The following is a 57,392-nucleotide window of genomic DNA, read 5'->3' as shown; positions in this document are numbered from 1 at the left end:
AAGCCCGGGGGCAGCCCCTGGCCGCCGGCCAGGTCGTTCGGGTCCATCCCCGGCGGGAGCTGCGGCATGCCACCCGGGAAGCCGCCCGGCAGCCCGGCGCCCGCGCCGCTGCGCGGCCGGTTGCCACCCTTGGTGCCCTTGCGCTTGTTCTTCGGGGACTTGGTGGCCTTGCGCCGGCCCCCACCGGGCAGGCCCATCATGCCGCCCATCTGCTTCATCATCTTCTGCGCATCGGCGAAGCGGTTGAGCAGCTGGTTGACGTCCATCACGGTGACCCCGGAACCACCGGCGATGCGGGCCCGCCGGGACCCGTTGATGATCTTCGGGTTGGTCCGCTCGGCCGGCGTCATCGACCTGATGATCGCGGTGACCCGGTCGAAGTGCTTGTCGTCCAGCTCGGCGAGCTGGTCCTTCATCTGTCCCATGCCGGGCATCATGGCCAGCACGTTGGCGATCGGGCCCATCCGCCGCACCGCGATGAGCTGGTCGAGGAAGTCCTCCAGGGTGAACTGCTCACCGCCCATCAGCTTGGCGGTCATCTTCTCCTTCTGATCGGTGTCGAAGGCCTGCTCGGCCTGCTCGATCAGAGTGAGGACGTCGCCCATGCCGAGGATCCGGCTGGCCATCCGGTCGGGGTGGAAGACGTCGAAGTCCTCCAGCTTCTCACCTGTGGAGGCGAACAGGATCGGCTGGCCGGTGACCTCCCGCACCGACAGCGCGGCGCCACCCCGGGCGTCGCCGTCGAGCTTGGACAGGACGACACCGGTGATGCCCACGCCGTCGCGGAACGCCTCGGCGGTGCGGACCGCGTCCTGGCCGACCATCGCGTCGATGACGAAGATGACCTCGTCGGGGTCGACCGCGTCCCGGATGTCGGCGGCCTGCTGCATCATCTCGGCGTCGATGCCGAGCCGGCCGGCGGTGTCGACGATGACGATGTCCCGGGCGGCCCGCTTCGCGTGCTCGATCGAGGCGCGGGCCACCTGCACCGGGTCGCCGGTGCCGTTGCCGGGCTCCGGGGCGTACACCTCGACGCCGGCGCGGCCACCGAGCACCTGGAGCTGCCCGACGGCGTTGGGACGCTGGAGGTCGGCGGCGACCAGCAGCGGCTGGTGCCCCTGGGCCTTGAGCCAGCGGGCCAGCTTGCCGGCGAGGGTGGTCTTACCGGAGCCCTGGAGGCCGGCCAGCATGATCACGGTCGGCGGCTGCTTGGCGAACTGGAGCCGCCGACCCTCGCCGCCGAGCACGCTGATCAGCTCTTCGTTGACGATCTTGACGATCTGCTGGGCCGGGTTGAGCGCCTGGGAGACCTCCGCGCTGCGGGCCCGCTCCTTGACGTTCGCGATGAAGCCCTTCACCACCGGCAGCGCGACGTCCGCCTCCAGCAACGCCAGGCGGATCTCGCGGGCGGTGGCGTCGATGTCGGCGTCGGTGAGCCGGCCCTTGCCACGGAGCTTGGTGAAGATTCCGGACAGGCGGTCACTCAAGGTGTCAAACACGCGAACATCCCGTATGTCGTCATCGGCGGGCACAGGTGCGGCCGGGCCGGCTGTCCAGCCCACCGTTAGGGTAGCCCGCCACCCGCGCGCCCGCTCCGGCCCCGCGCACGGGGGCCGCCCACGACGCGCCGGCCGGCCCGGACCGGTGGACGCCGGCACCGGCGGGTCCGCCGGCACCACGTGGGGGGCGGACCCGGGCGGGCACCGCCCACGGCCGGGCGGTCCTACACGGCGGCGAGCACGGCGGCCTCGACGCGGTCCCGCTGCTCGTCCGACGGCCAACCACCGACCAGGTAGAACGCGTCGACCACGTCGCCGCCGAGGGTGGAGATCCGGGCGGCGCGCACCTGCGCCCCGGCCTCGTCGAGCGCGCAGGTGACCCGGTAGAGCAGGCCGGCCGCGTCGGCGGCGCGCAGCTCCAGCAGGACCGCGTCGGTGGCCGCCTCCCGGTGCCAGACGACCCGGGGGGCCGCGCCCCCGCTGCGGGCGGCCAGGGCCCGGCCGCGCAGCCGTTGGGTCACCGAGACGTCGCCGGTGACCGCGCGACGTAGGTCGGCGCTGAGCGCGATCGGGTCCGGGGCCAGCCCGTAGCGCGGCTGCACCCGGCACTCGACCAGGGCCCGGCCGTCGATCGTGGCGGCGTCCGCCGAGATCACCTCCAGCCGGTGCAGGGCCAGGCAACCGGCGACCGTGGCGAGCAGCCCCCGCCGGTCGGCCGCGGCCACCGCCACCCGGTCCTCGGTCAGGTGGACGACCGGCAGCGGCCCGGTGACCAGCGCCGGGTCCGGGGCCGGCGGGGCGGGCACCACGCCGGTGTCCAGGGTGGTCCGCACCCGGGCGACCAGCTCGGCGATCAGCCGCCCCTTCCAGCCGGACCAGGCGGCCGGGCCGGTCGCGGCGGCGTCCGCCAGCACCAGGGCGTGCAGCAACTCCAGCGTGGTGGTGTCGCCGACCCGCTCGGCCACCCCGGCGATCGTCTTCGGGTCGGACAGGTCGCGGCGGGTCGCCACGTCGGGCAGCAGCAGGTGCAGCCGGACCAGCGTGCCGATCAGCGCCGCTTCTTCGGCGGGCAGACCGATCCGGGTGGCCACCGCCTCGGCCAGCGGCGCGCCGACGGTCGAGTGGTCGCCGTCCAGCCCCTTGCCGATGTCGTGCAGGAACGCGCCGATCAGCAGCAGGTCGGGGCGCTCGACGTCGCGGGTGTGCCGGCTCGCCTCGTACGCGGCCTGCACCAGGTGCCGGTCGAGGGTGAACCGGTGCACCGGGTTGTGCTGGGGGAGGCTGCGCAGCCTGGTCCACTCGGGCAGCCAGCCGTCGATCAGGCCGTACCGGTCGCAGGTCTCCCAGGCGGGCACCAGACCGGGACCGGCGCCGAGCAGGGTGATGAACGCGGCCCGGGCGGCCGGCGGCCAGGGCGCGGGCAGCGGCGGGCAGTACGCGGCCAGCCACTCGCAGGTGGCCCGCGCGATCGGCAGCCGGTGGGTGGCCGCGGCGGCGGCGATCCGCAGCGACAGGCTCGGGTCGGGTCGGGCCCCGATGGCGGTCCGGGCGAGCACCAGTTCCCCGTCGTGCTCGACCACGTCGCGGGCGACCGGACGGCGCAGCGGCCGGCCGTCGACGCCCCGGCGGCGGCCGGAGCGGAGCCGGTCGGCGGCCCGCCAGGCGTCGTCGAGGGCGTGGCTGACGGTGCGCGCGTCGCCGGCCACCCGGCGCAGCAGGGCGTCACCGTCGCCGGCGTCCGCCCGCGTCCCCGCGTCGGCGGTCTCGGCCGACGACTGGCGCAGACCGAGCAGCGCGGCGACCCCGGCGCGTTCCTGGGCGACCAGCCGGTCGACCCGGCGGCCCACCTGCTGGTGCAGGGCGTCGCGGGTGTCCAGCAGCCGCAGGTGGGCGGCGCGGACGGCGGGGCGCAGCGCGTCGGTGATCCCGGCGGTGGCGATGGCCCGCAGGATGCCCACGTCACGCAGCCCGCCGGCGGCCTCCTTCAGGTCGCCTTCGAGCAGGAAGGCCAGCTCGCCGTGGGTACGCCAGCGCACCTCGGTGATCTCCCGCAGGGCGGGCAGCTGACGGACGGCAGTCCGCCGCCAGTGGTCGGTGGCGGTCCGGGTGAGGGTGTCGGCCAGTGCCCGGTTACCGGCGACGAACCGGGCGTCGAGCAGGGCCAGGGCGACCTTGACGTCGTCCTGGGCCACCGACAGCGCCTCGGCGAGGGTACGCACGGAGTGGTCGAGCCGGACCCCGGCGTCCCAGATCGGATACCACAGCGAGGCGGCCAACTCGTCCACCCCGGCCACCCCGGCGTGCAGCAGCACCAGGTCGAGGTCCCCGTACGGGGCGCACTGCCGACGGCCGAGGCCGCCGACGGCGATCAGCGCGATGCCCTCCCGGGCCGGCAGCAGGCCGTGCAGCCAGGCGTCGAACGCCCCGGCCCGGGCGCCCCGGGCCGGTTCGCCGATGCCTGCCGGAACCCCGACGACCCCGTCGACCAGGAGGTCCGTCCCTGCGTCGGTGCTGTCGTCCGACGCGTTCCTCCTGGTCGACGAGGTCATCTACAGGTCCTCCTACAGGGCGTCGAGGCCGCGCTCGCCGGTGCGGACCCGGACGACCTCCTCCACGCCGGTCACCCAGACCTTGCCGTCACCGATCTTGCCGGTGCGGGCGGCGGCCACGATCGCGTCGACGACCTTGTCGACGTCCATCTCGTCGGTGAGCACCTCGACCCGGATCTTGGGCAGGAACTCGACCGTGTACTCGGCACCCCGGTAGACCTCGGTGTGCCCCTTCTGACGCCCGTACCCCTGGACCTCGCTGACGGTCAGGCCGGCCACGCCGAGGGCGTGCAGGGCCTCCTTCACCGCGTCCAGTTGGTACGGCTTGATGACCGCGGTCACCAGCTTCATGTCCAAGCCCTCCATTCTCCGAACGTTAACCGGCGACCTTCTCGTCCACCGGCGCGGCGGCCTCCGGGGAGGCCGGCTTCGCGCCGCCCGGGGTGATCCCGGCCATCGCGAACGCCCCGCCACCGGCGCCGCCGGTGCTCGGGGAGAGGTCGTAACCGCTCTCCGCGTGCTCGGTGATGTCGATGCCCTCGACCTCGTCGTCGGCCTTGACCCGGAAGCCGAGGGTCTTGTCGATGACGAAGGCGAGCACCCACGCGATCCCGAACGACCAGGCGGTCACGATCAGACCGGCGAGGGCCTGGCGGCCGAACTGGGTGACCCCGCCGCCGTAGAAGAGGCCGTCGGAGGCGCCGACCACGTCGCTGATCGCGGCGTTGACCGAGTTGGTGGCGAACAGACCAAGCCACAGCGAGCCGATCCAGCCGCCGACGAAGTGCACGCCTACCACGTCGAGCGAGTCGTCGTAGCCGAGCTTGTACTTCAGGCTGATGGCCAGGGCGCAGACCACACCGGCGACGATGCCGAGCAGGACCGCCGCCCAGGGGGCGATGAAGCCGCAGGCCGGGGTGATGGCGACCAGACCGGCGACGGCACCGGACGAGGCACCGACCATGGTCGGCTTCTTGTCCTTGATCCACTCCACCGCGATCCAGCCGAGCACCGCCGCGGCGGTGGCGAGCTGGGTGTTGATGAAGGCCAGCCCGGCGACCGAGTCGACGGTCAGCTCCGACCCGGCGTTGAAGCCGAACCAGCCGAACCACAGCAGGCCGGCGCCGAGCGCGACCAGCGGGATGTTGTGCGGCTTCATGCCCTCACGCGGCCAGCCGAGCCGCTTGCCGAGCACCAGGGCGACGGCGAGGGCCGCCGCACCGGCGTTGATGTGCACCGCCGTACCACCGGCGAAGTCGAGCGCGTGGATCTTGCCGCCGATGATGCCGCCGCCCCACACCCAGTGGGCGACGGGGAAGTAGACCAGGGTGGCCCAGCCGAAGGCGAACAGCAGCCAGCCGCCGAACTTGGCCCGGTCGGAGATCGCCCCGCTGATCAGCGCGACGGTGATCACCGCGAAGACCATCTGGAACGCCATGAACACGTACAGCGGGACGCCGATGCCGCTGGGGTTCTCCGCCGTGGCGCCCCACAGGTCGGTCTCGGCGAGGAAGGTCTTGGTGCCGAGGTACGCACCGGGGTCGCCCCAGAAACCGTTGACGTCGGTCCCGAAAGCAATGCTGAAACCGTAGAACCACCACAGAACAGAGATGAGCCCGATGGCGGAGAAGCTCATCATCATCATGTTGAGCACGCCCTTGGCCCGGTTGAGGCCGCCGTAGAACAGCGCCAGTCCGGGGGTCATGAGCAGCACGAGAGCGGTCGAAACCAGCAGCCAAACGGTGTTGCCGCCGTCGATCGTCGGTGCTTCAGGCACGCTGGCCTCCTAAAGGTGAAGTTCCCTCCTTCGCGGCTTCCGGGGCAGCGTCGCCCGTACGCCGGTTGCGCGGAAGCTTGGTGGGCGGCTGTTTCCTGGACCGACACCCCTCGATTTCCGACACGTGACGGGTTGTTTCCGGCGTGTGAAGAACCTCGATCATGAAATCCCGGATACGAAAGAGTGGCCGTTCCGGCAACGAACGGCCACTCTTTCCCCGTTGCGGTCGATCGGAGGGGCACTCCGCGCGCCCGGCGCACAGGGTCAGCGGACCCGGCTCACGCGGGGCCCACCGTCAGCGCAGGGCGTACTCCAGGGCGTGCCGTTCGTAGTCGAGCAGGCGCAGATCACGCATCGGGCGACGGAGGTGACCCTTGTGCACGATCCGGACGAACGCCGGCTCCCCCGCCGCCGCCATCCGCCGGATGCCCTCCACGTGGTCGACGATCCGCTTGCGGATGGTCCGGATCAGCCGGTGCCGGTCCCGGGGGATCAGCCCGTACGCGTCGGCGAACAGCCGCAGCCGGCGGGGCCGGTCCGGGTGCTTCCAGCCGAGCGTGATCGAGTCCCGGTCGGCGAAGATCGGCACCCAGGTCCAGGCCGCGTACGCCACGTCGTAGATCCGGGCCCCGGGCGAGGCGAGGTCGAAGTCGATCAGGCCGAGGGTGCCGTCGGGCCGCCAGATCACGTTGTGCGGGGCGGCGTCGTGGTGACAGATCACCTCGGTGTCCGGTGGCGGCGGGCCGAACGAGCGCCAGACCGCGCCGGGCGGCGGGGCGAAACCGTACTGGGCGTCGTGGAACATCCGCAGCATCGTCGCCACCGTCACCAACGCCTCGTCGGTGACCCAGTGCGGGGCCAGCGGGTACTCCCCGCACTCCCCTTCGAGGTAGGACAGCACCTCCCGGTTGCGCTCGTCCATCCCCAGCGCCCGGGGAGCGCCGGTGAACCCGACGTACTCCAGGTGGCGCAGGAGGGCGTGCACCGAGGGCGTCCACGGGCCGGCGTTGCGCCGGACGGTGTCGCCGACCCGGACCACTGTGCTCACGTTCCCGCCGTGCAGCGGGATCTCCTGCGAGGTCACGTACGGTCTCCCCAGGCCCGGCGCCGCATGGCGGGGGTCACGCCACCCGGCGTACGCGCGATCGTCGTTGCTCACCGCGAGGTTACGCGTCCCCGGCGAGCGGCTCGGTGCCGAGCAGCGCGTCGACGAACTGCGCCGGGTCGAAGGGGGCCAGATCGTCCGCGCCCTCGCCGAGACCGACCAGCTTGACCGGGATGCCGAGCTTGCGCTGGACGGCGATCACGATGCCACCCTTGGCCGTCCCGTCGAGCTTGGTCAGCACCACGCCCGTCACGTTCACCACCTCGGTGAAGACCCGGGCCTGTTCCAGCCCGTTCTGCCCGGTGGTGGCGTCCAGGATGAGCAGGGTCTCGTCGACCGGGCCGTGCTTCTCCACCACCCGCTTGACCTTGCCCAGCTCGTCCATCAGGCCGATCTTGTTCTGCAACCGGCCGGCGGTGTCGATGAGCACCGTGTCGGTGCCGGCGTCGATGCCCCGGCGGACCGCGTCGAAGGCCACGCTGGCCGGGTCCGCGCCCTCGGCGCCCCGGACCGTCTCGGCGCCCACCCGGCCGCCCCAGGTCTCCAGCTGGTCGGCGGCGGCGGCCCGGAAGGTGTCGGCCGCGCCGAGGGTGACCGAGCGCCCGTCGGCGACCAGCACCCGGGCGATCTTGCCGCAGGTGGTGGTCTTGCCGGCGCCGTTGACCCCGACCACCAGCAGCACCGCCGGCATGCCGTCACGGCCGGTGGTGCGCAGCGACCGGTCCAGCCCCGGGTCGAGGGCGGTGACCAGCTCGGCGGCGAGCAGGTCGCGCAGCTCACCGGCGGAGCGGGTGCCGAGCACCCGGGTCCGCTCGCGGAGCCGGTCGACGATGTCGCGGGTGGCGTCGATGCCGACGTCGGCGGTGATCAGGCTGTCCTCGATCTCCTCCCAGGCGTCCTCGTCGAGGTGGTCGCGGGCGAGCAGACCGAGCAGGCCCTTGCCGAAGGCGTTCTGCGAGCGGGCCAGCCGGGACCGCAGCCGGACCAGCCGGCCGGCGGTGGGTTCGGGGACCTCCAGCGGCGGGGGCGCGAGCACCGGCGGCTCGACCAGCACACCGGTGGACAGGTCGGATTCGGCCGCCTCGACGGGTGGCCCGGCCAGGTCCTCCTCGGCCCGGGTGTCGACCTCGGTCTGCGGCAGCGGGGGTGCGGCACGCCGACGCAGCCGGGGCACGACCAGGCCGAGGCCGCCGAGGATCAGCACGCCGAGCAGGGCCAGTGCGACGAGGAGGTAGTCCGTCATGCCGAAATCCTGTCAGATGCCGACGACCGCGTCCCACTCACCGCCTCCAGACCCGGGCGAGCTGCGGGTACGCTCGCCGCTGCCGGGGGTGACCCACCCGCCCACGGGGTAGAAAAGATGAATCGTCTTCTCCTCGGAGGTGCCACCCATGCCCGAGTCCCGTCTGCTCATCGGCCCGTTGCTGCGCCGGGTCGTCGGCACCCGGGCGACGGTGTGGGTGGAGACCAGCGGGCCCGCGGTGGTCACCGTCCGCACGGCCGACGGCGCCACCGGCTCCGCGCCGACCTTCTCCGCGTACGACCACCACTACGCACTGGTGGTGGTGGAGGGGCTCACCCCGGACCGGGCCACCGGTTACGAGGTGCTGGTCGACGACGAGCTGGTCTGGCCGGTGGCCCGCGACGGGTTCCCGCCCAGCGTGATCCGGACCAGGGCGGCCGACGACCGGGACCAGCCGGTCAGCCTGATCTTCGGGTCGTGCCGGGAGACCACCCAGCACAACACCACCCGCAAGCTGCCCCCGGACGCGCTGGACGCGTACGCCCGCCGACTGATGGCCGCGCCCGACCCGGACGACCTGCCCGACCTGCTGGTGCTGCTCGGTGACCAGGTCTACGCCGACGTCACCTCGCCCACGGTCAGGCGGCTGCTCAAGCGGCGTCGGCGGCGGCCGGAGGACGCCCCGGCCGACCAGGTGGTCAGCTTCGACGAGTACACCAAGCTCTACCTGGAGTCGTGGCGTGACCCGGAGATCCGCTGGCTGCTGTCCACCGTGCCGAGCGTGATGATCTTCGACGACCACGAGGTGATCGACGACTGGAACACCTCGAAGTCGTGGCGGGCCGACATGCGCCGGCATGCCTGGTGGGCCGAGCGCATCCACAGCGGGCTGGCCTCCTACTGGGTCTACCAGCACCTGGGCAACCTGGCCCCGGACGAGATCGCCGCCGACCCGCTCTACGCCAAGGTCGTCGCCGCCGAGGACGCCACCGCCGTGCTGCGCGAGTTCGGCGAGCGGGTGGACCGGGAGGCCGACGAGGCGCACGACACCGAACGCTGGCGGGCCGTGCAGTACCAGTGGAGCTACGCGCTGGACCTGGGCCGCACCCGGCTGGTCATGCTGGACAACAGGTGCAGCCGGGTGCTCGAACCGGGTGCCCGGTCGATGCTGCCGGCCGGCGAGTGGTCCTGGTTCCTGGACCGGGCCCACGGGGTGTACGACCACCTGGTGGTCGGCGCGTCGCTGCCCTGGCTGCTGCCGCCGGGCATCCACCACGTGGAGGCGTGGAACGAGAAGCTGGCCGACTCCGGCAGGCCGTGGGTCGCCGGGCTGGCCGAGAAGCTGCGCCGGGCGCTGGACCTGGAGCACTGGGCCGCGTTCCGCCGCTCGTTCGACGCCCTCGGGGCGCTCTTCGTACGGCTGGGCAGCGGTGCCCCGGGCGTCACCGGGGACCGGGTCGGCGCGGGGCCCGCGTACCCGGCGCCGGCGTCGATCAGCGTGCTCTCCGGCGACGTGCACCACTCGTACGTGGCCCGGGCCCGGTTCGACGACCCGGCGGTGCGTACCCCGGTGCACCAGCTCACCTGCTCCCCGATCCACAACCAGGTGCCGGCGGCGATGCGCCCGTTGATGAAGCTGGGCTGGAGCGCGGGGCCGGCGGCGGCCACCCGGGCGCTGGCCCGCTCCGCCGGGGTGCGCCGCCCGACGGTGCGCTGGAAGAAGCTCGCCGGCCCGTACTTCGGCAACGCGGTGAGCACCCTGCGCCACGACGGGCGGGAGGCGGAGGTGCTGATCGAGGGCACCACCAGCGACGGGCACCTGCGTGAGGTGGCCCGGCAGCGGCTCTCCTCGGCGAAGTGACCCGCGCCACGTACCCTCGGTGCCGTGGACGATCATCTGCCGGAGACGCTGCGCGTGCTGGAGCACGAACTGACCGCGCTGCTGCGCCGGGGCCGTGCGCTGTCCTGGGAGATCGCCCGGGAGGTGCACCCCAACCTGGAGCCCAACGCGTACGGCCTGCTGCTCTGGCTGCGCCGGTCCGGGTCGACCCGGTTGACCGACCTGGCCGTCCAGCTGGGTATCGGTAAGGGCACGCTGAGCCGGCAGATCCAGGGGCTGGAGGCGTTGGGCCTGGTGCGCCGCGACCCGGACCCGGTCGACCGGCGGGCGGCGCAGCTGCGGCTGACCGAGGAGGGCACCCGGCGCTTCGACGCGGCCCGGTCGGCCCGGATGGACCAGATCAACCGGTCGATGGAGACCTGGCCCAAGCGCGACGTCGAGGAGTTCGCCCGGCTGATGCACCGGTTCAACGAGACCTTCTGAACCCTGGCGTGCCCCGGGCCGGGGGAATAGAGCCGTGCCACGTCCGGTTGTTGCTTGAGGCAACGAACGCTTACGGTTGCCCGAGGCACCCTTTTCACCGCCAGCGGAGGCAGCGACGATGACCCAGGCGACAGCGCCCACCCAAGCGACCGGCGTCGAGATGACCCACCGGCAGATCCTGGAGGCCCTCTCCGGACTGCTGCTGGGCATGTTCGTCGCGATCCTCTCCTCCACGGTCGTCTCCAACGCGCTGCCGCGGATCATCACCGAGCTCAAGGGCGGCCAGTCCGCGTACACCTGGGTGGTCACCTCGACCCTGCTGGCCACCACCGCGACCACCCCGATCTGGGGCAAGCTCGCCGACCTGACCAGCAAGAAGATCCTGGTCCAGCTCTCCCTGGCCATCTTCGTGCTGGGCTCCGTGCTGGCCGGCCTGTCCCAGTCCACCGAACAGCTCATCGCCTGCCGGGTGCTCCAGGGCGTCGGGGCCGGCGGCCTCACCGCCCTGGCCCAGGTGATCATGGCGACGATGATCGCGCCCCGCGAGCGCGGCCGGTACAGCGGCTACCTCGGCGCGGTGATGGCCCTCGGCACCATCGGCGGCCCGCTGATCGGCGGCGTCATCGTCGACACCGACTGGCTCGGCTGGCGCTGGTGCTTCTACGTCGGCGTACCGTTCGCCATCGCCGCCCTGGTGGTGCTCCAGAAGACCCTGCACCTGCCGGTCGTCAAGCGGCAGATCAAGATCGACTGGTGGGGCGCCACCCTGATCACCGCCGCCGTGTCGCTGCTGCTGATCTGGGTCACCCTGGCCGGCGACAGGTACGACTGGCTGTCCTGGCAGACCGCCGTCATGGTCACCGGCGCGGTCGCGCTCGGCGTGCTCGCCGTCCGGGTGGAGAACCGGGCCAGCGACCCGATGATCCCGCCCCGGCTGTTCCGCAACCGCACCATCACCCTCGCCGTCGTCGCGAGCATCGCCGTCGGCGTGGGGATGTTCGGCGCCTCGGTCTTCCTCGGCCAGTACTTCCAGATCAGCCGGGGCGAGAGCCCGACCATGTCCGGCCTGATGACCATGCCGATGATCCTCGGCCTGCTGGTCTCCTCCACCGTCGTCGGCCGGATCATCACCAACACCGGCCGCTGGAAGCGCTACCTGGTCGCCGGCTCCGCCCTGCTCACCGCCGGCTTCGCGCTGATGGGCACGATCCGCTACGACACCCCGTACTGGCACCTCGCGATCTACATGGCGCTGATCGGCCTCGGGCTCGGCATGACCATGCAGAACCTCGTCCTCGCCGTGCAGAACACCGTCGGCACCCACGAACTCGGCGCGGCCAGCTCGGTGGTGGCGTTCTTCCGCAGCCTCGGCGGCGCGGTCGGCGTGTCCGTGCTCGGCGCGGTCCTCGGCCACCGGGTCAAGGACTACATCGCCGACGGCCTGACCGCGCTGGGCATCCCGGCCGGCGGTGCGGGCGGCGGTGGCGTGCTGCCGGACGTGCACACCCTGCCCGGCCCGATCCGGGTCGTGGTGGAGAGCGCCTACGGCCACGGCGCCGGCGACATCTTCCTGGCCGCCGCCCCGTTCGGGCTGATCTCCCTGATCGCGGTCCTGTTCATCAAGGAGATCCCGCTGCGGCGGCACAACGGCGACCCGCTGGCCGACACCGTCACGCAGGAGTCCGCCGTCGCCGCGGGCGGCGGGGCGGCGGTGGTCCGCACCGGAACCAAGGACTGACCGGTGAGCGTCCCCGTCGAGCGTGAGCAGTACGGCCCGCAGGCCCGCCCGCTGGAGTTCGAGCGGGGCACCGACGGGCCCCGGGTGGTCCTGGTCGGGGTCGACGGCAGCCGGACCTCGCTGCGTGCCGCGTCGTACGCGGCGGGGCTGGCCCGCCGGCAGGGCGCCGGGCTGGTGGTGGTCTTCGTCAGCGCCCCGGCCGGCTACACCTCCCTCATGCCCGGGGTGGTGGCCGGGGCGGTCCAGCGGACCCACGACGAACTCGCCGACGAGCTGCGGCAGGAGTGCCGCCGGGGCGCGGAGGAACTGGGCCTGCCGGTGACGTTCCTGTGCCGGCGCGGGGACGCGTACACCGAGCTGCGGGCGGCGGCCGACGAGTCCCGGGCGGACCTGGTGGTGGTCGGCTCCTCCGAGCAGGCCGGGCACCGGCTGGTCGGTTCCGTCGCCACCCGCCTGGTCCGCACCGGCCGCTGGCCGGTCCTCGTCGTCCCCTGACCGGATGCGGGGTCCCGGAAGTGTCGGACCGGTGGGCGAGGATGACCGGCATGACCTGGCGAGCACCGGAGATCACCCGGACCCCGGAACTTCCCGTCGGTGACGAACGGGCCATGCTGGAGAGCTGGCTCGACTACCACCGGCAGACCCTGCTGCTCAAGTGCGCCGGGCTGACGGCCGAGCAGCTGCGCACCCCGAGCGTGCAGCCGTCCGGGCTGACCCTGCTCGGCCTGGTCCGGCACCTGGGCGAGGTGGAGTCCTGGTGGTTCCGGGAGAACTTCGCCGGGCAGCAGGTCGACTACCCGTACGGCTCCGTGGACGATCCGCGCGCCGACCTCGACGTCAGCCACGCCGACGCCGAGGCCGACCTCGTCACCTACTACCGGCAGGTCGAGCTGGCCCGGGCCGCCACCGTCGGCCGCTCGCTCGACGAGACGTTCACCGAGGTCGGCCCCCAACAGCGGACGTTCAGCCTGCGCTGGGCCTACCTGCACCTGATCGAGGAGTACGCCCGGCACAACGGCCACGCCGACCTGATCCGGGAACGCCTCGACGGCGTCACCGGCGAGTGACCCCGTCACCGGTCGGCGCGGCCCCCGTCGGGCGTCAGTGGGCCAGCGCCGCCCGCAGGTAACGCAGCCCCTCCGGCCCGCTCCACCGGTACGCCGACAGCCCGGCCGCCCGTGCCCCCCGGGTCGCCCAGTCCTCGTCGTCGACGAAGAGCACCCGGGCGGGCGGGGTCTCCAGGGCGGCGCAGGCGGCCTGGAAGTACTCCTTCGCCGGCTTGTGCACCCCGACGACCGAGGAGTTGACCACCACGTCCAGCTCACCGACCAGGCCCAGCTCGGCGAGGTCGGTGTCGAGCAGGTCGGTGGCGTTGGTGCCGAGCCCGACCCGGACGCCGCCCGCCCGTGCCTCACGGACGAAGGCCAGCACGTCGGCGTCGATCTCGCCCCGGTAGCGCTGCCACTGCTCCACCGCCGCGCGCGCCCTTTGCGGGCCGACCGACTCGGTCAGCGCGTCGGCCACACTGGACATCCAGTCGGCGTGGCTGACCTGCCCGGTCAGCACCGGTTGCAGCCGCCCCCAGTGCATGGCGATCTCGCCGAGCACCCCGGCCGCGAGGCCGTACTCCCGTTCGACGTCGGCGGCCACCGCCGGGTCCCAGTGCCGCAGCACGCCGTCGAAGTCGAGCAGGAGCGCCGTCGGCCGTTCCCGTGCCACTACTGATTCTCCTCGTGTCCGTCGGACCGCTCGGCGTCGGTCCGGTTGAGCCGTTGGCTGATCACCTGGGTGACCCCGCTGCGCATGGTCACGCCGTAGAGCGCGTCGGCGATCTCCATGGTCCGTTTCTGGTGGGTGATGACGATCAGCTGGCTCTTCTCCCGCAACTGGGCCAGCAGGGTGATCAAACGGCCCAGGTTCACGTCGTCGAGGGCCGCCTCCACCTCGTCCATGATGTAGAACGGGCTGGGTCGGGCCCGGAAGATCGCCACCAGCATCGCCACGGCGGTCAGCGACCGTTCGCCGCCGGAGAGCAGCGACAGCCGTTTGATCTTCTTGCCGGGCGGCCGGGCCTCCACCTCCACGCCCGTGGTGAGCAGGTCGTCGGGTTCGGTGAGGACCAACCGGCCCTCGCCGCCGGGGAACAGGACCGTGAAGACCTGCTCGAACTCGCGGGCGGTGTCGGCGAACGCGCTGGCGAAGACCTCCAGGATGCGCTCGTCGACGTCCTTGACCACGGTGAGCAGGTCACGCCGGGTGGCCTTGAGGTCCTCCAACTGCTCGGAGAGGAACTTGAAGCGCTCCTCCAGGGCGGCGAACTCCTCCAGCGCGAGCGGATTGACCTTGCCGAGCAGGGCCAGTTCCCGTTCCGCCTTGGCGGCCCGCTTCTCCTGCACCGGCCGCTCGTAGCGGACCGGCTCGGGCACCGGCAGGCCGTCGCGTTCGGCCGCCGCCACGTCCACCGGGGTCGGCGGGACGGGCTGGGTCGGGCCGTACTCGGCGACCAGGGTCTCCACGTCCAGGCCGAAGTCCTCGGCGGCCTTGGCCTCCAACTGCTCGATGCGCAGCCGCTGCTCGGCGCGGGCCACCTCGTCCCGGTGCACCTGGCTGGTCAGCCGCTCCAACTCCGCGCCGAGCCGCTTCGCCGCGCCGCGTACCTCCTGGAGTTCCGCCTCCCGGGCGGCGCGTTCCCGGGCGACCGCGTCGCGGTGCTCCTCGGCCCGCGCGATGAAGGTGCCGAGCCGGGTCAGCGCCTCGCGGGCGCCGCCGACCACGGCGCGGGCGATCGCCGCGCCCCGGGTCCGGGCCGCCCGCCGCGCCGCCGCCCGCTCCCGGGCCGCCCGCTCGGCGGTGGCCTGCCGGGCCAGCGAGTCGGCCCGGCCGGCGATCGAGGCGACCCGCTCCTCGGCGGTACGCACCGCGAGGCGGACCTCCATCTCGTTCTGCCGGGCCCGGGGCACCATCGCGGCGAGCTGGTCCCGTTCCTCGGTGGAGGGTTCCGCGTCAATCGGGGTGTCCTCGGCGAGCCGCAGCCGTTCCGCCAGCTCGGCGAGGGCCGCCAGGTCCCGTTCCCGGGCCGCCTCGGCACGGGACCGGCTCTCGCCGAGCCGGTCGGTCTCCGCCTTCGCCGACCGGGCCGCCGCGCCCAGCTCGGCCAGCCGACGGGCGGCGGCGTTACGGTGGCTCTCCGCCTCCCGCTTGGCGGCGGCGGCGTGCTGCACCACCTCCTTCGCGGCGGCCACCCCGGCCCGGGCGTCGACGAGCTGTTCACGCAGCTCGGCAGCCGTCCGTTCGGCGGTGTGCCGATTGGTCCGGGCCTCCTCCACGGCGGCCTGCACCTCGATGAAGCTGGCCGCCTTGGCCGACCCGCCGGCCGCCGCGTACGCCCCGACCACGTCCCCTTCCGGGGTGACCGCGCGCAGCTCCGGGTTGTCGGCGACCAGCTCGGCGGCGGCGGCGAGGTCGTCGACCAGCGCCACGTCGCGCAGCGCCCGGTGTACGGCGGGACGCAGCTCGGGGGCGCACTCCACCAGGTCCGGCGCCCACCGGGCGGTCTCCGGCAGCCGGGGTCGCAGGGCGTCGACGGGGCCGGTCATGCCGGGCCCGGCGGGGCTGCCGACCAGCAGACCGGCCCGGCCGGCGTCGGAGATCTTCAGCAGCCGCATCGCCTCGACGGCCTCGTCGACGCCGGTGACCGCGACCGCGTCGGCGAGCCCGCCGAGCGCCGCGGCCAGCGCCGCCTCGTGGCCGGCGGCGACGGTGAGCAACCCGGCCAGGCTGCCCAGCAGGCCGGGCACCTCGTCGGCGCGGGCGAGCAGCGCCCCGGCCCCGTCCTTGCGGCGCAGCCCCAGGGCGAGCGCCTCCTCGCGGGCCTTCCACGTCGCGGCGTCCTTCTCGGCGGCCCGCTCGGTGTCGGCAAGCGCCCGGACGGCGGCCTGCGCACGCTCGTGGGCGGCCACCGCCTCGGCGTGCCGGTCGTCGAGTTCGGCGTTGTCCCGGTCGGCCTCGGTGGACTGTTCGGCGACCGCGTCCAGCTCGGCCTGGGCCTGGTCGGCGCGGGCCAGGGCGTCGGCGTGCGCGGCGGCGAGCCGCTCGATCTCCTCGCCGGCGCTGGTGGTCCGCGCCTGCGCCGAGTTCACCTGCCCGGTCAGCCGGGCCAGCCCCTCCCGCCGGTCGGCGATCGCCTTGGCGGCGGCGACCAGTTCCCGTTCGGCGGCGGCGAGCTGGCGTTCCAGCTCCTGCCGGTGTTCGACGGCCTCGGCGAGCCGGATCTGGTCGTCGGTGAGCGCCGCGCGCAGCTCCTCCTCCTGCTCGCGGACCCGCTGCGACTCGGCCTCCAACTGGTCGGGGTCGCGGCCGGGGCGCTCGTCGTCGCCGGTGGCGCTGAGGTGGCGCAGCCGTTCCCGGGCCAGTTGCTCCACCGAGCGGAACCGTTCGGAGAGGGCGGAGAGCCTGTACCAGGTGTCCTGGGCGGCGGCGAGCAGCGGCGCGTCCTCGGCGAGCGCGGCCTCCAGCTCGCCGAGGCGGCCCTGGACCTCGGCGTGCTCGCCCTCGATCTGTTCGCGCCGTTGTCGCAGCGCCGTCTCGTCGGCGATCTCCTTGTCGAGGGTGACCCGCAGGGTGTGCAGGTCGTCGGCGAGCAGCCGGAGCCGGGCGTCGCGCAGGTTGGCCTGGATGGCGGCGGCCCGGCGGGCCACCTCGGCCTGCCGGCCCAGCGGCTTGAGCTGACGGCGCAGCTCGGCGGTGAGGTCGGTCAGCCGGTTGAGGTTCGTCTGCATCGCGTCGAGCTTCCGCAGCGCCTTCTCCTTGCGCTTGCGGTGCTTGAGGACGCCGGCCGCCTCCTCGATGAACGAACGGCGGTCCTCCGGCTTGGCGTGCAGCATGCCGTCCAGCCGGCCCTGGCCGACGATGATGTGCATCTCCCGGCCGATGCCGGAGTCGCTGAGCAGCTCCTGGATGTCGAGCAGTCGGCAGGAGTCGCCGTTGATCTCGTACTCGCTCTCGCCGGAGCGGAACATCCGGCGGGTGATGGAGACCTCGGTGTACTCGATCGGCAGTGCGCCGTCGGTGTTGTCGATGGTGAGGGTGACCTCGGCCCGGCCCAGCGGCGCCCGCCCGGCGGTGCCGGCGAAGATGACGTCCTCCATCTTGCCGCCGCGCAGCGCCTTGGCGCCCTGCTCGCCCAGCACCCAGGCGATCGCGTCGACGACGTTGGACTTGCCGGAGCCGTTCGGGCCGACCACACAGGTGATCCCGGGCTCCAGCTTCAACGTCGTGGCGGAGGCGAAGGACTTGAACCCCTTCACCGTCAGACTCTTGAGATGCACCTGTCCGATCCTCGTCCGGTGGCCACCGCAGGCGTCGCGGGCTGCGCGGACCTGGTGAACCCGCAGACTAACCCGTGGCTACGCGGTGACCGGTACGCGACCCGCCCCGGCACCGCCGGCCGACCGCCGGGGCGGGGTGGAATTGATCGGAGTGTGCTACGCCACATCGGCTCACAAGATCGTGAATTGGCGATCGGGAAAATATGTGGCGGACAGCACTGCGCGCCGGCACGAAAGTGTCGGCGCGCTTTTTCGCGGTGGTGCTGTTCAGTTTTCTGCGTACCCGAGGATCAGGTGAGCGCCGGCTCGGCCAGCCGGAGGAGGTCGTCCACCTCCGCCGCAGCCGCCGCGAGCCGATCGTTGTCGGCACGCAGGCGCGTGATCTCGAACTCCAAGGCCTGGACCCTGGAACGCAGTCGGGTGACCTCGTCGAGCAGACGCCGGTCGGGCGCTGCACCTACGTGGCCGTAGAGGGCCTTCGCCATGCTGACTCCTTGATATGCGCTGCCGGAAAAGCCGGCCAACGCGCGCCCATTTCGTGTTCGCGACTACTACCAGGCCACCGAAATCCGGGCGTGGCTGGGCGCGACTGGCGACACCTACATATTGAGCGACAACCCCTCGTTCGTCAAGTTCTCGCAGGCCGTAGATCATCTCCACGTCTGCCCTGTGCACTTGCCGAGGGGGCCGCAAGGCTCGGACACTCTCTGTCCGGACTCCTTGACTCTACGCCTTCCCGGCCGGGTACGGTGACCCTGAACGGTCGTCCCGCCTTAACTCTTCCTTAGCCACATTGCCGCTGTTCCGTGGCCGCCGTAGCGTCACCCCGGCCCGCAAGCGACCCGTGGAGGCGACAGGCGTGTACGGCTGGACCGATCCGAACGACCAGGACGCCGCATACCGACGGCCACAGCCGTCGACGGACGACCCGGCCTGGCTGACCGACCGTCCCGCCCCCCGCTCGGCGTACCTCTTCGGCGACGAACCGGCGGTGGACGCACCGGCCCCGGCAGGCCCCGGCGGGACGGACGCCGCGGCCGGATCCGCCGGGGGCACCCCGGGCCCCGCCGCCGACCGGTGGGCCGACGCGCCGCGCGGCCAGCACCCGACCGGGCCGTCCAGGACGTGGCAGGACGAGCAGACCGGGGCATGGCAGGACGAGCAGACCGGCTGGCAGGACGCACCGACCGGCAGGTGGAACGCCGAGCCCGCCGGGCAGTGGGCCGCCGCCGAGCAGGCCGGTGCCTGGCCGGACGACCGGGACGAGCGGTGGACGGGCGGTCGGGACGAACCCGCCGAGCAGTGGCAGGAGGACCGGACCGACAGGTGGCAGGACCGGCGGACCGGCGCATGGCAGGACGAGCAGGACGACCGGGCCGGCGCATGGCAGGACGAGCAGGACGACCGGGCCGGCGCGTGGCAGGGGCAGGCGGCCACCGGGCAGGCCCGGCAGGAGCCGTGGCAGGGCCGGCCGGACGGGTCGTGGTCCGGTGACGGGGCCGGCCGGTGGGCCCAGCCGCAGGCCGGGCCGTGGCACGACGGGGTGGACCGGGCCACCGGGCCGGACGGCCCCTGGACCGACACGCCTGCCGAACACGACGGGCGACAGGCGTACCCGGTCGCCGGGCCGGTGCGCGCCGAGCTGCGGGACGCCACCGTGCCCACCCCGGCGGGCGGACCGGTCGACGGGGTGGCCGCGACCGGTCGTACCCGACGACGGTCGCGGCGTCCGGTGCTCATCGGCGGGGCCGCCGCGGCGGCGACCCTGGTGGTGAGCCTCGGCATCGGGGCGCTGCTGCTGCCCGACGACGACGGGAACGCCGACCGGGCCGCCCTCGACGAGCCGGTGGCCACCGCGCCGGTCATCCCGGACACCGCCCCGGACACCAGCGCCCCGGCCTCCCCCAGCGCGACGCCGAGCCCGTCACCGACGTCGGCGAGCCCGTCACCGAGCCGGACCGCCACGCCGACGCCCACCCCGAGCCGGACCCAGGCGGCGTCGCGGCAGACCGCCCGGGGCGGCTCCGGCACCGTGCCCCCGGCCGCGCCCACCACCCGGGCGGCGGTCAGCGGCGGCGGTGGGGGCAGCCAGGCCCAGCAGGTCGTCGACCTGGTCAACGCCGAGCGGGCCAAGGCGGGCTGCGCGGCGGTCACCGTGAACGCCAAGCTGACCCTCGCCGCCCAGCAGCACAGCCAGGACCAGGCCGACCACCAGACCATGACGCACACCGGCAGCGACGGCAGCAACGCCGGGCAGCGGCTGGACCGGGCCGGCTACACCTGGCGCACCTACGGCGAGAACGTCGCCTGGAACCAGCAGACCCCGGCTGCGGTGATGCAGGCCTGGATGAACAGTTCCGGTCACCGGGCCAACATCCTCAACTGCGCGTTCACCGAGATCGGCGTCGGGGTGGCCACCGGCAACGGGCCGTACTGGACGCAGGACTTCGCCGCCCCGCGCTGACCGGGGACGGCCGGCCCCCGGCGACGACGTGACCGCGTCGTCGCCGGGGGCTTCTCGTTTGACCGGGTGAGGCGTGCGGCGTACCGCACGGGACCCGGGAGCCGCCGATGCGCATCCGGCCGTCAGCGTCCGCGACGCGCGGCGGATCGCCGCTGCCCACCCGGCCGCCGCGCCGCCACCCCGCCCGCCGGGTGCTGCCGGCCACGCTGGCGCTCGCCCTGCTGACCCCGGTGTACGCCTGCCGTCCCGACCTCGGGCCGCCCGGCGCACCGACCCCCTGGCCGCCCGGCGTCGCCCGGCAGTGGCGGTGGCAGTGGCAGCTCACCGGCCCGGTCGACACCACCGTCGACGCCGACGTCGTCCTCCTCGACCCGGTCCGGGTGAGCACCGCCGAGACCGGGGCGCTGCGGCGGCGCGACAGGCGGCTGATCTGTCACGTGCCCGTCGGGACGTACGCCGGGACGGATCCGGACGCCGCCCGCTACCCGGCGGCGGTGCGCGGCGGTGCCGCCGGACGGCCCGGGAGCCGGTGGGTGGACGTACGGCGGTGGGACCTGCTGCGGCCCGTCCTGGCCGACCGGTTCCGGCTCTGCCGGGGCAAGGGGTTCGGCGCGGTGGCCCTCGTCGACGCCGACGGGCACGCCCACCGGTCGGGCTTCCCGCTCGGCTTCGACGACCAACTGCTGTTCAACCGGCGGACGGCCGGGCTGGCCCGCTCCCTGGACCTCTCCCCCGGCCTGGTCGGCGACGTCGGGCAGGTGGCCGCCCTCGCACCCGACTTCGACTTCGCCGTCGACGAGGAGTGCGTCAGGCTGCGGCGCTGCGCCCGGCTGCTCCCCTTCGCCGACGCGCGGAAACCGGTGTTCCACGTCGAGTACACAGGTGACCCGCAGCGGTTCTGCGTGACCAGCACCGGCTACGGCTTCGTCTCGATCCGCAAGCACCGGACGCTGGACGCGTGGCGGGTGCCCTGCCCCACCGATCCCGGGCCGGTCCCCGGCACCCCGGGGTGACCCGGACCGCGGCGCGCGGTCCGGGTCACCCGTGCCGCCGGCTGCACCACCCAGGGAGGGCGGTCACCGGCGGCCGGTCCTCGGCGGGTCAGTGCACCCCGACCAGCTCCGGCGTCGGTTCGGCCGGTGGGGTGGCGGCGGGCCGGTCGCGGCGGCGCAGGAACCGGGGCGCCCACCAGTTGGCCTCGCCGAGCAGGGTCATCACCGACGGCAGCACCACCGCCCGGATGATCGTGGCGTCCAGCAGGATCGCCGCCGCCAGCCCGATGCCGAGCTGCTTCAAGTCGATCGTGCTGAGCGAGGCGAAGATCGCGAACACCCCGACCATCACGATCGCCGCGCTGGTCACCACCCCGGCCGAGGAGGTGATGCCGTAGGCGACCGCGTCGGCGGTGGACCGGCCGCCCCGGACACCCTCCCGGATCCGGCTGACCACGAAGACGTGGTAGTCCATGGAGAGCCCGAAGAGCACCACGAACAGGAACAGCGGCAGCCAGGAGACGATCGCCCCCATCGAGGTGAAGCCGAGCAGGTCCTGCGCCCAGTCGCCCTGGAAGACCAGCACCAGCAGGCCGTAGGCGGCGCCGGTGGAGAGCAGGTTGAGCAGGATCGAGGTCAGGGCGACCACCACCGACCGGAACGTCCAGGTCATCACCAGGAAGGTCAGCGCCAGCACGAACGCCATCACCAGGGGCAGCTTCTCCTTGATGTGCCGGGCGTAGTCCTCGCTGGCGGCCACCCCGCCGCCGACGGCGTACTCGACGCCGGGGATGCCGCGCAGCGCGGCGGGCAGCAGGTCGTCGCGGAGTTCGTGCAGGGAGCGCACCGACCTGTCGTCCCGGCTGGCGTACGGGGTGGGCACCTCCAGCACCGACACCCGGCGGTCCGCCGACACCTCGATCTTCGGGCCGTCCGCCTCGACCGGGGCGAACAGCGGGTCGGCGGCGGCGTCACGGGCCAGCCCGGTCAGGGCGGCGCGCACCCGGTCGGCCTGGTCGGCGGGGGCCCGTACGGCGACCGTGTGGCTGGTGCCGCTGCTCGGGAAGGCGGCGGTCAGCCGGTCGTACGCCTGCATCGCCGGGGTGGTCCGGGGCAGGTCCTCCATGCCGGGGAACTTCAGCTTCATGCCGAGCGCCGGGGCGGCCAAGGCGAGCAGCAGCCCCACCGAGACGATCAGGGTGGCCCGGGGAGCGCGCAGCGCGGGCCGCAGCACCGCCGGCCAGAACCGGGGCCGGGCCGGCTGCCCGTGCCGTCCGGCGCGGGGGGCGGTGAGCCGCCACAGCAGCGGCACCCGGGGGCGGTCCACCCAGCGGCCCAGCTTGGCCAGCAGCGCCGGCAGCACGGTCAGCGAGCCGGTCACCGCGACGGCGACCACCAGGATCGAACCGACGGCGAGGGAGGAGAAGACCACGTCGTCGGCGAGCATCAGGCCGGCCATCGAGATGATCACCGCGAAGCCGGAGACGACCACGGCGTGCCCGGACGTCTCGGCGGCGATCTCCACCGCGTCCAGCCCGGACCGGCCCTTGGCCCGTTCCTCGCGTTCCCGTCGGACGTAGAACAGCGAGTAGTCCACCCCGACGGCCATCCCGATCAGCAGGATCACGCTGGCGGTGGTGTCCGTGGCGGGCACCAGGTGGGAGGCGAGGGTGGACAGCCCCATCGCGGCGGCCACCGAGGAGAGCGCCAGCAGCACCGGCACCCCGGCGGCGATCAGCGCGCCGAACGCGACAATCAGGATGGCCAGGGTGACCGGCAGGCTGAGCAGTTCGGCCCGCTTGAAGTCCCGGCCCAGCGTGTCGTCCAGCGCCTGGTTGATCGACGGGCCGCCGACCTGCTCGATCCGTAGTTGCGGGTGGGCGGCCTGGGCGTCGGCGGTGGCGTCGCGCAGCGGCTGCACCCGGTCGGCGGCGGTCTGCGGGTCGCCGGTCATGGTGACCGGCACCAGCAGCGCGCCACCGTCGCGGGCCGGCACCGGCTCGCCGACCGACGCCACCCCGGTGACCTGCCGCAGCCGGTCGGCCGCGTCGGTCGCCGCCGCCTGCGCGGCAGCCCGGTCCAGGGTGCCGGTACGCGGGGTGATCAGGATGTTCTCCACCGCCGGATCGGTGAACTCGCCCGAGGTGACGATCACGTCGGCGTGACCGGACTCGCCGATCGCCTGGTCGGCCTGGGTGGCCTTGTTCAGGCCGGCGGCGTTGCCCCCGACGAAGCACACTGCCACGAAGACCACCCAGAGCGCGATCGCGCGCCACGGATGCTCCGCGCTCCACCGTGCCAACCGCACCGTCACCGGTCTGCCGCCCATCTCCGTCGGGCCCCCTTCCCGCCGGCGCCGTGCCGACCGTGCTGACGCTAGAGACGGCGACGCCGGGGCACATCGGGGAACGGCCCCGGCCCGCCCCGGAGGACGCGGGAGCGGTCGGGTCGGGTCGGCCGGGACGACCGGCCGGGTGGATCGGGAAAATCCGGCGACGGCCCGGGGTGGCGACGGCGTGGCACACCGGCGCAACCCCGAACCGGCTCGGGGTCAGCCCCTGAGCGCACCCCGGGGCCGGGGCTGACACCGGGGGCAGCTGTACGACGACCGGTTCATGAACGCCTCCCGGCGGATCGGTGCGCCGCACCGACGGCAGGGCTCGCCCTCCCGGCCGTAGACGTTCAGCGACCTGTCGAAGTAGCCGCTCTCCCCGTTGACGTTGACGTACAGGTCGTCGAAGCTGGTGCCGCCCTGCGTGATCGCCTCGCCGAGGACGTCCCGCACGTGCCCGAGCAGCCGGCCCGCGGCGGGGCCGGTCACCGCGTCGGTCGGGCGGGCGCCGTGCAGCCGGGCCCGCCACAGCGCCTCGTCGGCGTAGATGTTGCCCACCCCGGACAGCAGCGTCTGGTCCAGCAGGGCCCGCTTGACCTCGGTACGCCGACGGCGCAGCGCGGCGACGAACCCCGCGTCGGAGAACTCCGGGTCCATCGGGTCGCGGGCGATGTGGGCGATCTCGGCGGGCAGTTCGGCACCGCCCTCGCTGACCGCGAGCCCGCCGAACGTCCGCTGGTCGACGAAGCGCAGTTGCGGGCCGTCGTCGGCGAACCGGAACCGGACCCGCAGGTGCAGCTCGTCGGCCGCCTCGGCCGGCTGGAGCAGCAGCTGCCCCGACATGCCCAGGTGGCCGACGAGGGCGTCCCCGCTGTCCAGCGGCAGCCACAGGTACTTGCCGCGCCGCCGCACGTCGGTCACCGTCCGGCCGGCGAGCACGTCGGCGAAGTGCGCGGGGCCGGGCGGGTGCCGTCGCACGGCCCGGGGGTGGCGCACCTCCACCGTCGAGATCCGCCGGCCGGTGACCCACTGGGCCAGCCCCTGTCGTACGGTCTCGACCTCGGGCAGCTCAGGCACGGCCCAGTCCCGCCTCGGCGGTCTCGTCGGCCGCCGGGGCCGCCGCGTCGTCGCCGGTGGGCCCGGCGGTACCGTCCGGGGCGGCCCCGGGCCGGGTGTCGGCGTCGGCCTGCGGGGTGTCGGCCCGGTCCTGCTCGGCCTGCGCGGTGAGTTCCCGCCAGGCCGCCTCGGCGGCCCGCTGCTCGGCCTCCTTCTTGCTACGCCCCTCCGACCCGCCGTAGCGGTTGCCGGCCACCACCACCCAGGCGGTGAAGGTCTTGAGGTGGTCCGGGCCGGTGCCCTCGATCCGGTACTCGGGCACCCCCAGGCCCAGCGCGGCGGTCAACTCCTGGAGGCTGGTCTTCCAGTCCAGCGCAGCGCCCCGGCCCGCCGACTCGGCCATCAGCGGGTCGAACAGCCGGTGGATGACGACCGCCGCGGTGTCCAGCCCGTGCTGGAGGTAGATCGCGCCGAGCAGCGCCTCCAGGGTGTCGGCGAGGATGCTCGCCTTGTCCCGCCCGCCGGTGGTCTCCTCGCCCTTGCCGAGCAGCAGGTAGGCGCCGAGCCCGTCCGGGCCGAGCCCCCGGGCCACGTCGGCCAGGGCGCGCATGTTGACCACGCTGGCCCGCAGCTTGGCCAGCTGCCCCTCGGGCAGGTCGGGGTGGTTACGGAACAGCGCCGTGGTGATCACCACGCCGAGCACCGAGTCGCCGAGGAACTCCAACCGCTCGTTGGTGGGCAGCCCGCCGTTCTCGTACGCGTACGACCGGTGGGTCAGCGCCCGCTCCAACAGCTCGGCGTCGAGTGTCACCCCGAACGCCGCCTCCAGGTGGCTGACGGGCGCGCGCCGCCGCTTGTCGTTGCTCATGTTCCTACCTCTGCTTCGGTCCCGCCGGGGTACGCGGGCGGATGATCCGCGTGCCGGGCGGCGGGTGCGTTCGGGACCGCCGGGTCGGCCGGCGCGGGTCCGGTGTCCACGGCCACCTCGTCGACTCGGTCGGCGGCGCAACGGGTGGGGGCGTCCTCCCGCTCCGGGTCGGTGCCGTCGCCGGCGGGAAGGAGCGCGACCTGCTCCCGGACCTGCTCGGTGGCCCGGCGACGCCAGAGGTGGGCGGCCAGGGCGATACCGGAGGCGACGTCGTCCGGGGTCGCCGCGCCGTGGCAGACCACCACCGTCCCGGCGACCCCGAGCAGGGCCGCCGCCCGGGGCGCTCCGCCGCTGGCCGGTGGCCCCCCGGCCATCGCGTACGCCCCCTCGATGGCCTTGAGCAGGATGTTGCCGGTGAAGCCGTCGGTGACCACCACGTCGGCGCGGACGCCGGCCGTCACGTCGTACCCCTCGACCAGGCCGACGTAGCGGGCGTCGCCGGGCAGCGCGGTGGCGGCGAGCAGGGGGTCGGCGGTGCGGCGCGGGCGGTCCCCCTTGCCGGCCTCGGTGCCGACCGAGAGCAGGCCGACCCGGGGGGCGGCGACGGCGTGGGCGACGGCGGCGTAGGCCGCGCCGAGCACGGCGTGCCGGGCCAGGGTGGCCGGGCGGGGTTCCAGCGAGCCGCCGACGTCGAGCAGGACCACCGGGCCGGAGACGGCCGGGAGCGTCGCCACCAGCGCGGGCCGGCGCACGTCGGGCCAGCGGCCGAAGCCGAGGGCGGCGGCGGAGACGGTGGCGCCGGTGGACCCGGCGGAGACGAGCGCGTCGGCGGCGCCGTCGCGGACGGCGGAGACGGCGGCCCGGACGGTGCTGTCGGCGCGGGGCGCGTGCTCGGTCGGCCCGGCGGCGGTCCGGGTGGCGCGGATGGTGATCCGGGTCCGCTGCGCCGGGGTCAGGGCGTCGACGACCCCGGCCGCGACCTCGGTCGGGCCGACGAGCAGCAGGTGCAGGTCCGGGTCGGCCCGCACCGCCCGCAGAGCGCCGTCAACCACGACGGCGGGAGCATCGTCCCCGCCGAGGAGGTCAACGGCGATCCGCGCGGTGCCCGGCCCCCTCGCCGTGCCGGCCGGATCAGGCCGGCCGGCGTCGGAGGGAGCCGGGGCACCGGGCGATCGCCGGGGTGCGTGCGCCACCCGACCCGTGGTCGGGGGTGTCACTCGGCGTCCAGGTCAGACCTCGAGAACCTGGCGGCCGTTGTACGTGCCGCAGACGGAGCACGCCGCGTGCGGCAGCTTGGGGGACTTGCACTGCGGGCAGGCCACGGTCGCGACCACAGCCGCCTTCCAGTTCGCCCGGCGGGACCGGGTGTTGCTGCGCGACATCTTGCGCTTGGGGACGGCCACGGTTCCTACTCCTCTGTACGGTTCAGTTGCGACAGGCTCGCCCAACGCGGGTCGATCTGCTGGTGGCTGTGTTCGGCCGGCAGATCGTCCCGGTGCACCCCGCATTCGGGGCACAGTCCCGGGCAGTCCTCCCGGCAGAGCGGGTTGGTCGGCAGCGTGAGCACCACCGCGTCCCGCAGCGCCGGCTCCAGGTCGATCAGATCGTCCTGCATCCGGCCCACCTCGTCCTCGTCGGTCGTGATGTCCGTGGTGCTGTTCTCGTACGCGTACAGCTCCTGGACGTTCACGGTCAACGAGTAGTCGATCGCGCGCAGGCAACGACCGCACTCGCCCTGGACGGGACCGGTCACGGTCCCGGAGACGAGCACGCCCTCGGACACCGACTCCAACCTCAGGTCGAGGTCGAGGTCCGCGCCCTCCGGCACGCCGATCAACTCCACGCCGAGGTCCGCCGGTGCCGGCACGACCCGCCGATGCGTACGCAACGCGCCAGGGCGACGCGGCAGGTCCCTCGTGTCGAGGACCAGCGGCGCCCTGGGGTTGAGTGATGAAGGCGAGTGTTTGGGCATAGTCAGACTCCGGCCGGTGAGAGGCCGACAAAAAAGGTTACCTGGGCGACCGCCGGGTCGTCGAACCGGGGGCGACGCCCGACCCGTCCGTCGGTGGGATGAGGTGCCGCTCAGAAGGGTAACGGGCGTTCCGCCTCGTCCCCACCGAAGGTGCCGATCTCCCGCAGCGCGTGCATCTTGTCCCGGCCGCGCTCGATCGAGGCCAGCGCCCGGGTGAGGAACTGCTCGAAGTTCGCCAGCGCGGTGTCGACGTAGTCGTCGACCTCCTCGCGCAGCCGCTGCGCCTCGGCGCGGGCCTCGGCGATGATCCGGGCCCCCTCGTGCTCGGCGGAGACGGTGATCTCGTTCACCGAGACCAGCCGGGCGTGTTCCGCCTCACCCTCACTGATGATCCGGTCGGCCTCCCGCTTGCCGGCCTCCATGATCTTGTCCCGCTCCTCCAGCAGGGCGGCGGCGCGGCGCAGGTCGGCGGGGAGTTCGGCGCGCATCTCGTCGAGAGCGGCGATCATCTCGCCCCGGTCGACCATGCAGTTGTTGCGCGACATCGGGACGGAGCGCGCCTGCTCCACCATGGCGATCAGTTCGTCGATGCGGTCGAGCGGGTCCACCGGTACCTCACTCCTGTCGTTCGTCGGCCGACCTACATGATGCGGCCTGCGCCCGGCTTCGGCGCTGCACCACATGATGTCGTGCCTCGGCCACCACCGCCGCCACCACCCCGGCCCGACGCGCCGCCCGGGTCCGGCGCGACCGCCGGACGGTCAGGGGCGCGGGACGGTCAGCCGGGCCTGCAGCGCCCGGCGGACGGTGTCGGGCACGTGGGAGGAGACGTCGCCGCCCCACTTCGCCACGTCCTTGACCAGGCTGGAGGAGAGGAACGAGTAGAGCGGGTTGGTGGGCATGAACAGCGTCTCCACGCCGGCCAGGCCGATGTTCATCTGGGCCATCTGCAACTCGTAGTCGAAGTCGCTGACCGCCCGCAGGCCCTTGATCAGCACACTCGCCTCCTGCGCCCGGCAGAAGTCGACGAGCAGCCCCCGGAAGGACGCGACCCGCACGTTGCCGTACGAGGAGGTCACCTCGCGGAGCATGTCGATCCGCTCCTCGACGGTGAACAGGCCGCTCTTGGACTGGTTCACCAGCACGCCGACGATCACCTCGTCGAAGAGCCGGCTGGCCCGTCCGATGATGTCGAGGTGTCCGTTGGTGACCGGGTCGAACGAGCCGGGACACACCGCACGTCTCATGATCGGCGACCGTACCAAAGAGTGGTCTCGCCGTAACGCCTGCTGCGCCCGCCGGTGATGCCCGGCACCCAGTCGACCGGGCCGCCCCGGGTGGACCGCTCGACCACCACCAGCGCGTCGGGGGCGAGCCAGTCGTGCGTGACCAGCCCGGTCAGCAGGGCGGTGATCTCGTCGTCCGGCACCGCGTAGGGGGGGTCGGCGAAGACCACGTCGTACGGCGCGTCGCCGGGCCCGGCCGCGACCACCCCGGCCACCCTGCCGGTGACCAACCGGGCGGCGGGGGCGGCCCGCAGCGCGGCGACGTTCTCCCGGATCACCCGGGCGGCCCGGGGGTCGGACTCGACCAGCAGCACGTGCGCCGCACCCCGGGACAGCGCCTCCAGCCCGACCGCGCCGGAGCCGGCGTACAGGTCGGCGAAGCGTGCCCCGTCCAGGTCGACCTCGGCACCGACGGCGCTGAACAGCGCCTCCCGGACCCGGTCGGAGGTGGGTCGGGTGCCGCCGCCGGCGGGTGCGGCGATCCGTCGTCCGCCGAGCGTGCCGGCCACGATCCGGGTCACGGTCTGCCCCTGTGCATGCCTGTGACGCTACGCGACGGGGGACGCGGGCCGGTGACGCGGTGCACTCCGGTCTGGTGATCACGCAGTCACGCCGAGTTGATCAATGATCTCATATGTATAACAACACTCCGGGTGCCGACTGTGCACTGTGTCCGTATCGACGGGCCCACTAGGGTCGGCCCGGTGCCGGTGCCGCTCCGCCGGCCAGGGCGCCGCACCGGCGTCGTCACGGCGCTCCCGACGCATGCCGTGACCCGGCAACGCCACCCCCCGCCGCGCCCTGACGCACCCTCACCCCGGGAGTACGCGTGATCCGACCCAAGCTGTCGCTGCGGCGACCGCTCGCCGCGACCGCCGCCGCCCTGGCCGGCCTGGCCACGGCCCTCGCCCTGACCGCCCCGGCGGGCGCCACCTCAGCCTCACCGTCCCCGACGGCCACGCCCACGCCGACGGCGACCGCCACGCCGAGCGCGACGGCCACCACCCCGTCCGGCGGGGAGCCCGCGCCGTCCTGTGTCTCAGCCGCCGACGCGCGCTACACGCACACCTTCGACGGGCCGGCGGGCAGGGCGTCGATCACCCTGACCAACGGCCCGCTGTGCCGGGGCGAGGAGCAGGACCTGGCCATGGTGTCGTACGTGACGCCGTCGGCGACGTTCGCCGTCCCGCAGTACGTGCTCGACAAGTCGATCAAGAAGTTCACCGGGGTGGCCCCGGGTGAGCTGGGCGTGGCCACCCTCGACTTCGCCGTCGAGGTGCCGAACTGCCACACCCAGGTCGACTTCGTCTTCGGCAGCAAGCTGATCGACCCGCTGACCGACACCAGCGACAGGTACGGCGACCGTAAGGTCGGCAGCCCGACCGGCATCGGCGCCCGCTCCACCGGCCCGCGCGCCTGGTACAACGGCGGCGAGGGCACCTGCTCGGCGGCGCCGGAGGTGATCGCCGAGTCCGACTGCGACGGCAACGTCGAGCTGACCCTGGTCAACCGCAGCGGCAACGCCGAGGCCACCTTCGCCATCGTCGGCAGCGGCGGCTTCACCGAGAAGGTGACCGTCCCGCTGCGCAAGATCGAGACCCGCAAGCTCAGCGCCGGGGAGGCGCAGGAGATCACCGTCACCGCCCCCGGCATGAAGGACTTCACCGGCGGTTGGCAGAAGCCCGCCGACTGCCAGCAGCCCGAGGTCGGCACCCCCGACGCCAGCTACGAGTCGAGCTGCGACAAGATGATCTTCCGGATCAGCAACCCGGAGGACGGCACCCCGCTGACCTCCGTGTTCACCCCCAGCAAGGGCGAGCCGAAGAAGCTCACCGTCGAGCCCGGCCGGACCGGGACGGTCAGCTTCCCGGCCAGCAAGGGGCTCACCGTCACCGTCACCGGTGACCTCGACTCCGGCGGCCCGCTGAAGTGGGAGCAGCCGAAGGACTGCCCGTCCACCGGTGGCGGCGGTGGCGGCGGCGACCAGGACGGCGGCCTCCCGGTGACCGGCGCGGCGGCCGGCGCCATCGCGGCCGGCGCGGCCACCCTGCTGGTGGCCGGCGGGGTGCTCTTCCTCGTCGCCCGACGCCGGCGCATCCGCTTCACCGTCTGACCCGCAGCACGCCCGCAGGGCGCTGACCCAGCAAGCACGCCCGCAGGGCGCGTCGACCGACCGGTCGACGCGCCCTGCGTGGTTCGTGCTTGACCCTGACGCAGCGTCAACCTCGCATGCTGACGCCATGTCCACGACAGAGTCGACGCGAGCCCCCGGGCCCGCCATCAAGATCCGGGGCCTGACCAGGTCCTTCCGCGAACTGCCCGTGCTGCGCGGGGTGGACCTCGACGTGGCCCCGGGCAGCATCCTCGCCCTGCTCGGCGCCAACGGAGCGGGGAAGACCACCCTGGTACGCATCCTCGCCACCCTGCTCCGGCCGGACGGCGGAACGGCCCACGTGCACGGCTTCGACGTCACCACCGAAGGCGCGCGGGTACGCGAGTCCGTGAGCCTCACCGGCCAGTTCGCCGCCGTCGACGAGATCCTCACCGGCCGGGAGAACCTGCTGCTGGTCGCCCGGTTGCGCCACCTGCCCGACCCCGGCCGGGTCGCGGACGACCTGCTCGACCGCTTCGCGCTCGCCGACGCGGGCGGCCGACGGGTGGGCACCTACTCCGGCGGGATGCGCCGCCGCCTCGACATCGCGATGAGCCTCATCGGCGACCCACCGGTGATCTTCCTCGACGAACCCACCACCGGGCTCGACCCGCAGGCGCGGATCGAGGTGTGGCAGGCCGTCCGGGAACTCGCCCGCCGGGGCACCACGGTGCTGCTCACCACCCAGTACCTCGACGAGGCCGAACAACTCGCCGACCGGATCGCCGTGCTGCACCACGGACGGATCATCGCCGACGGCACGCTGGCCCAGCTCAAGCAGCTCCTTCCGCCCGCCACGGTCGAGTACGTCGAGAAGCAGCCCACCCTGGAGGACGTGTTCCTCGCCATCGTCGGCGACGACGGGCCCACCGCCGCCACCGACCGCACCCCGGACCCCGCCCGCCCCGCCGGCACGAACCGCTGAGGACCCCGATGACCAGACACTTCCTGGCGGACACCGCCGCCCTGCTCGGGCGCTCGCTGCGGCACATCAGCCGCAGCCCGGACACCGTCATCACCACCACGATCATGCCGATCGCGTTCCTGCTGCTGTTCGTCTACGTGTTCGGCGGCGCGATCCGCACCGGCTCCGACCGGTACGTGAACTACCTGCTGCCCGGCATCCTGCTGATCACCGTCGTCTCCGGCATCTCCTACACCGCGTACCGGCTCTTCCTGGACCTCAAGGGCGGCATCTTCGAGCGGTTCCGGTCCATGCCGATCGCCCGCTCGGCCGTGCTGTGGGCGCACGTGCTGACCTCGCTGGTCGCCAACCTGATCTCGCTCGTGGTGGTGGTGCTGGTCGCCCTCGCCATGGGCTTCCGCTCCGCGGCCGGCCCACTGGCCTGGCTGGCGGTCACCGGCATCCTGCTGCTGTTCATCCTGGCGCTGACCTGGCTCGCGGTCATCCCCGGCCTGACCGCCACCTCAGTGGACGGCGCGAGCGCGTTCTCCTACCCGCTCATCCTGCTGCCGTTCGTCAGCTCGGCCTTCGTGCCCACCGACACCATGCCCGGCCCGGTGCGGGCCTTCGCCGAGCACCAGCCGGTGACCTCCATCGTGAACGCCCTGCGCGGCCTGCTCGCCGGGCAGCAGGTCGGCGGCGAGGTGTGGACCGCACTCGCCTGGTGCGTCGGCCTCCTCGTCGTCGCGTACGGCGGCGCGATGGTCGTGCACCGCCGCAGGGTCGGTTGACGGTGCTCCCGGGTCGGGCAGGCTGAGGGCATGTTGACGATCGGACGGCTGGCGTCGTACGCCGGGGTGACCATCCGCGCCGTGCGGCACTACCACCAGATCGGGCTGCTGCCGGAACCGGCACGTGACGCCTCCGGCTACCGGACGTACGACCCGGCGGCGGTGGTGCGGCTGGTCCGGATCCGCACCCTCGCCGAGGCCGGTGTGCCGCTGGCCCGGGTCCGCGAACTGCTCGACGCCGACGCGGAGACGTTCGCCGCCGCGATCGCCGGGATCGACCGCCAACTGCGGAGCCAGATCCGCACACTTCAGGAACACCGGCGGCGGATCGCCCGGCTCGACGACGGTGACACCCTCGCCGTCCCGGCGGAGGTGGTCGACTACCTGGACCGGCTCCGCGCCGCCGGTGTGCCGCCGGTAGCCGTGCAGGCCGAACGCGACGGGTGGATCCTGATGGCGGCCCGGTGGCCGGACGCCATCCCCGGGCTGATGGCCGACAAGGTGGCCCAGCTCGACAATCCCCGGGTCGTCCAGCTCTACCGGTTGATCGGTCGGGTCGCGCAGGACTGGCAGGACGAGGAGCTGCTGCGGGAGACGGCCGACCTGATGGCCGAGTTGTTCGCCCAGGCGGAGGCCGACGGGGAGCTGGCGATGCAGGAGGAGGTCACCCCCGACCCCGCGTTCGTCCGGTTGATGGACGCGTTCGCCGACGCCGCCCATCCCGTCGTCAGACGACTGCGCCGGCTCGTCGCCGACCGGGGCTGGACCGGCTGGACCATCGTCGAGAAACGCCGGCCCTGAGCCGTCCCGCCGGGCGGTGGCACACCCGGCCGGCGGGCCGCCGCCCCCGACGTCCACGCGCCGGGGCGGCGGTCAGCCCTTCTCCAGGTACTCCGCACGTTCCTCGTCGACCAGGGCGGCGACCGAGGCGGCCAGGGCCGGATGCCGCGCCAGTTCCGGGTCCTGTTCGACCAGGACGACCGCCTCGGCCCGCGCGTCGCGGATCAGGTCGGCGTCACGCAGCAGGGAGAGCAGCCGCAGGTGCGAGCGGTGGCCAGACTGGGTCGCGCCCAGCACGTCACCCTCCCGGCGCTGCTCCAGATCCAGCTCGGCCAGCTTGAAGCCGTCGGTGGTGGAGGCGACCGCGTCCAACCGCTCCCGTGCCGACGACCCCTCGGCCGCCTCGCTGACCAGCAGGCAGAGCCCGGGAGCCGAGCCCCTGCCGACCCGGCCCCGGAGCTGGTGCAGTTGCGAGACACCGAACCGGTCGGCGTCCAGCACGATCATCACGGTGGCGTTGGGCACGTTCACGCCGACCTCGACCACCGTGGTGGCGACCAGCACGTCGAGGTCGCCGCCGGCGAAGGACCGCATCACCGCGTCCTTCTCGTCGGCGGGCAGCCGGCCGTGCAGGACGCCGATCCGCAGCCCGTGCAACGGGCCCTCGGCCAGCAGCGGCGCCACCTCGGTCACCGCCAGCGGGGGACGTCGCCCGTTGTCGTCCTCGCGAGGCGGTTCCTCCTCGCCCACCGGCCCCTCACCGATACGCGGGCACACCACGTACGCCTGGTGGCCGGCGGTGACCTCCTCGCGCACCCGCCGCCACGCCCGGTCCAGGAAGGCCGGCTTCTCGGCCGCCGGCACCACGTGCGAGGCGATCGGGGACCGCCCCTGCGGCAACTGGGACAGGGTAGAGGTCTCCAGGTCGCCGTAGACGGTCATCGCCACCGTGCGCGGGATCGGGGTGGCCGTCATCACCAGCACGTGCGGCGGCTGGTCGGCCTTGGAGCGCAGCGCGTCACGCTGCTCCACGCCGAACCGGTGCTGCTCGTCGACCACCACCAGGCCCAGGTCGGCGAAGTCGACGCCTTCGTAGAGCAGGGCGTGGGTGCCGAGCACGATGCCCGCCCGCCCCTGCGCGACCTCGGCCAAGGCCCGCCGCCGGGCCGCCGCGCCCAGCGAGCCGGTGACCAGCTCCACCCGGGTCGCGTCGTCGGCCGCGCCCAGCTCACCGGCCTGGGCCAGCGGGCCGAGCAGGTCGAGCATGCCCCGGTGGTGCTGGGCGGCGAGCACCTCGGTCGGGGCCAGCAGCGCCGCCTGGCCGCCCGCGTCGACCACCTGGAGCATCGCCCGCAACGCCACCACCGTCTTGCCGGACCCGACCTCGCCCTGCAACAGCCGGTGCATCGGATGCGGGGTGGCCAGGTCGGCGGCGATCTCGACACCGACGTCGCGCTGCCCGGGGGTCAGCTCGTAGGGCAGCCGGGCGTCGAACGCGTCGAGCAGGCCATCCGCCTTCGCCGGGCGCGGCTTCGCCGGCCAGGACGCCGCCCGCAGCTTGCGCTGCACCAGGGTCAGCTGCACGGCGAACGCCTCGTCCCACTTGAGCCGGCGACGGGCCCGGTACAGCTCCTCCCTGCTCGACGGCCGGTGGATCTCACGCAGCGCGGTGCCGATGCCGACCAGTTTCCGGTCGGCCCGCAGCGACGCCGGCAGCGGATCGTCAGGCGGGGCGACCGTGTCCAGCACCACCCGGACGCACCGGGCGATCACCCAGGTCGGCACGGCGGCAGCGGCCGGATAGACCGGGATCAGCGCCCCGGCGAACTCCTCGACCTCCTCGGAGGCCGCCGCCTCGCCCTCGCCCCCCTCGCCGAGCAGCACGTACTCGGGGCCGTTGAGCTGCCGCCTGCCCCGGAACTCGGTGACCTTGCCGGCGAACAACCCCCACCGGCCGGGGCGCAGCTCGCGTTCCCGCCACGCCTGGTTGCCGAAGAACGTCAACGTCAGCGTCCCGCCCGAGTTGTCGCCGACGGTCACCTCCAGCAGGTTGCCCCGGCGCTGCCGCATCGGGCGTACCGCGGTGCGTTGCACCTGGGCCAGCACGGTGACCTGCTCGCCGACGTCCAGCGAACGGATGTCGGTGTGCTCGCCGCGCTCGTCGTAGCGGCGCGGGAAGTGGTACATCAGGTCACCGGCGGTGTGCAGGTCGAGGTGGCCGGCGAGCGCCTTGGCGGTGCGCTCCCCGACCAGCTTCGTCAGCGCGGTGTCCACCGTGGCCGGCTCGGACGTCGTCATTCGACCCCCACCAGGAGCGGATAGTGCGGTTGCCCACCCGGGTACGCCTGCACCTCGACGAAGGGCCAGCGCCGGGCCACGTGCTCGCGGACCGCCTCGGCGAGACCGGCAGGTGCGTCCGCGCCGGTGAGCAGGGTGACCAGTTCACCGCCGCCGCCGAGCATCCGGTCGACCACTGCGGCGCAGGTGTCGACCAGGTCGCTGCCGATCAGGTGCACCTCCCCCTCGACCAGGGCCAGCACGTCGCCGGGCCGGCACGGGCCGGCGACGGTCAGCGCCTCCCGGCCGGCGTGGCACACCTCGGCGTACCGGCAGGCCCCGGCCGCCTCGGCCATCGCGATGACGTCGTCGGCGAACCGGCGTCGCGGGTCCCGCACGGCGAGCGCGGCCAGCGCCTGCACCGGCGAGCGGGTCGGCACCACGCTGACCTTCACCCCCAGCCGGTGCGCCTCCCGGGCGGCGGCGCTCGCCACCGCCTGGGTGTTCGGGTCGTTGGGGAGGACCACCACCCGGGCGGCGGCGGTGGCCCGGATCGCGTCCAGCAGCTCGCCGGTGGACGGGTTGCCCGGCACCACCGTCGCCCCCTCGCCGGCGAGGAGTTCGGCGATGCCGACGCCGGTCGCGACCACCACGGCCGCCCGGCCGTCGGTGGCGGGGTGGTCGACCGGCGGGGCCTGGTCGGCGAACCGGGTCACCGAGATCCGGTACGGCCGGCCGGCGGCCACCCCCGCCTCGACGGCCGCCCCGACGTCGTTGACGTGGACGTGGACGTTCCAGGTGGTGGAGTCGGCGGGTGAGCCGCCGTCGCCGACCACCACCAGCGAGTCGCCCAGGGTGGCCAGTTCGGCGCGCATCCGGGTCACCGCCTCGGGCGGGGCGTCGAGCAGGAACTGCACCTCGTAGGCGTACTCGGGGGAGCCGGTCTCCCGGACGACGGCAAGCGGCGGGCGCACCGGGCGGGCGACCGGTGCCGGCCCGGGCGGGGCCTCCCCCGTGACCACCTCGACCAGCGCGTCGAGCAGCAGGCAGAGCCCTCGGCCGCCAGCGTCGACCACGCCGGCCCGGGCCAGCACGGGCAGTTGCCCGGGGGTCCGGGCCAGCGCGCGGGTCGCCTCTGCGGCGGCGGACCGGGCCACGGTGCACAGGTCGTCGCTGTCGGCCCGCTCGGCGGCGGTCGCGGCGGCGGCGACCACGCTGAGCACGGTGCCCTCGACCGGCCGGGCCACCGCGGCGTAGGCGGCGGTGGCGGCGTCACGCAGCGCGGCGGCCAGCGCCCGGCCGGCGACGGCGGGCACGTCGCCGAGCGCGTCGGCGAGGCCGCGCAGGATCTGCGAGAGGATCACCCCGGAGTTGCCCCGCGCGCCGAGCAGCGCACCCCGGGCCATCAGCCGCAGCGCCTGCCCGTGCGCGGTCGTGCGGTCCTCGGGCAGGGTGCCGAGCTCCATCGCCAGCGCCTGCTGCGCCGAGGTGAGGGTGAGCACGAGGTTGGTGCCGGTGTCCCCGTCGGGCACGGGATAGACGTTCAGCTCGTCGATCTCGCCCTGGTGCCGGCGCAGCGCGGCGAGACCGCTCGCGCACCAGCGGCGTACCGCGGCGGCGTCGAGGGTGTCCAGCACGGCCAGAAGCCTACTGGCGGCGACCGACACCCGCCGGGGCCGGCCGGCGCGTGTCCCCCGCGCCCTGCGGCCCCACCCGGCCGGCACACCGGGGCCGGGCAGGGTCGGGCCGGTGCGGCCGTCGGGGGCCGGGACGGGGCGGTTGGTCCTGCCCGGGGAGCATCGGGTAACCTGGCCAGGTTGTCCGGGCAGCGCCTGCCGGCGACCTCATGAACGTATCAATCTCAGGAGTATCCCGTGGCTAGCGTGTGCGACGTCTGTGGCAAGGGGCCGGGCTTCGGCCACAACGTGTCCCACTCGCACCGGCGGACCAACCGCCGCTGGAACCCGAACATCCAGTCGGTGCGTACCCCGGCCGGTGGGGGCACCACCAAGAAGCTCCAGGTCTGCACCTCGTGCATCAAGGCCGGCAAGGTCACCCGCGCCTGACCTGGCGACACCCCCACCGCCCCAGCTCCGATCAGTACCGGCGGGCCTCCCGGCCCGCCGGTACTGTCGTGTCCCCGGCACCCGGTGGCCGACCCGTATGGAGGACGACCCTTGGACCTCGACCTGGGCCGTGACGAGATGATCGTCGTGGGCACCTCACTCGGCATGCTGCACTGGCTCGCCGAGGAGTTGCCGGCGGGCAGCGTGGTGCTCGTCGAGGAGCCGGAGATCATCGCCCGGCGGGACGTCACCGCGACGACGGCCCGGCTGCCGGTGGTCTCCCGGGTGGTGCCCGCCCGCTACCAGACCGGCCTGGACGTCGAGGAGTTGCTCGCCCGGGAGCCGGGGCTCACCTCCGCCCGGCTGGTGATGCCCGGCCTGGAGTACGCAGTCGGTGCCACCGCCCGGCTCGCCGAACGGCTGGGCCTGCCCGGCGCCGGCCCGCAGGCCGCCGACGTCTTCTCCGACAAGCACCGGATGCGCCTGCTGGCTGACCGGGCCGGGCTTGCCAATCCGGCGTACGAGCTGGTCGACTCCCCGCAGCGGGCGGCGGCGTTCGCGGCCCGGTTCGGTGGCCGGTGCGTGTTGAAGCCGACCCGCCGCTCCGGCAGCCTCGGCGTGCAACTCGTCGACGCCGGTGACGACGTGGTGGCGGCCTGGTCGGCGACCGCCACCCCGGAGACGCCTGTGGAGGCGGCCACCGACCTGCCCACCGAGGTGCTGGTCGAGCAGACCCTGGTCGGCCCGGAGTACAGCGTCGAACTGCTGGTCGCCGACGGCGAGGTGTGCTTCGGCAACGTCACCGACAAGCGGGTGCTGCCCGGTCGTCGGCCGGTGGAGACCGGGCACACGGTCCCGTCGGCGCTGCCGGCGGACGGTCGCGCGGAACTGGTCGCGGCGGCCACCCGGCTGGCGGCGGCGGCCGGCTTCCGCACCGGCGTGCTGCACAGCGAGTGGATCGTCGCCGACGGGGTGCCGACGCTTGTGGAGTGCGCCGCCCGGCTGCCCGGCGACATGATCGCCGCGTTGATCTCGGTGGCGTACGAGTGCGGGTTCATCGACGCCTACCTGCGGACGTTGCGCGGCGAGCGGCCCCGGCTGCCGGCCCGGCCGTCCGGGGCGGCGGCGGTGGAGTTCCTGCTGCCGCCGCCGGGGACGCTGACCGCGGTCGACGGGTTGCGCGACGCACGCCGGGTGCCAGGTGTCCTCGCCGTGCAGCTCGACGTGGCCGCCGGCGACCGGGTCGGCGAGGTCACCTCGTCGGTACGCCGGGGCGGGCACGTGCTGGCCTGGGGCGCCGACCCGGCCGAGGCGGCGGCCACCGCCCGGGCCGGCGCCGACCGGCTCCGGTTCACCGTCGCCTGACGCCGCCGGGCCGACGGTCCGGTCCCGCCGCTGCGAACCGACGGGCCGGACGACCGGTCAGAGCGCCCGGCCGAACGACAGGCAGCCGGGGACGTCGGCGTAGTAGCCGAAGTTGGCGATCCGCTCGTACCCCGCCGAGGTGTAGAGGGCGACCGCCTCGGGCTGGCGGTCGCCGCACTCCAGGATGATCCGCCGGCGTCCGTGCCGGCGGGCGGACTCCTCGATGGCGGCGAGCAGGGCGCGGGCCACCCCGCGCCCCCGCACGACCGGGCTGGTGTACATCCGTTTCAGCTCGGCGGCGTCCGTGCCGTGGCTGCGCCACCCCGCGCAGCCGACCGGCTCGCCGTCGAGGTGGGCGACGAGGAATTCGCCGTGCGGCGGGACGAACTCGGTGTGGTCGATGGGGGTCTCGTCGCCGCTGCCTCCGTACCTGACGCCCAGGTCGGCCATGGCCGCCCGGATGAGCGTCTGGGCCGCCGGCGAGTCGAAGCCCTGCGGCCGGATATCGATTCCACTCACGGGTGAAGGGTACGACCGCTCCTTACCGGAAGTGATCCCAGCCGGCCGGTCCGTCGTACGCGTCACCATCGACTGTCACCCCGCCGCCCTCGACCACCCGGCCCACCGTCCGCCACGACGGCGGTAGCGCCACCGTCGGGGGGAAGGTGGCGACCAGGGCGTGATCGTCGCCACCGGCCAGGATCCAGGTGTACGGGTCGACGCCGAGCGCCTGGGCCGCGTCGCGCATCTGCGGGGGCACCGCGAAGGCGTCCCGGCGCAGGTCGACGCCGACACCGCTGGCCTTCGCCAGGTGGCCCAGGTCGGCCAGCAGCCCGTCCGACACGTCGATCATGGCGGTGCCGCCGAGCCGGGCGGCCTCCGGCCCGGCCGGGTAGGGCACCTCCGGCCGCCGGTACGCCTCGACCAGCACCCGGGGGGTGCGGAACCCCCGGGAGAGCACGGTCAGCCCGGCGGCGGCCCAGCCGGTGCGGCCGGCGAGCGCCACCACGTCACCCGGCCGGGCGCCGGAGCGGACCACCGGTGCCCGGCCCTCCAGGTCGCCGAGGGCGGTCACCGCGATGGTCAGGGTGGGGCTGGCGGACATGTCCCCACCGACCACCCCCGCGTCGACCAGCGCCGCCTCGGCGGCCAGCCCGTCGGCCAGTTCCTCCACCCAGGCGGTGTCCAGGTCGGCGGGGATGCAGAGGGCCACCAGCAGGGCGGTAGGGGTGGCACCCATGGCGGCGATGTCGGCCAGGTTGGCCGCCGCCGCCCGGTGCCCGACGTCCCGCGCGCCCGACCAGTCCCGCCGGAAGTGCCGCCCGTCGACGAGCACGTCGGTGGAGGCGACCACCCGCCGGTCGCCGGCGGCCACCACGGCGGCGTCGTCGCCCGGCCCGAGCAGGCAGGACGATCCGTACGTCAGCCGGGTGGTCACCCGGTCGATGAGGCCGAACTCGCCCACGTCCGCGACACCCATGTCTTCCTTCCGACACGCTCGCTAGCTGCTTACCCGCGACCACCGATAGGGATCACGCCTGCTCCGTAGGGTATTTTCACCCTTCGGGCCGCCCCGGGCGGCGACGGACGGAGGTCGAGTCGTGGTACAGGCGTACATCCTCATCCAGACCGAGGTGGGCCGGGCGCGGGACGTGGCCGGTCTGATCGCGGATCTTGCCGGCGTGGTACGCGTCGACGCCGTCACCGGGCCGTACGACGTGGTCGTCCTCACCGAGGCCAACACCGTCGACGAACTCGGCAAACTGATCGTCAGCAACGTGCAGATGGTGCCCGGCATCACTCGCACCCTCACGTGTTCGGTGGTGCGCCTGTAAGTGGACGAGAAGACCTCCTTCCCCGAGACCCCGACCGACGTCGCGTCCGCCGCCGACCGGCCGGGTGTGGACCGGTCGACCCGACGGGCCGCGCTGTGGGCCACCCTGGTCGCCGTGCCGGTGACGGTGGCCGTGGCGGGCTTCACCTTCGCCAAGCTCTCCCCGGACGCGCCGGTCGCCGCACCGGACCCGTCGCCGACCAGCGTCGGACCCCGGTCCAGCGCCCCGGTCGAGATGCCCGCCCCGGCGCTGGCCGAACGGCCCGGCGTGGTGTGCCGGGCGCTGGTGTCGCAGCTGCCGGCCACCGTGCGGGATCTCGCCCAGCGTCCGGTGACCGCCGGTGCCGAGCAGAATGCCGCCTACGGTGACCCGGCGTTGACCGTGGCCTGCGGTGGTGCCGAGCCGACCGTGGACGCCACCGCCGACGTGTGGACCGTCAACCGGGTCTGCTGGTACGCCGACGAGCGGTCGGACGCCACCGTGCTCACCACGCTCGACCGGGAGACCGCCGTCACGGTGACGGTGCCCCGGGCGTACGAGGGGGCGTTGCAGTGGCTCACCCCGATCTCCGACGCGGTGGTCGCCTCCGTGCCGTCGGGTGGCGACAGCCCGGCCGGCTGCCGGGGCTGAACCGCCTACCGCTGTGCCGGCGGTCAGCCGGTGACGCGGAGCGCCGGACCCGGCCGACCCTGCCGGTGGCAGAGCCGTTCGACGCCGTCTGGCCGGCCGCCGGTGAGTCGAGTGTGGACCCACCTGGGGTTGTCCCGATCCGGCGTCTGTCGTTTCCTCCGGTCGCGCCGGCCGACTCCGCCGCACATCCAATCCCGCATTTGCGTACCGTGGAAGTTCCACGAACCGATCGGATGGTAGAACGATTTGGCCCGGGCCATGTTGATAGCGGGGACAGCGGACGGCTTCCATTGGCTGGGAATGGGGAACTCCTGACCCGGAGAACCGCTTCTGCCGAGACTGGCTGATTCGACGGTCAGCGCTGGGGTATTCACCATTTCCGGACGGGTTCACCCGCCGTCCCGGTCGCGGAAAGTCAACATTCTCCACGAGGTGCCGTCGATCAAGCGATTGCCCACCAAAAGGCGCAGGCCCTCCCCGCCAGCGCCACCGCGAAGGGCTCTCCACCTGGGGAAACGTCGGCTCAGGCTGACTCCGGCGCGGCCCGACGGCAGGGCCACGGCCGGCACTGGCCGAAGGGATGGCCCGTCGATCGGCTGATCGGTGGACCAGCATGGACCGATCGGCCACTCTTGCCGCACCGCGATTGGTGCAGCCGGAGCGAATGGCCGATGCGCACGACGTTCCACACCCGACCGCCGACCACATTCTGGTCACCTGCGGCTACGGCGGTGTGGAGTGAACGTGAATGAGGTGTTTCGATCACTTCGGAAAAGACCACGTCAGCGCACCTGACACCAACCGGCAACACCACCAAGATCAGCGCAAAGCACGTTGACCAGAAGGCGACTCCGTACACGCGGCACTAACACCCGACCCCGCTTGCGTCAATGCTCCACATGCGACAGGATCATGCGCGGAATCCGCACGAGCAATTGCTAGCCTTCGATGGCAACCCCGCCGTCCACACAGGATCGGCGGCATTGTTCACATCTCCTCATCGGAGGTCACCAGATGGTCCACACCGGACCTGCGCGCCGTCGCGCGAACCGATTCGCCCTCGCCGGGCTGACCGCACTCACGGTCCTGCTCGGCACCCAGACCCCGGGCCTCGCCCAGCCGCCGGCCGCGCCGGGCACGCTGGCCCAGCCGCCGAGCGCACCCGGCCTCGGCCAGGTCGCCGGCAAGAAGGAGGGCCGTCCCGGCCCCCTGCCGACCCGGGCCGGCACCGTCAAGGTCGCCCCGTCCTCGTCGAGTGCCCGCAGCGGCGGCGGCGTGGGCACCCAGGCGATCAACGACAAGGTCGCGCTGAAGGCGCTGATCCTGGCCACCGACCCGGCGGACTTCGGCGTGGCCACGCTCACCACCACCCTCAACCGGGTCGGCGCGGACTACGACATCCTCTACACCACCACCCAGACGATCTCGGCGAGCACGCTGGTCGACGGCAACGGGGTGGGCAGGTACAACGCGGTCCTGCTCACCAACAGCATGCAGCTCTACGAGTCGGGCGGAAACTACCTCAGCGGCCTGACCAGCACGGAGTGGAACACCCTCTGGGCCTACGAGCGCAACTTCCAGGTCCGCCAGGTCGCCCTCTACACCAGCTACGGCACCTGGCCGGAGGACTACTGCCTCAACTCCGCAGGTGAGGGCGCGGTCGGTGAGACCCCGCTGCCCGTCTCGCTGACCAGCAGCGGCGCGGCCGTCTTCGACTACCTCAACAGCTCCGCCCAGATCCCGATCACCCAGTCGTACGTCTACCGCACCTCGATCCGGGCCGGCTGCAACGCCCAGGCCCTGATGACCAACGGCTCCGACGTGCTGGCCGTGAGCACCACCTCGACCGACGGCCGGGAGCGGATCGCGCTGACCTTCACCGCCAACCAGTACCTCCTCCACGCGGACCTGCTGGTCTACGGCCTGTTCCGGTGGGCGACCAAGGGCCTGTTCTTCGGGGAGCAGAAGCACCACCTCAACGTCGACATCGACGACTGGTTCGCCGCCTCGGCCCACTACATGGAGGACGGCACCGTCGACTACAGCCCCACCCTCCACCTCACCGGGCACGACGCGGTCAACCTCGACGCGAAGCAGACCGCGCTGCGCGCCGCGCACCCGCTGGCCTCGGGCTTCACCTTCAACATCCCCTACAACGGCGCCCAGATCGACCCGTTCGCCGGCGACACGTGCAGCCCGAACGGGGACGCCAACACCCTCACCGCCACCTCGAAGTGCCTGAAGAACAACTTCCGGTGGATCAACCACACGCTCACCCATCCCGCGCTGAACAGCACCGACTACGCCACCACCCACGACGAGATCACCGAGAACCAGGCCGCCGGCAACGCCATCGGACTCAACCCGCCGGCCACCGTGCTCAAGACCCCCGAGTACTCCGGCCTCGGCGTCTACAACAACGCCAGTGGCGTGCTCACCGACCACGGCCTCACCGCGTCCAACCCGGACCTGATCGAGGCGGCCGGTGACCTCGGCATCACCGCGCTGGCCGGCAACATGTCGTTCGCCAGCCACGTGCCGGCGAACTTCAACGGTTCGACCGCGCACCCGCTGGACCCGAGCATCGTGGTCGTGCCGTGCTGGCCGACGAACATCGCCTACCACACCACCAACCAGGCGGAGGAGGCGCACTTCTACAACTCCTTCTACGGCCCGAACGGTCTCTTCCCGTACTGGCCCACCGACCGCACCTACGCCCAGGTCCTCGACTACGAGTCGACGGTGGGGTTGCAGCACGTGTCGTCCGGCTCGATCTACTCGCACACCTTCCACATCGCCAACGTGCGTGACTACGGCTCGGGCAACAGCCTGCTCACCGACTGGGTCGGCGCGGTGCTCACCAAGTACGACTCGCTCTACTCGGTGCCGCTGCTGAACTCGGCGTGGACCGACATCGCCGCCTACACCCGGACCCGCACGGCGCACTTCGCGGCGCTGACCGCCGGGGCGTCGGCGAGCTACGACCGGACCACCGGGGAGATCACGGTGACCTCGCCGGCCGCCGGAACGCTGCAACTCGGTGGCGTGACCGCGGCCACCACCGGCGCCGGCACCTACGGCACCGACGTCACCGTGCCGGTGACGCTCGCGGCGAACACCGCCGTGACGTTCAACGCCGCTCCCCGCGCGTAGCGCGGGACGGCAGCTCAGGACAGGCACAGAGGAACGGGGGAAAACCGGTGCGGATCGCGCTGGTCTCGGAGGGCACCTACCCGTACGCGATGGGTGGGGTGAGCATCTGGTGCGAGCAGCTCATCCGGGGAATGCCTGACTACCGGTGGGAGGTCGTGGCGCTCACCGTGGACGGCACCGAGGAGCCGGTGTTCGACCGGCCGGCGAACCTCGACCGCGTGCACTCGATCCCGTTGTGGGGCGGCCGGCCGACAGGCCGCCGCCCCCGGCGGGGGGTGCTGGTCCCCTCCGGGCGGCCCGGCACCGAGTTCATGCAGTCCTACGAGGTGTTCCTGCGGGCGCTGGTCACCCCGTTGGAGTCGACCCGTTCCCAGGCCGGGGCGGTCAACCGGAGCACCTTCCTGCTCGCCCTGCGCGGCATGTTCGAGTACGCCTCCGGCGGCGGTGACCTGGGTGCGGCCCTGCTGTCCAACGAGGCGCTGCGGATGATGCTGGAGGCCTGGCACACGCTGCGGGTCGAGGAGACCGGCCCCGCGCCCACCGTCGCCGACGCGCTGGAGGCGGCCTGGCTCATCTCGCACATGCTCCGACCGTTGAGCGCACCACCGGTACGCGCCGACATCGTGCACTCGTCGATGAACGGTCTCGCCACCCTCGTCGGGATGGCCGCCACCTGGACGTACGGCACCCCGCTGGTGCTCTCGGAGCACGGCATCTACCTGCGCGAACGCTACATCTCCTACCTGCACGACGACGCGCCGCACCCGGTCCGGGTGCTGGTGCTGAGCTTCTTCCGCTCGCTCGCCGGGGCGGCCTACCTGATCACCGGCGCGCTCGCCCCGCACTCGCAGTACAACAGGCGGTGGCAGCTGCACAACGGCGCCGACCCCGAGCGGATGTGGACGATGTACAACGGCGTCGACCCGGACGAGTTCCCGCCCGCGGCCGGCGAGCCGGACGTGCCGACCATCTCGTTCATGGGCCGGATCGACCCGCTGAAGGACCTGCACACCCTGATCCGGGCGTTCGCGCTGGTGCGGGCCGAGATCCCCGAGGCCCGGCTGCGCATCTTCGGTGGCACACCGGCCGCCAACAAGGTCTACCACGAAAGCTGCGAGGCGCTGATCGACGAACTCGGGCTGACCGGCCACGCCGTCCTGGAGGGGCGGGTCGGCAGCGCCGTCGAGGCGTACCACGCGGGCAGCCTGGTGGCGTTGACCAGCATCTCCGAGGGCTTCCCCTACACGGTGGTGGAGGCGATGGCGTGCGGCCGGCCGACCGTGTGCACCAATGTCGGCGGGGTCGCCGAGGCGGTCGGTGACACCGGTTTCGTCGTCGCGCCGCGCGACGTCGCCGCGATCGCCGCCGCCTGCGTCAGGATGCTCAACGACCGGGAGCTGCGGCTGCGGCTGGGGGCGACCGCCCGGGAACGGGTGCTGGAGCGGTTCACCCTGCAACGGTCGTTGCAGGCGTACCGCGACATCTACGAGGGGCTGGCCGCGCCGCGCGGGACGTCGCCCGCGCCGAAGCACCTACGTGGTCAGGCCCAGGGCTTCGTCCGGGTCCCGAACCGGCCGACCCGCCCCGGGGTGGCGTCCGTCACCGCCCATCCCGCCGCCACGCCCACCGCCCGGCCCGAGGTGGCCCCCGTCGCCGTCCGGCCCGAGCCGACGCCCGCCGTCCGGCCCGAGGTGTCGCCGCTGGCCGGGCGGGTGCCCCGCCAGCGGGGCCCCGAGCAGTACTCGGCGGCGGCGTACCGGACCCGCCACGACCCGAACTCGGCCGCACCGGAGCTGCCGCAGCCGGCCGGACCGGGCCCGGACGACGACGAGACGACGATCGCCATCGTGCGTACCACCGGTGGTCGCTGATGACCGAGGCCACCGACCCGGACGTCACCGATCCGTCGTTCCGCCCCGTCGCCACGATGACCACCGAGCCGGGGCGGTCCGACAGCCCCCGGCGCACCGTCCTGCTGCCCCGGATCTCCACCGACCCGGTGGACGACCTGGTCGAGCGGGTACGACCCCGGCTGGCCCGCGCGGTGGACGCGCTCCAGGTCGCCGCCGCGCTGGAGGCGGACGGGCACACCGACCGGGCCGCCCAGGTCGAGTACGGCTACCGCGACGTCTTCGTCCTCGCCTCCGAGGTGTTCAGGCGGTTGGGCCCGGCCCCGGCGGTCGAGGAACAGCCGGCCGAGGCGCCCGGGGCCGGCCGCGACCGGCGGGGCGACCTGCGGACGATCTCCCACGGCCTGCTGTACGTGCTGCCGAGCGCCGCGTTTCCGGCCGTGCTGTCGGTGGTGGGACGGTCGGGCCTGGTGGCCGGGATGATCCTCGCCGGCACTGTCGGCTGGGTCTGGTCGGGGGTGGTCGCCTACGCGGCGTTCCGCCTGCTCGGCCTGGGTCGGGCCCGTTCGGCCAGCCGGGTGCTACGGATCGCCGCGCTGACCGCTGTGCTGCTCGGCCTGGCCACCGGCGCCCTGATGCTGCCGTACGGCGGCCTGCCGCTGGCCGCGATGATGGTCTGCCAACTGGCCTACCAGCTGGCCAGCACGTTGCTGATCTTCTACAGACGGGAGGGGTGGCTCGCCGCCGCGCTGGTCCCGGCCGTCCTGGCCAGCGGGGTGTTCCTGGTCACCGGCGGGGTGACGGCACGGCGCTGGGCGGTGGGCGCGGCGGCTCTCGGCGTGCTGGCCGCGTTCGCCGCCGGGCTCTGGGCCACCCGGTCCGCCGCCCGGTCGACCGAGCCGGCCCCCCGCGACCCGCTCTGGCCGGCACGGCCCGGCCTGCTCGGCGTCGCCGGGTACGGGCTCTGCTCGGCGACGCTGCTCTTCCACGCCCAGGCGCCCTACCTGCTGGGTCAGTGGGACGTCGCGGCGTCGGCGGTGCCGCTGATCCTGTCCATGGGGTTCGTCGAGTGGCGGACCAGCCGGTTCTGGGCGAACGGGGTCGCCCTGTCCCGGCGATCCCGGTTCCCGCACGCCTTCGTCGTCGGGATCTGGCGCACCATCGGCCGGGAGCTCGCGGTGTGCCTGGCGGTGCCGGCGGTGTTCGGGGTGCTGCTGCTCGTCGCGCTCGCCCGGGCCGGGGTGCTGTCCACCGCCGGGGTGGTGATGACGGCCGCCCACGTGGCCCTCGCCGGCGCGTACTACCTGGCGTTCCTGCTGGTCGGTCAGGGCCGGTACGGCTGGCTGTGCCTGTCGATGACGGTCGTGATCGTGCTGCACGTCGGCGGGGGCGGGCTGCTCGGTGTCGCCCCGCTGCTCGGGCAGGGCGGCGACGCGGTCACCGACACCTCGCTCCACCTGGGCAGCGTGCTGCTGCTCCAGGGGCTGTTCGCGCTCGGTCTGGTTCCGGTGATCGGGCAGGTTCGGCACTACCGATAGTCCACTTGAGACCTATGGGGAGGTCCGGTTGCACGCGGTGATCCTTGCCGGTGGCAAAGGGGTGCGGCTGCGGCCGTACACGACGACGCTGCCGAAACCCCTGATGCCGATCGGGGACAGTCACTCGATCCTGCAGATCGTGCTCGACCAGCTCGCCTCGCGCGGGTTCACCTCGGTGACCCTGGCGATCAACCATCTCGGCCCGCTGATCCGGGCGTTCGTGGGCGACGGCAACCGGTGGGGGCTGGCCATCGACTACATCGAGGAGGACCGGCCGCTGTCCACGGTCGGCCCGCTGTTCGCCCTCAAGGACCGGCTGCCCGACGAGTTCCTGGTGATGAACGGGGACGTCCTCACCGACCTGGACTACGGCGACCTGCTGCGCAGCCACCAGCGGTCCGGGGCGGGCCTGACCCTGGCGACCTCCGAACGGGTGCACCGGATCGACTTCGGCGTGCTCGACGTGGACGCCGGCCGGGTCGTCGGGTTCCGGGAGAAGCCGGCGCTGCGCTACCCGGTCAGCATGGGCGTCTACGGGATGTCCCGGCGGACCCTGGAGCCCTACCCGGCCGGGTTGGCCCTCGGCTTCGACCAGCTCGTGCTGGACCTGCTCGCGGGCGGCGACCCGCCGATGACGTACCCGTTCGACGGGTTCTGGCTGGACATCGGGCGGCCGGAGGACTACGACGAGGCGAACCGGTCGTTCCACCAGCTCAAGCCGATCCTGTTGCCGGCCGGGCCGACCCCGGTGGAGGTGGCCGTCGGTGAGCCGGTGGGGGCCGTCGGCGAGCCGCTGGCAGCCGACCTGACGGGCGTGGTGGGCGCAGGGGAGCTGACGTGACCCGGGTGCTGCTGTTCGGGGCGTCCGGGTTCATCGGGGGGCACGCCCGCGACACGTTGACGGCGGACCCCCGGGTGACCGAGGTCGTCTGCCCGGGACGGACCACCCACGACCTGCTCGACGGCACGCCGGACGCGCTGGCCGGGCTGCTGCGTGAGGTCGCGCCGGACGCGGTGGTCAACTGCGTGGGCGCGCTCACCGGCTCCGCCGGGCAACTGGTCACGGCGAACACCCTGGTCGCGGCGAAACTGCTGGAGGCGACCGCCGCCGCGGCGCCCCGGGCCCGACTGGTCCGGCTCGGCTCGGCAGGCGAGTACGGGCCGGTGCCGGACCGCGTCCCGGTCACCGAGGACTCCCCGGCCCGGCCGGTCAGCGCGTACGGGGTCAGCCACCTGGCCGGCACCCGGCTGTTCCAGCTCGCCGGGGAGGCCGGCGACGTGGACGCGGTCTCGCTGCGGGTGTTCAACCCGATCGGCCCCGGCATGTCGCAGGAGAACCTGCTCGGTCGGGCGGCGGCCCGGCTGCGGGCCGCCCTGGACGACGGGGCCGCCGAGATCACCCTGGGGCCGCTGTCGGCGTACCGGGACTTCGTCGACGTGCGGGACCTCGCCGCGCTGATCGTCGCGGCGGTCCTCGCGCCGACGCTGCGGCACCGGGTCGTCAACGCCGGCAGCGGTCGGGCCGTCACCGCCCGGGAGGCGGTCGCCCTGCTGGCCGACGTGGCGGGCTACCGGGGCCGGGTCCGCGAGGCCGGGTCCGGGCCGCAGCGCTCGCAGGCGGTCGACTGGATCCAGGCCGACATCGGTCGGGCCGCCGGGCTGGGCTGGTCGCCGGTGCGTGACCTGGGCACCTCGATCAAGGACATCTGGGCCGCCGGCGAGGCGCGGTGAGCCGGGCGGACCGCTCCCCCTTCACGACACACCCGCACACGAGAGGACAGCAGATGAGCATGAAGATCGGGGTCGTGGGCCTGGGCTACGTGGGGCTCACCCTCACCGCCGCCCTCGCCGACAAGGGCTTCACGGTGTACGGCGCCGACGTGTCGCCGGCGGTGCTGGACGCACTGTCGCACGGCCGGCCGCACATCTTCGAGCCGGGCATCGAGGACGTCTTCGCCGCCCACCTCGGTACGCGCATCCACGTCGCCGCCGACCTGCCGAAGGACACCGTCGACGTGGCGGTGATCAGCGTGTCGACGCCGGTGGACAACATGACCCACCGGCCCAACCTGGCGAACCTGGCCGCCGCCGCCCGGGTGGTGGCGGCGAGCTGCCGGCCGGACACCCTGGTGGTGGTCCGCAGCACGGTGCCGGTGGGCACCAGCCGCCGGGTGGTGCTGCCGGAACTCCAGGCCGCCTGGGGCGAGCGGGTGAAGCTGGTGATGGCCCCGGAGCGCACCATCCAGGGGCAGGCGCTGCGGGAACTGGTGGAGCTGCCGCAGGTGATCGGCGGTCTGGACGACGACAGCCTGGTCGCCGCGACCGAGTTCTTCAACGGGCTGGTCCGCACCATCGTCCCGGTCTCCACCCTGGAGGCCGCCGAGCTGGTGAAGCTGTCCAACAACTGCCACACCGACCTGATCTACGCGTTCGGCAACGAGATCGCGCTGGTCGCCGAGCGGCACGGCCTCGACCCGCTGGAGGTGATCCGGGCGGCCAACGTCGACTACCCGCGTCCGGATCTCGCCAGGCCCGGGTACGTGGGCGGCGGCTGCCTCTCCAAGGACCCGTACATCATGATCGACAGTGCGGGTGACCGCCGGCCGTTCCTCGTCGGCAAGGCCCGCCAGCTCAACGAGTACCTGCCGATCCACGTCGGTGAGACGGTGGTCCGGATGCTGGTCGAGGCGCGCGGGCGCAGCCTCGGCGCCCGGCTGGCGGTGCTCGGGTGGGCGTACAAGGGCTGGCCGGCGACCGACGACATGCGCGGCACCCCGATCGAGCCGATGATGCGGGTGTTCTCCGCCGCCGGGGTCACCGTCCTCGGTCACGACCCGATGGTCACCGACGACGTGATCCGCCAGTACGGGGGCGAGCCGGTCAGCCTGGACAAGGCGTTCACCGAGGCGGACGCCGTCCTGATCATCAACGACCACCCGGACTACCGGGCGTTGCGGGTGCCGGAGGTGCTCGGCGCGACACCACCGGCGTTCGTCTACGACTCGTGGCGGGTGCTCGACGCGGACGCGGTGCTGGCCGCCGGGGTCCGCTACGCCGGGCTCGGCTACCTGCCACCGGCCCCCGCCGGGGCGGCCGGCGCGGGCGCGGCGACCGTCGGGGCGGTGTCGGCATGAGGGCGCTGCTGCTCGGCGGGGCCGGCTTCATCGGCCTGCACCTGGCCCGCCGGCTCGTCACCGACGGGCACCGGGTGACGATCGTCGACGACTTCTCCCGGGGCCACGACGACGCCGACCTCGACCGGCTCCGCGCCGACCCGGCCGTGCAGGTGGTCTCCGGGGATCTGACCAGCCCGGACACCTGGGCGGCGCTGCCGACCGGTTGGGACCAGGTCTACCTGCTCGCCGCCGTCGTCGGCGTGCGCAACGTGGAGCAGGACCCGGCCCGGGTGATCCGGGTCAACACCCTGTCGGCGCTGCACCTGCTCGACTGGGTGGCCCCGGGCGAGCGGGTCTTCTTCGCCTCCACCAGCGAGGTCTACGCCGGGGGCGTGACCGCCGGGGTGGTGCCGGTGCCGACCGACGAGACCGTGCCGCCGATGATCTCCGACATCGCCGCGCCGCGGTTCGCGTACGCGGCCAGCAAGCTGCTCGGCGAGGCCGCCTTCCTGCACACGGCGCGGGCCCGGGGGTTCGAGACCGTGGTGGGCCGGTTCCACAACGTGTACGGCCCCCGGATGGGCGCCGACCACGTCATCCCGGAGATGTCGCTACGCGCCCTGCGCGGGGCCGACCCGTTCCCCGTCCCGGGGGCCGACCAGTTCCGGGCGTTCTGCCATGTCGACGACGCGGTCGAGGCGATGGTGCGGCTGATGGCGGCACCGGCCGCCGCCGGGCAGATCGTGCACATCGGCAACGACCGCGAGGAGACCAACATCGGCGACCTGGCCAAGCTGGTGCTGCGGGTGGCCGGGGTCAGCCCCGCCATCGCACCCGGGAGCGCGCCACCGGGATCGGTCGCCCGCCGCTGCCCGGACCTGTCCCGGCTGCGCGAGCTGACCGGCTACGAGCCGGGCGTCAGCCTGGAGGAGGGGGTCCGCAGCACGTTCGCCTGGTACCGGGAACACGGGTGGACGTGATGAGCCGACGCCCCATCTGCTTCTACTACGGCGACGGCCGCCTGCCCGAACTGACCCGCTACGTACGGGTGGTGCTGCAACCGGACTTCTACCGTCCGGCCGAGCTGCGCTACCTCGCGGCGCAGAACGTGCAGACCCTCGGCTACCTGTCGCTGTCGGAGGACCAGGGGCCGCCCGCGCCCTGGCAGCGGCAGGAGCGCAACCCGGACTGGGGCGGCGCGTTCGTCCACGTCGACCATCCGCTGTGGGTGTCGCACGTGGTGGGGCAGGCGAAGCAGGCGATCGCGCAGGGCTTCGCCGGGCTGTTCCTGGACACGCTCAACGTCGAGCTGACCTTCCCGGAGGACGTGCCGCACCTGCTCACCCTGGTCGCCGCGATCCGGGAGGAGGCGGAGCCCGCGTACCTGCTGGCGAACCGGGGTTTCGGCATGCTGCCCCGGCTGGCCGAGATCGTCGACGGGATCGTCTTCGAGTCGTTCTCGGCCCGCTGGACCGACCAGGGCTACGCGCCGTGGCCGCCCGACGTGCTGGAGTTCCACGCCCAGATCGCCGAGCAGTTGCTCCGGTTGGAGCTGGACCTCTACAGCCTCGACTACGCCGACAGCCAGGGCCTGACCGATTTCGCCGAGCGCCGGGCCCGGCAGTTCGGGCTCCAGTCCTCGGTCAGTGACCGCGCCCTGTCCCGTACCTGACCACCTCACCCGGGGCGTGCGTCCCGCCGGGTCGGGACCGGACCGCGCGTCCGGCTCCCGCCCGGCGGGGCGGGGTGCACCGGAGCCGGTCGGGCGGGTCAGGGTGCCGCGGCGGCGTCGAGCGCCGGGGCCAGCGTCAGCAGCGCGGCCCGCACGAGGTCCGGCAGCGGCGCGGACGGCACCACGAAACCGGCCATCGACGGCACCTCGCCCGTGCCGTGCAGCCACTGCCGCAGCGCCACCCGGGCCGCCGCGCCGACCGCGGCGGCGAGCACCTGGGCGGTCAGCGGTCCGACGCCGGGACAGCGGGTGGTGACCGCCCCGGCCAGCGGTTCCTCGAACGTGGTGACGGCCTCGACGTAGCAGGCGCGCAGCGTGGGGCTGGCGGCGATCATCAGCAGCGCGGCGGGCGGCTGGTCGCCGGGGTCGGCGTACAGGCCCACGACGGCGTCGACGACCGCGTCGGCGAGGCCGACCCCGGCCGGCCGGGCGAGCACGGCCGCTGCGACGCCGGCCGCGCGGTCGGCGGCGACCCCGGCGACGATCGCCTGCTCCCGGCTCGGGAAGTAGTTGTTGTAGGTCCGGGGCGACACGCCTGCGGCCTGGGCGATCTCCTCGACGCGGACGTTGTCCGGCCCGCGTTCCAGCGCGAGGCGCAGCGCCGCCGCCTGGAGGGCCTCCCGGGTGGCCCGCTTCTTGCGTTCCCGCAGCGTCGATGGACCGGTCACGGTGCCACTGTCGCACACGCGGTACGCGCACGCAAAATTGCGCGCACGCAAAAATATGCTACGGTCCCTCCGAACTCCGGGAGCACCACGACCGAAAGGGACCGACATGCGCGCCAAGGGCATGGCCTACGACACCGGCTTCGTCACCGACGGCGTCAGCTCGGTGCCGCACTGGGACCCGGAGGTGGTCCGGCGCGAGCTGGCCATCATCCGGGACGACCTGCACTGCACCGCCGTCCACCTGGTCGGCGGCGATCCCGGGCGGCTGGAGTCCGCCGCCCGCACCGCCGCCGAACTCGGCCTGGAGGTCTGGTTCTCGCCGTACCCCCTGGAGCTGGAACCCGACCTGATCCGCGCCCTGTTCCTCGACTGCGCCGAGCGGGCCGAGCGGCTCCGCGCGGCGGGGGCCGAGATCGTGTTCGTCACCGGCGCCGAGCTGAGCATCATGAACCGTGGCTTCATCGGCGGGGAGCGCCTCGCGGACCGCCTCGACCACCTGCTGACCGACCCGAACGGCCGGGCCGAGCGCATCGCCGGGGTCCGCACCCGCCTCGACGCGTTCCTGCGCGCCACCGTGGCGGCGGTCCGCGAACGCTTCCACGGGAGGGTCACCTACGCCGCGATCCCGTTCGAGGGCGTCGACTGGGACCTGTTCGACGTGGTGACCGTCGAACTGATCCGGTCCGCCGAGGTCGCCGACCAGTTCCGCGAGGGCGTACGCCGGCTCGTCGACCAGCCCAAGCCGGTCGCCGTCACCGGCTTCGGCACGGCGACCTGGCGCGGCGCGGGCGACGTCGCGCCGCGCAGCATGGAGATCATCGAGTACGGCCCGAACGGCAGACCCCACCGGCTCAACGGGGAGTACGAGCGCGACGAGCCCGGCCAGGCCGCGTACCTGAGCGAACTGCTCGACATCTTCGACAGCGAGGGCGTCGACAGCGCCTTCGTCCACCTCTTCGCACTGCCCAGCCTCCCGCACCGACCGGACGGCGACCCGCGCGACGACCTCGACCTCGCCAGCCCCGGGGTCGTCAAGGTGCTCGACGGGCGCACCGGTGACACGTACCCCGGCCTGCCCTGGGAACCGAAGGCCGCGTTCGCCGCGGTCGCCGCGCACTACGCGCGCTGATCCGCTCCCGCACGGCCCGGCGGGCGACGTCGGCCCGAGGGGCGGCACCCGGCCACCGGCGTCGCCCCTCAGCGCAGCCGCAGCCCCGCGACGAGGAGGCCGACCATCCGGCGGGCGTCGTAGTAGGGGGCGCGGCCGGCGCAGAGGTTGCCGACGGCGAACAGCAGTTCCTGGGGATCGGTGCCGGGGCGGATCTCGCCGGCCGCGGCGGCGGCGTCGAGCAGGCGGGCGCAGGCGGGGACCAGATGGTCGAGGAAGTACCCGTGCAGCGTCTCGAAGGCGGCGGTGTCCGAGTTCATCGCCCCGGCGAGACCGTGCTTGGTGACCAGGAAGTCGACGAACTGGTCGATCCAGGCGGTCAGGGCGGCGTGCGGCGTGCGGCTGTCGGCGAGCAGGGTCGGCGCGGCCTCGGCGCACGCCTGCACCTGGTGCCGGTAGACCCCGACGATCAGATCGGCCCGGGTCGGGAAGTGGCGGTAGATGGTGCCGACGCCGACGCCGGCCCGCGCGGCGATGTCGCGTACCGGCACGTCGACACCGGCGGCGCGGAAGGCTGCGGCGGCCGCCTCCAGCAGGGTCGCCTCGTTGCGCCGGGCGTCGGCCCGCTTCCGGGGCGCGTCGGCGCGCTTGCGCGGGGTGGGCGACCCCGGTCCACCGTCGACCATCGCTCCGTCAACCTCCGGACACCTTGGCAAACGGAACAGCGTTCCGTATAGTTCGGAGCGGAACACGGTTCCGCTTGCACCATGATGCCAGAGCCGGACGGCCGGCGACCAACCACGCCCCCGCCAGCCCACGGCACGTCCGCACGCGCCAGGTTCCCGGCGGCACCGACCGAGCGCCGTCCCGTCACCCCGTGGAGGAACAGTCATGCAGTACCGCACCCTCGGCCGCACCGGCGTCCAGGTCAGCACCCTCGTGCTCGGCGCGATGAACTTCGGCGCCATCGGCCGCACCGGCCAGGCCGAGGCCACCGCGATCATCGACGCCGCCCTGGAGGGCGGGATCAACCTGATCGACACCGCCGACCGGTACAGCCAGGGCGAGTCGGAGGAACTGGTCGGCCGGGCCATCGTCGGCCGCCGCGACGACATCGTGCTGGCCACCAAGGCGGCCCTGCCGATGGGCGACGAACGCAACCACCGGGGCACCTCCCGCCGCTGGCTGCACACCGCGCTCGACGGCAGCCTGCGCCGGCTCGGCGTCGACCACGTCGACCTCTACCGGGTCCACCGCTGGGACCCGACGACCAGCGACGAGGAGACGCTGGCCGCGCTCACCGACCTCCAGCGGGCCGGCAAGATCCGCTACTTCGGCTGCTCGACGTTCCCCGCGTACCGGCTCGTGCAGGCCGAGTGGGCCGCCCGGGAACACCACCTGGGCCGGTACGTCACCGAGCAGCCCAGCTACTCGATCCTGCAACGCGGCATCGAGACCCACGTCCTGCCCGTCACCGCGCAGTACGGCCTGGGCGTGCTCGCCTGGAGCCCGCTCGCCTCGGGGTGGCTGTCGGGCGCGGTCCGGGCGGGCCGGGAGATCACCACCCACCGCGCCGACGTCCTGCCCGGGCGCTTCGACCTCACCGTCGCCGCCAACCGGGCCCGGCTCGACGCCGTCGAGCAGCTCGCCAAGGTCGCCGAGGACGCCGGGCTCACCCTGATCCAGCTCGCGCTCGGCTTCGTCACCGCGCACCCCGCCGTGACCAGCGCGATCATCGGCCCCCGCACGCCGGAGCACCTGCGCAGCCAACTCGCCGCCGCCGACACCGTGCTCACCGCCGACGTGCTCGACGCCATCGACGCGATCGTCGCCCCCGGCGTCGACCTGGCCCCCGACGAGAAGTACGACACCCCGCCGGCCCTGCTCGACCCGGCGCTGCGCCGCCGCTGAACGCCGACACGTGCACGGGGCCGGGCGACCCGGGGGTCAGCTCACGCAGAACACGTTGCCCTCCGGGTCGTGCATGGTGACGTAGTAGTAGAGGTCCGCCGGGTCGTCGCCCCGGGTCCGGCGCTGCACGGTCGCACCCGCCGCGACCAGTTCGGCCACCTTCGCCTCGACGATCTCGATCCGCCGCGCCTGGGGCAGGGCGTCGTCCCGCCCGGTGGGGTAGAGGTCCAGGTGGAGCCGGTTCTTCCCGGCCTGCTCCCGCGGCACCCGCTGGAACCACAGCGGCGGACGCAGCCCGGCCGGGTCGAACAGCCGGTCCTCGAACGCCGCCGCCCCACCCAACCGGCCACGGAAGTGCGCGTTCCAGGTGGTCGCCGGCTCGGCCGGCGGTGTCGGCCGGTAGCCCAACGCCTCAGACCAGAACCGGGCCAGCAGGGCCGGGTCGTTCGCGTCGATCGTCAGCTGCCAGAACACCATGGCCCCACCCTAACCGCGTGGCGTCCGACACCCCGGGGCGCGACCGACGGCGGCCGGTCGCGGCGGTGACGTCGCCGCGCGGTCACCGGGTCGACGCCACCGCTCCCGAGCGGCCGGCCCGCCCGGAGCGCTTGAGCAGCACCGCGCCCCCGGCGACGAGGACGACACCCAGGACCATCCCGACGGCGTTGCCCTGGGTCAGCGAGGCAAGCGCCCCCAGCACGCCCACCACGACCAGCAGCACACCGAGAACCCGCATGAGCAGACCACCGACGGTCCTCATCTGTCCGTTCGCCATACCAGCCCTGTTCCCCGGGCACATCGTCCACAAACGACCGACGGCGGACCGCCCGGCGGCCGGTCCCCGGCCGCCTACCGGGTGGGCTGGGCGGCCAGGGGGAAGGTGACGCCGGTCAGCTCCTCGGAGACCGTCCACAGCCGACGGGCGACGGCACCGTCGCGGGCCCTCTTCGAGCGGCCGACGAGCTTCGGCGCGCCGCGTCCTTCG

General features: G+C 73.5%; 51 protein-coding genes and 1 pseudogene (2 of these 52 cut by a window edge). 25 read left to right on the top strand and 27 right to left on the bottom strand.

Features of this window, described 5'->3' with window-relative positions:
• From ffh to ftsY, 6 genes are all read right to left on the bottom strand, one after another.
• On the bottom strand, positions 1 to 1,499 hold the 5' portion of the coding sequence (gene ffh, locus Q2K16_RS28240; protein WP_088646712.1) for a signal recognition particle protein. It extends 58 nt beyond the left edge of the window; only the first 1,499 of its 1,557 coding nucleotides appear in the window; its start codon is at positions 1,497 to 1,499; its stop codon lies beyond the left edge, outside the window.
• 224 nt (positions 1,500 to 1,723) lie between these two features.
• Positions 1,724 to 4,048, bottom strand: coding sequence for a [protein-PII] uridylyltransferase (locus tag Q2K16_RS28235; RefSeq protein ID WP_302741265.1), 2,325 nt, complete (start codon positions 4,046 to 4,048; stop codon positions 1,724 to 1,726).
• Positions 4,049 to 4,060: 12 nt separating this feature from the next.
• Entirely contained in the window at positions 4,061 to 4,399 is a 339-nt protein-coding gene (locus Q2K16_RS28230; protein ID WP_067307311.1) for a P-II family nitrogen regulator, read from the bottom strand.
• A 25-nt stretch (positions 4,400 to 4,424) separates the two neighbouring features.
• Entirely contained in the window at positions 4,425 to 5,825 is a 1,401-nt protein-coding gene (locus Q2K16_RS28225; RefSeq protein WP_302741264.1) for an ammonium transporter, read from the bottom strand.
• Between the two features lie 295 nt (positions 5,826 to 6,120).
• Entirely contained in the window at positions 6,121 to 6,984 is an 864-nt protein-coding gene (locus Q2K16_RS28220; RefSeq protein ID WP_194822858.1) for a phosphotransferase, read from the bottom strand.
• Between the two features lie 7 nt (positions 6,985 to 6,991).
• Positions 6,992 to 8,173, bottom strand: a complete 1,182-nt coding sequence (gene ftsY / locus Q2K16_RS28215) for a signal recognition particle-docking protein FtsY (RefSeq protein WP_302741263.1) — start codon at positions 8,171 to 8,173, stop codon at positions 6,992 to 6,994.
• A 148-nt stretch (positions 8,174 to 8,321) separates the two neighbouring features.
• On the opposite strand from ftsY, the gene Q2K16_RS28210 reads away from it, so the two are divergent.
• From Q2K16_RS28210 to Q2K16_RS28190, 5 genes are all read left to right on the top strand, one after another.
• Complete coding sequence (locus Q2K16_RS28210; protein ID WP_302741261.1) at positions 8,322 to 10,034, top strand: DUF7800 domain-containing protein; 1,713 nt, start codon at positions 8,322 to 8,324, stop codon at positions 10,032 to 10,034.
• A gap of 24 nt (positions 10,035 to 10,058) precedes the next feature.
• Positions 10,059 to 10,496 carry a MarR family winged helix-turn-helix transcriptional regulator gene (locus Q2K16_RS28205; protein ID WP_240762663.1) on the top strand — a complete coding sequence of 146 codons (438 nt, stop codon included), beginning with the start codon at positions 10,059 to 10,061 and terminating at the stop codon, positions 10,494 to 10,496.
• Between the two features lie 118 nt (positions 10,497 to 10,614).
• Positions 10,615 to 12,234: an MDR family MFS transporter gene (locus tag Q2K16_RS28200; RefSeq protein ID WP_302741258.1), complete on the top strand. Its 1,620-nt coding sequence runs from the start codon at positions 10,615 to 10,617 to the stop codon at positions 12,232 to 12,234.
• A 3-nt stretch (positions 12,235 to 12,237) separates the two neighbouring features.
• Positions 12,238 to 12,729 carry a universal stress protein gene (locus Q2K16_RS28195; RefSeq protein ID WP_302741256.1) on the top strand — a complete coding sequence of 164 codons (492 nt, stop codon included), beginning with the start codon at positions 12,238 to 12,240 and terminating at the stop codon, positions 12,727 to 12,729.
• Positions 12,730 to 12,779: 50 nt separating this feature from the next.
• Positions 12,780 to 13,301 (top strand): DinB family protein, encoded by a 522-nt coding sequence (locus tag Q2K16_RS28190; protein ID WP_302741254.1) that lies wholly within the window; start codon positions 12,780 to 12,782, stop codon positions 13,299 to 13,301.
• Between the two features lie 34 nt (positions 13,302 to 13,335).
• Here Q2K16_RS28190 and Q2K16_RS28185 read toward each other — a convergent pair whose 3' ends face one another.
• The 3 genes from Q2K16_RS28185 to Q2K16_RS28175 all read right to left on the bottom strand — a co-directional run bounded on the left by Q2K16_RS28185 (position 13,336) and on the right by Q2K16_RS28175 (position 18,046).
• Complete coding sequence (locus Q2K16_RS28185; RefSeq protein WP_302741252.1) at positions 13,336 to 13,953, bottom strand: HAD family hydrolase; 618 nt, start codon at positions 13,951 to 13,953, stop codon at positions 13,336 to 13,338.
• Positions 13,953 to 17,561, bottom strand: a complete 3,609-nt coding sequence (gene smc / locus Q2K16_RS28180) for a chromosome segregation protein SMC (protein WP_302741250.1) — start codon at positions 17,559 to 17,561, stop codon at positions 13,953 to 13,955. Before smc ends, Q2K16_RS28185 begins: the two co-directional genes overlap by 1 nt.
• Positions 17,562 to 17,851: 290 nt before the next feature.
• Positions 17,852 to 18,046 carry a hypothetical protein gene (locus Q2K16_RS28175; RefSeq protein ID WP_067305353.1) on the bottom strand — a complete coding sequence of 65 codons (195 nt, stop codon included), beginning with the start codon at positions 18,044 to 18,046 and terminating at the stop codon, positions 17,852 to 17,854.
• 308 nt (positions 18,047 to 18,354) lie between these two features.
• On the opposite strand from Q2K16_RS28175, the gene Q2K16_RS28170 reads away from it, so the two are divergent.
• A complete protein-coding gene (locus tag Q2K16_RS28170) occupies positions 18,355 to 20,025 on the top strand; it encodes a CAP domain-containing protein (RefSeq protein WP_489671821.1) in 1,671 nt (556 codons plus the stop codon).
• A 107-nt stretch (positions 20,026 to 20,132) separates the two neighbouring features.
• Entirely contained in the window at positions 20,133 to 21,038 is a 906-nt protein-coding gene (locus Q2K16_RS28165) for an endo alpha-1,4 polygalactosaminidase (protein WP_302741248.1), read from the top strand.
• A gap of 88 nt (positions 21,039 to 21,126) precedes the next feature.
• Here the strand turns inward: Q2K16_RS28165 and Q2K16_RS28160 are convergent, their stop codons facing one another.
• The 9 genes and pseudogenes from Q2K16_RS28160 to rsmD all read right to left on the bottom strand — a co-directional run bounded on the left by Q2K16_RS28160 (position 21,127) and on the right by rsmD (position 29,052).
• Entirely contained in the window at positions 21,127 to 23,346 is a 2,220-nt protein-coding gene (locus tag Q2K16_RS28160; protein WP_302741247.1) for an MMPL family transporter, read from the bottom strand.
• 222 nt (positions 23,347 to 23,568) lie between these two features.
• Positions 23,569 to 24,426 (bottom strand): bifunctional DNA-formamidopyrimidine glycosylase/DNA-(apurinic or apyrimidinic site) lyase, encoded by an 858-nt coding sequence (mutM, locus tag Q2K16_RS28155; RefSeq protein ID WP_302741245.1) that lies wholly within the window; start codon positions 24,424 to 24,426, stop codon positions 23,569 to 23,571.
• Complete coding sequence (rnc, locus tag Q2K16_RS28150) at positions 24,419 to 25,273, bottom strand: ribonuclease III (protein WP_302741243.1); 855 nt, start codon at positions 25,271 to 25,273, stop codon at positions 24,419 to 24,421. The genes mutM and rnc overlap by 8 nt, the downstream gene beginning before the upstream one ends.
• Positions 25,274 to 25,440: 167 nt before the next feature.
• Positions 25,441 to 26,367, bottom strand: a pseudogene (locus Q2K16_RS28145) (phosphate acyltransferase PlsX); the annotation flags it as partial.
• A 135-nt stretch (positions 26,368 to 26,502) separates the two neighbouring features.
• Positions 26,503 to 26,676, bottom strand: coding sequence for a 50S ribosomal protein L32 (gene rpmF, locus Q2K16_RS28140; protein ID WP_088646032.1), 174 nt, complete (start codon positions 26,674 to 26,676; stop codon positions 26,503 to 26,505).
• Positions 26,677 to 26,681: 5 nt separating this feature from the next.
• On the bottom strand, positions 26,682 to 27,245 hold the full coding sequence (locus Q2K16_RS28135; protein WP_145918341.1) for a YceD family protein: 564 nt from the start codon (positions 27,243 to 27,245) through the stop codon (positions 26,682 to 26,684).
• Positions 27,246 to 27,355: 110 nt separating this feature from the next.
• The gene (locus Q2K16_RS28130) at positions 27,356 to 27,853 is read right to left on the bottom strand and encodes an SPFH domain-containing protein (protein WP_088646034.1); all 498 of its coding nucleotides are present in this window, start codon (positions 27,851 to 27,853) and stop codon (positions 27,356 to 27,358) included.
• A gap of 153 nt (positions 27,854 to 28,006) precedes the next feature.
• Positions 28,007 to 28,492 carry a pantetheine-phosphate adenylyltransferase gene (gene coaD, locus Q2K16_RS28125; RefSeq protein ID WP_302741235.1) on the bottom strand — a complete coding sequence of 162 codons (486 nt, stop codon included), beginning with the start codon at positions 28,490 to 28,492 and terminating at the stop codon, positions 28,007 to 28,009.
• Positions 28,489 to 29,052: a 16S rRNA (guanine(966)-N(2))-methyltransferase RsmD gene (gene rsmD, locus Q2K16_RS28120; protein WP_302741234.1), complete on the bottom strand. Its 564-nt coding sequence runs from the start codon at positions 29,050 to 29,052 to the stop codon at positions 28,489 to 28,491. The genes coaD and rsmD overlap by 4 nt, the downstream gene beginning before the upstream one ends.
• 308 nt (positions 29,053 to 29,360) lie before the next feature.
• Between rsmD and Q2K16_RS28115 the strand changes: the two genes are divergently transcribed.
• The 4 genes from Q2K16_RS28115 (at position 29,361) to Q2K16_RS28100 (ending at position 33,179) form a co-directional block, all read left to right on the top strand.
• A complete protein-coding gene (locus Q2K16_RS28115) occupies positions 29,361 to 30,644 on the top strand; it encodes a cell wall anchor protein (protein WP_302741232.1) in 1,284 nt (427 codons plus the stop codon).
• A 127-nt stretch (positions 30,645 to 30,771) separates the two neighbouring features.
• Positions 30,772 to 31,608 carry an ABC transporter ATP-binding protein gene (locus Q2K16_RS28110; RefSeq protein ID WP_302741230.1) on the top strand — a complete coding sequence of 279 codons (837 nt, stop codon included), beginning with the start codon at positions 30,772 to 30,774 and terminating at the stop codon, positions 31,606 to 31,608.
• Positions 31,609 to 31,616: 8 nt separating this feature from the next.
• Positions 31,617 to 32,378: an ABC transporter permease gene (locus Q2K16_RS28105; protein WP_302741228.1), complete on the top strand. Its 762-nt coding sequence runs from the start codon at positions 31,617 to 31,619 to the stop codon at positions 32,376 to 32,378.
• Between the two features lie 30 nt (positions 32,379 to 32,408).
• Positions 32,409 to 33,179, top strand: coding sequence for a MerR family transcriptional regulator (locus tag Q2K16_RS28100; RefSeq protein ID WP_302741226.1), 771 nt, complete (start codon positions 32,409 to 32,411; stop codon positions 33,177 to 33,179).
• A 72-nt stretch (positions 33,180 to 33,251) separates the two neighbouring features.
• Here the strand turns inward: Q2K16_RS28100 and recG are convergent, their stop codons facing one another.
• A complete protein-coding gene (gene recG / locus Q2K16_RS28095; protein WP_302741224.1) occupies positions 33,252 to 35,456 on the bottom strand; it encodes an ATP-dependent DNA helicase RecG in 2,205 nt (734 codons plus the stop codon).
• Positions 35,453 to 37,072: a DAK2 domain-containing protein gene (locus Q2K16_RS28090; RefSeq protein ID WP_302741222.1), complete on the bottom strand. Its 1,620-nt coding sequence runs from the start codon at positions 37,070 to 37,072 to the stop codon at positions 35,453 to 35,455. Before Q2K16_RS28090 ends, recG begins: the two co-directional genes overlap by 4 nt.
• 237 nt (positions 37,073 to 37,309) lie before the next feature.
• Here Q2K16_RS28090 and rpmB point away from each other — a divergent pair, with 237 nt between their 5' ends.
• Together rpmB and Q2K16_RS28080 are read left to right on the top strand one after the other, a co-directional pair.
• Positions 37,310 to 37,501, top strand: coding sequence for a 50S ribosomal protein L28 (rpmB, locus tag Q2K16_RS28085; protein ID WP_013284551.1), 192 nt, complete (start codon positions 37,310 to 37,312; stop codon positions 37,499 to 37,501).
• A 111-nt stretch (positions 37,502 to 37,612) separates the two neighbouring features.
• Complete coding sequence (locus Q2K16_RS28080; protein WP_302741197.1) at positions 37,613 to 38,866, top strand: ATP-grasp domain-containing protein; 1,254 nt, start codon at positions 37,613 to 37,615, stop codon at positions 38,864 to 38,866.
• Between the two features lie 57 nt (positions 38,867 to 38,923).
• Here Q2K16_RS28080 and Q2K16_RS28075 read toward each other — a convergent pair whose 3' ends face one another.
• Both Q2K16_RS28075 and Q2K16_RS28070 read right to left on the bottom strand, forming a co-directional pair.
• Entirely contained in the window at positions 38,924 to 39,385 is a 462-nt protein-coding gene (locus Q2K16_RS28075) for a GNAT family N-acetyltransferase (RefSeq protein ID WP_302741195.1), read from the bottom strand.
• Between the two features lie 22 nt (positions 39,386 to 39,407).
• Entirely contained in the window at positions 39,408 to 40,346 is a 939-nt protein-coding gene (locus Q2K16_RS28070) for a thiamine-phosphate kinase (protein ID WP_302741193.1), read from the bottom strand.
• A gap of 121 nt (positions 40,347 to 40,467) precedes the next feature.
• Here Q2K16_RS28070 and Q2K16_RS28065 point away from each other — a divergent pair, with 121 nt between their 5' ends.
• The 10 genes from Q2K16_RS28065 (at position 40,468) to Q2K16_RS28020 (ending at position 52,660) form a co-directional block, all read left to right on the top strand.
• Complete coding sequence (locus tag Q2K16_RS28065; RefSeq protein ID WP_088646044.1) at positions 40,468 to 40,701, top strand: Lrp/AsnC ligand binding domain-containing protein; 234 nt, start codon at positions 40,468 to 40,470, stop codon at positions 40,699 to 40,701.
• On the top strand, positions 40,702 to 41,331 hold the full coding sequence (locus Q2K16_RS28060; RefSeq protein WP_489671819.1) for a DUF3515 family protein: 630 nt from the start codon (positions 40,702 to 40,704) through the stop codon (positions 41,329 to 41,331).
• A gap of 1,014 nt (positions 41,332 to 42,345) precedes the next feature.
• Positions 42,346 to 44,484: an Agd3-related carbohydrate-binding protein gene (locus tag Q2K16_RS28055; RefSeq protein WP_302741188.1), complete on the top strand. Its 2,139-nt coding sequence runs from the start codon at positions 42,346 to 42,348 to the stop codon at positions 44,482 to 44,484.
• A 47-nt stretch (positions 44,485 to 44,531) separates the two neighbouring features.
• The gene (gene pelF / locus Q2K16_RS28050) at positions 44,532 to 46,355 is read left to right on the top strand and encodes a GT4 family glycosyltransferase PelF (RefSeq protein ID WP_302741186.1); all 1,824 of its coding nucleotides are present in this window, start codon (positions 44,532 to 44,534) and stop codon (positions 46,353 to 46,355) included.
• Positions 46,355 to 47,872 carry a hypothetical protein gene (locus tag Q2K16_RS28045; protein ID WP_302741184.1) on the top strand — a complete coding sequence of 506 codons (1,518 nt, stop codon included), beginning with the start codon at positions 46,355 to 46,357 and terminating at the stop codon, positions 47,870 to 47,872. Before pelF ends, Q2K16_RS28045 begins: the two co-directional genes overlap by 1 nt.
• Before the next feature lie 37 nt (positions 47,873 to 47,909).
• Complete coding sequence (locus Q2K16_RS28040; RefSeq protein WP_302746638.1) at positions 47,910 to 48,713, top strand: nucleotidyltransferase family protein; 804 nt, start codon at positions 47,910 to 47,912, stop codon at positions 48,711 to 48,713.
• Positions 48,710 to 49,603, top strand: a complete 894-nt coding sequence (locus Q2K16_RS28035) for an NAD-dependent epimerase/dehydratase family protein (RefSeq protein ID WP_302741182.1) — start codon at positions 48,710 to 48,712, stop codon at positions 49,601 to 49,603. The genes Q2K16_RS28040 and Q2K16_RS28035 overlap by 4 nt, the downstream gene beginning before the upstream one ends.
• 53 nt (positions 49,604 to 49,656) lie before the next feature.
• Entirely contained in the window at positions 49,657 to 51,006 is a 1,350-nt protein-coding gene (locus Q2K16_RS28030) for a nucleotide sugar dehydrogenase (protein ID WP_302741180.1), read from the top strand.
• Entirely contained in the window at positions 51,003 to 51,968 is a 966-nt protein-coding gene (locus Q2K16_RS28025) for an NAD-dependent epimerase/dehydratase family protein (RefSeq protein ID WP_302741178.1), read from the top strand. Before Q2K16_RS28030 ends, Q2K16_RS28025 begins: the two co-directional genes overlap by 4 nt.
• Positions 51,968 to 52,660, top strand: coding sequence for a hypothetical protein (locus tag Q2K16_RS28020; protein WP_302741176.1), 693 nt, complete (start codon positions 51,968 to 51,970; stop codon positions 52,658 to 52,660). Before Q2K16_RS28025 ends, Q2K16_RS28020 begins: the two co-directional genes overlap by 1 nt.
• 98 nt (positions 52,661 to 52,758) lie before the next feature.
• On the opposite strand, the gene Q2K16_RS28015 is transcribed toward Q2K16_RS28020, so the two are convergent.
• Positions 52,759 to 53,388 carry a TetR/AcrR family transcriptional regulator gene (locus Q2K16_RS28015; RefSeq protein WP_302741174.1) on the bottom strand — a complete coding sequence of 210 codons (630 nt, stop codon included), beginning with the start codon at positions 53,386 to 53,388 and terminating at the stop codon, positions 52,759 to 52,761.
• A gap of 106 nt (positions 53,389 to 53,494) precedes the next feature.
• Here Q2K16_RS28015 and Q2K16_RS28010 point away from each other — a divergent pair, with 106 nt between their 5' ends.
• Positions 53,495 to 54,517: a glycoside hydrolase family 113 protein gene (locus tag Q2K16_RS28010; RefSeq protein ID WP_302741172.1), complete on the top strand. Its 1,023-nt coding sequence runs from the start codon at positions 53,495 to 53,497 to the stop codon at positions 54,515 to 54,517.
• Positions 54,518 to 54,585: 68 nt separating this feature from the next.
• On the opposite strand, the gene Q2K16_RS28005 is transcribed toward Q2K16_RS28010, so the two are convergent.
• The gene (locus Q2K16_RS28005) at positions 54,586 to 55,182 is read right to left on the bottom strand and encodes a TetR/AcrR family transcriptional regulator (RefSeq protein WP_302741170.1); all 597 of its coding nucleotides are present in this window, start codon (positions 55,180 to 55,182) and stop codon (positions 54,586 to 54,588) included.
• A 205-nt stretch (positions 55,183 to 55,387) separates the two neighbouring features.
• On the opposite strand from Q2K16_RS28005, the gene Q2K16_RS28000 reads away from it, so the two are divergent.
• Positions 55,388 to 56,407 carry an aldo/keto reductase gene (locus Q2K16_RS28000; protein WP_302741168.1) on the top strand — a complete coding sequence of 340 codons (1,020 nt, stop codon included), beginning with the start codon at positions 55,388 to 55,390 and terminating at the stop codon, positions 56,405 to 56,407.
• Positions 56,408 to 56,443: 36 nt separating this feature from the next.
• On the opposite strand, the gene Q2K16_RS27995 is transcribed toward Q2K16_RS28000, so the two are convergent.
• The 3 genes from Q2K16_RS27995 to Q2K16_RS27985 all read right to left on the bottom strand — a co-directional run.
• Entirely contained in the window at positions 56,444 to 56,884 is a 441-nt protein-coding gene (locus tag Q2K16_RS27995; RefSeq protein WP_302741166.1) for a VOC family protein, read from the bottom strand.
• 82 nt (positions 56,885 to 56,966) lie between these two features.
• Positions 56,967 to 57,167 (bottom strand): hypothetical protein, encoded by a 201-nt coding sequence (locus Q2K16_RS27990; RefSeq protein ID WP_302741164.1) that lies wholly within the window; start codon positions 57,165 to 57,167, stop codon positions 56,967 to 56,969.
• An 89-nt stretch (positions 57,168 to 57,256) separates the two neighbouring features.
• A protein-coding gene (locus tag Q2K16_RS27985) for an oxidoreductase (RefSeq protein WP_302741162.1) crosses the window boundary here: on the bottom strand, positions 57,257 to 57,392 show its 3' portion. The gene runs 767 nt beyond the window's last position; 136 of the gene's 903 nt are visible here — the last part of the coding sequence; its start codon lies off the right edge, out of view — the gene reads right to left on this strand; it ends in the stop codon at positions 57,257 to 57,259.

The sequence above is a fragment of the Micromonospora cynarisoli genome (assembly GCF_030518815.1).
Taxonomy (GTDB): Bacteria; Actinomycetota; Actinomycetes; order Mycobacteriales; family Micromonosporaceae; genus Micromonospora; species Micromonospora wenchangensis.
Note: the sequence above shows the minus strand (reverse complement) of the source record. Positions and strands in the feature narration are given on the sequence as shown.

Bases quoted from the DNA above. Each gene is read 5' to 3' on its own strand.
- Q2K16_RS28235 (WP_302741265.1), bottom strand. From the start codon at position 4,048: ATGACCTCGTCGACCAGGAGGAACGCGTCGGACGACAGCACCGACGCA.
- Q2K16_RS28230 (WP_067307311.1), bottom strand. From the start codon at position 4,399: ATGAAGCTGGTGACCGCGGTCATCAAGCCGTACCAACTGGACGCGGTG.
- ftsY (WP_302741263.1), bottom strand. From the start codon at position 8,173: ATGACGGACTACCTCCTCGTCGCACTGGCCCTGCTCGGCGTGCTGATC.
- Q2K16_RS28210 (WP_302741261.1), top strand. From the start codon at position 8,322: ATGCCCGAGTCCCGTCTGCTCATCGGCCCGTTGCTGCGCCGGGTCGTC.
- Q2K16_RS28200 (WP_302741258.1), top strand. From the start codon at position 10,615: ATGACCCAGGCGACAGCGCCCACCCAAGCGACCGGCGTCGAGATGACC.
- Q2K16_RS28190 (WP_302741254.1), top strand. From the start codon at position 12,780: ATGACCTGGCGAGCACCGGAGATCACCCGGACCCCGGAACTTCCCGTC.
- Q2K16_RS28175 (WP_067305353.1), bottom strand. From the start codon at position 18,046: ATGGCGAAGGCCCTCTACGGCCACGTAGGTGCAGCGCCCGACCGGCGT.
- Q2K16_RS28165 (WP_302741248.1), top strand. From the start codon at position 20,133: ATGCGCATCCGGCCGTCAGCGTCCGCGACGCGCGGCGGATCGCCGCTG.
- Q2K16_RS28160 (WP_302741247.1), bottom strand. From the start codon at position 23,346: ATGGGCGGCAGACCGGTGACGGTGCGGTTGGCACGGTGGAGCGCGGAG.
- rnc (WP_302741243.1), bottom strand. From the start codon at position 25,273: ATGAGCAACGACAAGCGGCGGCGCGCGCCCGTCAGCCACCTGGAGGCG.
- Q2K16_RS28135 (WP_145918341.1), bottom strand. From the start codon at position 27,245: ATGCCCAAACACTCGCCTTCATCACTCAACCCCAGGGCGCCGCTGGTC.
- coaD (WP_302741235.1), bottom strand. From the start codon at position 28,492: ATGAGACGTGCGGTGTGTCCCGGCTCGTTCGACCCGGTCACCAACGGA.
- Q2K16_RS28110 (WP_302741230.1), top strand. From the start codon at position 30,772: ATGTCCACGACAGAGTCGACGCGAGCCCCCGGGCCCGCCATCAAGATC.
- Q2K16_RS28105 (WP_302741228.1), top strand. From the start codon at position 31,617: ATGACCAGACACTTCCTGGCGGACACCGCCGCCCTGCTCGGGCGCTCG.
- Q2K16_RS28100 (WP_302741226.1), top strand. From the start codon at position 32,409: ATGTTGACGATCGGACGGCTGGCGTCGTACGCCGGGGTGACCATCCGC.
- recG (WP_302741224.1), bottom strand. From the start codon at position 35,456: ATGACGACGTCCGAGCCGGCCACGGTGGACACCGCGCTGACGAAGCTG.
- Q2K16_RS28070 (WP_302741193.1), bottom strand. From the start codon at position 40,346: ATGGGTGTCGCGGACGTGGGCGAGTTCGGCCTCATCGACCGGGTGACC.
- Q2K16_RS28055 (WP_302741188.1), top strand. From the start codon at position 42,346: ATGGTCCACACCGGACCTGCGCGCCGTCGCGCGAACCGATTCGCCCTC.
- Q2K16_RS28045 (WP_302741184.1), top strand. From the start codon at position 46,355: ATGACCGAGGCCACCGACCCGGACGTCACCGATCCGTCGTTCCGCCCC.
- Q2K16_RS28030 (WP_302741180.1), top strand. From the start codon at position 49,657: ATGAGCATGAAGATCGGGGTCGTGGGCCTGGGCTACGTGGGGCTCACC.
- Q2K16_RS28025 (WP_302741178.1), top strand. From the start codon at position 51,003: ATGAGGGCGCTGCTGCTCGGCGGGGCCGGCTTCATCGGCCTGCACCTG.
- Q2K16_RS28020 (WP_302741176.1), top strand. From the start codon at position 51,968: ATGAGCCGACGCCCCATCTGCTTCTACTACGGCGACGGCCGCCTGCCC.
- Q2K16_RS28010 (WP_302741172.1), top strand. From the start codon at position 53,495: ATGCGCGCCAAGGGCATGGCCTACGACACCGGCTTCGTCACCGACGGC.
- Q2K16_RS28005 (WP_302741170.1), bottom strand. From the start codon at position 55,182: ATGGTCGACGGTGGACCGGGGTCGCCCACCCCGCGCAAGCGCGCCGAC.
- Q2K16_RS28000 (WP_302741168.1), top strand. From the start codon at position 55,388: ATGCAGTACCGCACCCTCGGCCGCACCGGCGTCCAGGTCAGCACCCTC.
- Q2K16_RS27995 (WP_302741166.1), bottom strand. From the start codon at position 56,884: ATGGTGTTCTGGCAGCTGACGATCGACGCGAACGACCCGGCCCTGCTG.
- Q2K16_RS27990 (WP_302741164.1), bottom strand. From the start codon at position 57,167: ATGAGGACCGTCGGTGGTCTGCTCATGCGGGTTCTCGGTGTGCTGCTG.